This window comes from Kitasatospora cystarginea (genome assembly GCF_039533515.1).
Taxonomy (GTDB): Bacteria; Actinomycetota; Actinomycetes; order Streptomycetales; family Streptomycetaceae; genus Kitasatospora; species Kitasatospora cystarginea.
On record NZ_BAAATR010000035.1, the window covers coordinates 57672 to 100360 of the forward strand.

Sequence of the window (42689 nt, forward strand, 5' to 3'; positions counted from 1 at the left end):
ACCGCCCGCGCCGAACGCGCTCACACCGGCGCGGCGCACCGAGCCGTCGGCGGGTCTGGCCCACTCGCCCTGCCCGCGCTGCACGCGCAGCCGGGAGTCCGCGAGGTCCAGGTGCGGATTGAGCCGCTCGGTGTGCAGGGAGGGGACGAGTCGGCCGTGGCGCAGTTGCAGCAGCACCTTGGTGAGTCCGGCGATCCCGGCGGCGCTCTCCAGGTGGCCGATATTGGACTTGACCGAGCCGACGGCACAGCCGCTGCCGGCCGGGTCGGCGTCGGCGAAGGCGCGCCGCAGCCCCTCGATCTCGATCGGGTCACCGAGCGCGGTGCCGGTGCCGTGCGCTTCGACGTAGCCGACCGTGCGGGGGTCGACTCCGGCGCGGTCCAGGGCACTACGGATGAGCGCCGCCTGCGAGTCGGGGCTCGGCACGGTGAAACCGCTGGTCCGTCCGGTGTGGTTGGCGGAGGTGGCGCGGATGACGCCGTGGATGTGGTCACCGTCGGCCACCGCCCGGCGCAGTGGCTTCAGCAGGACGGCTCCGACGCCCTCGCCCGGCACGTAGCCGGTGGCGTCCGCGCCGAAGCTGCGGCAGCGGCCGTCCTCGGCGAGGAACTGGCCCTGGGCGAGCTGGAGGTACTTCTGCGGGTGCAGGGTGAGGTTGACGCCGCCGGCCAGCGCGAGGGTGCACTCGCCCCGGCGGATGCTCTCCACCGCGAGGTGGACGGCGGTCAGCGAGGAGGAGCAGGCGGTGTCCACGGCCATGCTCGGCCCGGTCAGGTCGAAGGTGTAGGAGACCCGGTTGGCGACGGCCGCGTGCATGGCGGTGGGGGCCACGCCCTGGTCCTGGAACAGCTGGTAGTGGTTCCACATCACGCCGACGAACACGCCGACCGTCTCGCCGGCCAGGGCCGGTGCTGGGTAGCCGGCGTTCTCCAGGGTCTGCCAGCAGGTGGTGAGGAAGAGCCGCTCCTGCGGGTCCATCCGCTCCGCGTCCCGGCGGGAGATGCCGAAGAACGCGTGGTCGAAGCGGTCCGCGCCGTCGAGGAAGCCGCCCCACCTGCTGTAGGTCGAACCAGGCCGGCCCTTCTCCGGGGCGAAGTAGCGGGTGTGGTCCCAGCGGTCCGCCGGGATCTCGGTGATGCTGTCCCGGCCGGCCGCGAGGTTGCGCCAGAAGGCATCGGGGTCGGGGGCGTCCGGGTAGCGGCCGGCCAGTCCGACCACCGCGATCAGCCCGTCCGGTCCGTCCGGTCCGTCCGATCGGTCTGATCCGGTCGAGCCGTCCGGTCCGACCGCCGGTCGGCCCGAGTCGGCCTCGGTGCCGATCGGCGTCGCGGGCATCGGGAGCGGCGCCTTCGGCAGCAGTTCCACTACCCGCTCCGGTGCGCCGTGGACGGCCACCACCGTGCCCTCGGCGCCGCGCAGCACCTGCTCCAGTAGCGCGATACCGTCCGGGGCTGGCATCGGCCAAGTCCCCTCGACGCGCCGCGAGTTCGCGACGGCCTCCGGAGTGAGCCGCATGCCGCCGTCGGCCCACATCGGCCAGCCGATGGCGTAGGTCCGACCAAACCGGTCGGCGCGCCCCGACCTGGCCTCGGCGAAGTGCTCCAGATAGGCGTTGGCGAAGGCGTAGTCGCTCTGGCCCGGTACGGCCCGGGAGGCCGACAGCGAGGAGTACAGCACGAAGAGGTCGAGCGGGTCGTGCGTCGTCGCCTCGTCCAGGTGCAGTGCGCCGATCGCCTTGGGGGCGGCCACCACCGCCGGAGCGTCGTCCGGTTTGTTCTGGAACAGCGAGTCGGCGGTGCTGCCGGCGAGGTGGAAGACCCCGTTGATCGGCCCGAACTCCCGGCGGACGTGGGCCAGGGCCACCTCCGTCTCCGGCCTGCTGGTCACGTCCGCCGTGAGCCGCAGCACCCGGGCCCCCGCCGCACTGCGCCTGGCGTCCTCCTCCGCTGCCGTACCGCCCGCCGGACGGCGGCCGATCAGCGCGATCCGGGCCCGGTAGCGCTCCGCGAGATGATCGGCGAGTACTCCGGCCAGTCCGCCCGAACCGCCGGTGACCACGTAGACGCCGTGTTCCCGCAACGGTCCGCGCGCGTCCGGGGCATGGGGCGGCTCCGGCCGGAAGGCCCGCAGTTCACGGGTGCCGCTCCGGTACCGGGCCGCGGGGGCGCGGCCACCGTCGCGCAGCTCGGTGAGGATCGCCGTCGCCACCTCCTCGACCGTCCAACGGTCCACTTCGACGGCCCGGCAGCCGATCGCGGGCGCCTCGGCGGTCACGCAGCGGGCCAGGGCGCCCAGCGCCGGCAGCTCGGGGACCGATCGTCCGAGCCGGCCCGGGTGGACGGCGAGCAGCCGGCAGGCCTCACCCGGGCGGTGGCGGACCAGCGACCGCGCGACGCTCAGCAACTCGGCGGCCGGAGCCGCGGGTTCGGCCGGCTGCTCGGCGGCGAGGAGGACCAGGGCGCCCGGCCGCACCCCGCGGGCCGCGAGGTCCGGCCAGAGCCGGTCGAACCGCGCGGGATCGGCCGGGTCGAGACCGATCCGGTGCTCACCGTCGCCGACGGCCCCGGGTGCCGCCAGCAGCACCCGGCGGCCGGGCAGGAGTTCGCCCAACTTCGCCGTCAGGCCGGGAGGTTCACTGCCGGGGGCCAGCACGACCAGGTCGCCCTCGGGCAGTGCTCCGGCCTCGGCCGGGGCCGGGTACCAGACGGGGCGCAGCAGGGCGGTGGCGGCCGCCGGCGACGCGCCTTCCGGTGCCGGAGGGGTGGTCACGGCACCGGCGGGCCGGCGGTACTCGTGGTGCTCGGCCAGGTGGGCGGCCAGGCTGTCGATGTCGGTGTACTCGAAGAGCAGGGTCGGGTAGAGCGTCCCGGCCACCGCCTCCTCCAACCGCTCACTGATCCGCACCATGTCGCCGGAGTCCAGGCCGAGTTCGTAGAATCCGGTGGTGCCGCTGACCTCGGCCGGCCGCTGCCCGAGCGCCTCGCCGACCAGCTCGCGCAGCCGGGCGGTGAACGCCTCCAGCGCGCCCGCCCCCTGCTCCACGACCGAGGCGTCCGCCGAACTCCCGGTCACGGTGGGCGCGTTGGCAAAGGAGGTCTCCCAGCCATCGGGCGCCCCGGTCGCGGCGGGCTCGTCCGCCGCCGTGGACTCCAGGCCGTCGAGCAGCCGGGTGATCAGCCCGGCCCGGCGGATCCGTTTGCAGATCAGCGCGCCGAACTCGGCGAGCAGAAGGCCCTGTTCGTCGTAGAGGCCGTAGTCGCTGGTGATCACGTCCCGGGTGTCGGCGAGCCGCTCCGGGGCCGGGGCGTAGAGGTGCACCCGCCGGCCGAGGGCCCCGGGCGCGCGGAACCGGTCGATGTAGACCGGGATGAAGGGCTCCCGGGAGACGGCCTCCGTCTGCCCGTAGGCGGCGATGGTGGAGGCGTCCAGCAGCGCAGGGTGCAGATGGAAGGCGTCGGCCTCGGGGGCGGTGGCGTCGAGGTTCAGCTCGGCGAGCAGGTATCCGTCGCCGACGTGCAGCGGGCCGTGGCAGGCCATGGCGGCCCCGTGCCGGATGTTCTCGTCCCGGGCGCGGGCGTACAGTTCGGCCAGCTCGTAGCGGCGCACCGCGCCGGCCCTGAGTGCGGCCGGGTCGATCGTGGTGTCGGCGGCGGGGTCGCCGTCGAAGCCGAGTACGGCCCGCATGTTCTCCCGCCAGGGCGAGCCGGGGACCCCTGCCCAGCGGCTCTCGGCCGTCACCGCCCGGGTGCCGTCCGGTCCGGCCTGCGCGATGGTGATCCGGATCTCGCGGTCCGCTCCGTCGGTGGTGGCGATCGCCTCGGTGAAGAGGATCTTGCGGAGTACGGCCCGCTGGTGGTCCAGGCCCCGGCTGCGCAGGATGCGGAAGAGGATGTCGAGGAAGGTCACCCCGGGCATCACCGACACGCCGTGCACGCGGTGGTTGCGCATGATGAAGTCGCTGTCGGCCAGCACCACGCGACACTCGATCCGTTGCTCTGTCACGGTACTTCCCTTCAGCCATGCCTGCGGGCGGTCGATGCGGTGTCATCGGCGAAGCGGAGGTCGAGGATCGAGACGACCCGGGGTGCGGGCGGTTCGGGTACGGGTGCCGGGGGTGTCTCCGGTCCCGTAGGCGGCGCGTCCGGACGGTCCAGCCAGTGGCGGCGGCGTTTGAACTCCGGGGCGGGCAGCGCCTTCCGCACCGGGCGGTAGCGGTCGTGCCACTCCGGCCGGAACTCGCCGACGATCGCATGAGCGTTGGTGCCGCCCAGGCCGAAGGCGCTGACGCCCGCGACCCGGCGTCCCCGATCCGGCCAGCCGACCGGTTCCGCGGTCACGCGGAACGGTGAACTCCCCAGGTCGAACCGGGGGTTGGGCCGCTCGCAGCCGACCGTGGGCGGGATCGTCCCGTGCCGTACCGCGAGCACCGCCTTGATCAGGCCGGCTATCCCCGCCGCACTGAGCAAGTGCCCGATGTTGGACTTCACGCTGCCGATCACACAGCCGCCGCTGCCGTCGGTCTGGTCGCGGAACGCCTCGGTCAGCGCCCGGAGTTCGATCGGATCGCCGATCACCGTACCGGTGCCGTGCGCCTCGACCATCCCGATCTCCGACGCCCGCAGCCCGGCCTCGGCCAGGGCCCGGCGCACCAGCGCGGACTGCGCCTTGGGGTTGGGGGTGGTCAGGCCCATCGTCCGCCCGTCGTTGTTGACGGCGACGGCGTCGATCACGGCGTGCACCACGTCCCCGTCGCGCACGGCCGCGTCGAGCCGCTTGAGCAGCAGCACCCCGCAGCCCTCGCCCGGGACGAACCCGTCGGCCCGTTCGTCGAAGGTCCGGCAGCGACCGGACGGGGAGAGCGCCCGCGCGGCACTGAACTCCAGGTACGGCTCCTCGTCCAGGAGCACCTCCACCGCGCCGGCCACGGCGAGTTCGGACTCGCCCGCCAACAGGCTGCGGCAGGCCAGCTGTACCGCCACCAGGGCCGAGGAGCAGGCGCTGTCGACCACCATCGCCGGGCCGTGCAGGTCGTAGTGGTGCGACACCTGGGCGGCGATGAAGTTCTGGGCGCCGCCGAGTCCCAGCGAGCGGGCGTGCACCCCGACGCGGCGCCGGTAGCCCGACATCCGCGCGCCGGCGAAGACGCCGACCGGTCGGCCCGCCAGCTCCGCGTCCAGGTAGCCGGCGTCGCGCAGCGCGGTCTCCGTCCCCTCCAGGAAGAGCCGTAGGGCGGGGTCCAGCGCGGTGGCCTCCTGCTCGGTCATGCCGAAGTAGTCCGGGTCGAACTCCTCGATGCCGTCGAGGAATCCGCCCCACCTGCCGACGCTGTGGCCGGGCACCGGCTCGGCCCGGTAGAGCCGGGCGGTGTCCCAGCGACCGGGCGGGACCTCGGTGACCGCGTCGCGGCCGGCTGTCAGCTGCTCCCAGAACGCGGCCACGTCGGGTGCGCCGGGGAACCGGCAGGCCATCCCGATGACGGCGATCGCGCCCGTACCGGCTGCGGTCAGCGGTTGCGGCTGCCCCGGCCGCTCGACCGTCCCGCCGTCGCCGGGCGCCGTGCCGACGGCGGGACTCCCGCTCGCCGTACCACCGACCACGGCGTCCCCGAGCGGGGCGGCGACGACGCGGGCCCCGGCAACCTGGGCCCCGGTGGCCACCGCACCGTCGGCCGCCAGCCGCCGGGCCAGCTCCCCCGGGGTGGGGTGCTCCAGCAGCACCGTGGGCTCCAGCGGCCGCCCGGTGCGCTGCTCGATCCGTACCACCAGCTCGGCCAGCATCACGGACTCCACGCCGAGTTCCGCGAAGGAGGCGGCGGGCTCCAGGTCGGCCGACGGGATGCCGACGACCTCCTCGAAGACCTCGGCCAGCCAGCCGGGCACCTCTTCCACGGTGACGGCCGGGGCGTCCGCACGCCCGGCTCCGCCGGGGACAGCGGGTACCTGCGACGGCCCCGCGACCACCGGCGCGGGCTCCGACTCCGTCGCGACGGGTACCGTCCGGGGAACCTCCGTACGGCTGGCCGGGAGTGCTCCCGGAGCGGGCAGTACGACGGCCGGCCCGTCGGCGGTCGCGGCCCAGTCGAGGACCGCCAGCCCCTGTGCGTCGGTCAGAGTGCCGACACCGGCGCGGACGCAGGCGTCCAGGGCCGCCGGCCCGGCCGAGCCGCTCTGCGACCAGGCCGGCCACTGCACGGCACGGAAGCGGCCGTGCCCCAGCCGGGACCAATGGCGCGCGAGGAAGTCCGCGTTGGCGTTGGCTGCCGCGTACTCGCTGACGCCGGCGGCGAGGTGCGGCAGCGCCGCGGAGACCGAGGAGAAGACCACGAAGAAGTCGGGACGGTCCCCTGCGACCAGTTCGGCCAGTGTCTCCAGGCCCTCGGCCTTCGGCTCCAGCACCTCGCGCACGCCCTCAAGGCTCTTGAGCGCGAACGCGGCCGGTCCGCGCGTGCCGACCCCGGCGCAGTGGACCACGCCGCCGATCGGCCCGAGGTCGCCGCGCACCTCGGCGAGGAAGGCCGCCAGCCGGGACCGCTCGGACAGCCTGCCGGCGAACAGCATGACGCGCACGCCGTCGCGCTCCAGCTCCCGGACCGTCCGGATCGCCTCGGCGCTCTCCGGGCCGAGCGCCGTACCGTCCCACCGCTCGCGCGGCGGCAGGCCGCGCAGCCCGGTCAGCACGACCCGGCGGGCACCGCGCTCGGCCAGGTGACGGGCCGCCAGCGCGCCCAGGCCACGGGTTCCCCCGGTCACCAGGTAGACGCGTCGGGGATCGGCCTGCAGCGCGGGGGCGGCCGGAGCGGCGATCGTCGTCCAGCCCGGCACCAGCCGCCGGCCGTCCCGGTGGCAGACCTCGGCGGGGGCGTCGGCGGCCGCCCACTCGGCCACGAGGTCAGCCTCCGAGGGGCGGTCGGTGTCCAGATGGGTCGCCCGGATGCGCGGGTACTCCGCGCCGAGCATGCGGACGAATCCGGCCACTCGGGCGCCGGCCAGTGAGGGCCGGACCCCCGGCGCGTCCTGGAGGCCCGAGGTGACCTGGAGCAGGCGGAGCGGCCCGTGCCCGGCCCGGATCAGGTCCTGCAGGAGCGCGACCCGGGCCTGCCAGGGCCCCTGGCCGTCATCCGGCCGCCACAGGTCGGTCAGGTCCAGCATCCCGCCGACCCCGGCGAGGTCCACCCGCTCGAAGCCGTCCGCCGTCTCGTGCACCACCCGGGTCCGCTCGCCTTCGAGCGCGGCGGCTACCTGCGCGGCGAGCTCACCGCTGCCCGGCCCGGCCAGGACCAGGACGAGTCCCGTGCCCGGGACGCCCACCGCGTCCGGCCGGACGGCCGGCGTCCAGAGCCGCTCACGCATCGGGACGCCGAGCGGCTCGGGTGCTACGACGGACGCCTCGGGCAGCACGGAAGACGTCCCCGCGCCCTGCGCCGCGTCCGGGGTCGCGCCGACGCGGTCCGGTCCGTCCTGAGGCAGCCAGCAGCGGCGGCGGTCGAACGGATACCAGGGCAGCGGAACCATCCGGCGCGCCTCGCCCCGGTGCCAGGCCGCCCAGTCCCAGGCCGTGCCCGTCACCCAGCGGCGGCCGATCTCCTCGGGCTCGGACCCGCCCGGGTCGGCCGGGTCCGGTGCCCCGGTGAACCAGGCCGGTCCGGTGGCCCGTCCGCGCAACTCCTCGGTGCCGCCGCCCGCGAACTCGTCGAGTCGGTCGGCGAGTTCGGGCAGGCTGCGGACGACCAGAGCCAGTCGCTCGGGCAGCGCCTCCCGCCCGATCTGGGTGGTGTACGCGAGGTCCGCGAGGGTTCCGGCAGCGGGCCCGCCGGCGTGCAGGTAGGCGGCGAGCCGCCCGGCGAGCGTGCGCAGCGCCTGGTCGGTGCGGGCGGACAGCGCCACCAGCCGGGGCCGCCCGTCGTCCGCCCCGGCGGCCCCCTCCGACGACTGCTCCTGGTGTGCCGCCGGCAGGTACTCCTCCACCACCAGGTGCGCGTTGGCGCCACCGGCCCCGAACGAGCTGAGGCCGGCCCGCCTGGGCAGTCCGGCACCGGGGCTGGGCCAGTCGGCCACCGAGCGCTGCACCCGGAACGGCGACGCGGCCCAGTCGATCCCCGGGTTCAACTCCTCGGTGTGCAGCGAAGGTACGAGCCGGCGGTGCCGGAGCTGGAGCAGCACCTTGGTCAGCCCGGCGATCCCGGCGGCCGCCTCCAGGTGCCCGATGTTGGACTTGACCGTTCCCAACGCTACCGATCCTGCCGGTAGTTCGCCGTAGCCCGCGCACAGGCCGGCGATCTCCACCGGATCGCCGAGCGCGGTACCGGTGCCGTGCGCCTCGAGGTAGCCCACCGTCTGGGCCGCCACACCGGCCACACGCAGCGCCTCGGCCACCACCCGCCCCTGTGCCGCCGGGTCGGGCACCGTGTAGCCGTTGGTCCGGCCGCCGTGGTTGACCGCCGTCCCCTTGATCACCCCGAGGATCCGGTCGCCGTCGGCCCGCGCCGCCGCCAGCGGCTTGAGCAACACCGCCCCGACGCCCTCCCCGGGTACGAAGCCGTCCCCGCCCGCGCCGAATCCCCGGCAGCGGTGGTCGGTCGAGGTCATCCCCAGATCCCGCTGCTGCAGGTACTTGTTGGGGTGCAGCGAGAGGTTCACCCCGGCGGCCAGTGCGAGCCGGCACTCTCCGGCCTGCAGGCTCCGGACGGCCAGGTGGACGGCGGTCAGCGAGGAGGAGCACATGGTGTCGACCGTGAGGCTCGGCCCGTGCGCGTCCAGCGCGTAGGAGACCCGGTTGGCGATACCGGCCGGGGTGCCGCCGGTGGCCACCGGGCGGCCGGCCAGCGAGCGTTCCACGCCGAAGTACGGGTACTCGTTGTGCATCGACCCGACGAAGACGCCGACCATGCGGTCATGGGCGCGGCGCAGCCGCTCACGCGGGTAGCCCGCGTCCTCCAGGGTCTCCCACACCACCTCCAGGAGCAGCCGCTCCTGGGGGTCCATCAGATCGGCGTCCTTGGGGGCGATGCCGAACAGCAGCGGGTCGAAGCGGTCCACGTGGTCGAGGAATCCGCCCCACATCAGCTCCTCACCGGCCCGTCCGCGCCGCCGGTCCGCGGGCAGTGCGGTGACCAGGTCGCGGCCCGCCGTCAGGTGCTCCCACAGCGCGTCCGGCGTGGGCGAGCCGGGGTAGCGCCCGGCGAGGCCGATCACGGCGACGCCGGTGTCGCGCGGCGCCTCGGGCCTCGGGTCCGGCGGGGCGGCCACGGCCGGTTGTACGGCGGACCGGCGGGCCACCGCCCGGGCGATGCCCGCCAGGTCGCGGTGTTCGAAGAACAGCGTGGTCGGGACGGTGCCGAAGTCGTCCCGCAGCCGGGCGGTCAGCCGGGCGACCAGGTAGGAGGTCAGACCGAGTTCCTCCAGCGGGGTGCGCGGATCCAGTCGGTCGGCCGGCAGGCCGGACACCTCGGCGAAGACCTCGACGAGCCGCCGCGCCGTCTCCTCGTCGGCCGGGTGGTCCTGGGCGGCGACGGCGTCCGGGGCCGGCTGCTCCCGGCCGGGCTGGAGGCGGGCCGCCGGGAAGCGGCGGGCGGGCAGTGGAATCCGGCGGGCGGGCCGGGACCAGCGGGCGGCCCAGTCGACGTCCTCCCCGGCGAGCCAGCGGACGGCCGCCTCGTCGGCCGGCGGCACCGGCGGCCGGCCGGTCAGGTAGGCGGCCAGCTCGGCCCGTAGCGAGGCCAGGTCCGCGCAGGCCGCCGCGAGGCGGTGGGTGTGCGGTGTCCGACCGGTCTGCAGGGTGAAGGCGAGATCCGCCGGGTCGGGGTCGGCGGCGACCAGGTACTCGGCCAACTGTTCCGCGGCGGACCGCAGTTCATCCTTCGACCGGCCGGAGAGTACGGCCAGCAGCGGCCCGTCGGACGCCGCTTGGCCGGCCGGACGCAAGTCGTCCGCGGTGGCCGAGCGCAGCACCGCGTGGGCGAGCGAGCCGGTCGCCCCGACCGCGTTGACCAGGGTCCGCAGCGGCGCGCCGGACGACTCCCGCCAGTCCCGGGCCCGGTCGGCGAGGAGCAACGGTATCCCGTCCCAGTCGATCAGCGGGCTGAGTCGGTCGGCCACCGGGGTCGGGGCGATCCGGCGGTGGCGCAGCTGGAGCAGGGCCTTGGTGAGCTGGGCGAGGCCGGAGGCGGCCTCCAGGTGGCCGATGCCGGCCTTGAGGGTGCCGACGGGCACCGGGTCCTCGGCGCGGTCCTGGAACAGCCGGCCCAGCGCCTCGATCTCGGCGGCGTCGGCCAGGGCGGCGCCGGTGGCCGCGCACTCGACGTAGGAGATGTCGTCGGCGGCGACGCCGGCACGCCGGAGCACCCGGGCCATCGAGTCGTACATGGCGGACACGTCGGGTGCGCCGAACTGGTCGGAGTTGCCGGCGAAGTCCACCCAGGTGCCCTCGACCACGCCGTGCACGTGGTCGCCGTCGCGCCGGGCGTCGTCGGCCCGGCGAAGCAGCAGCGCGCCGACGCCCTCGCCGGGCGACCAGCCGCTCGCGGCGGCGTCGAACGCGCCCCGCACGCCGTGCTGGACGACCAGTCCGAAGCCGTCCAGGACGGCCGTGTGGTACGGGTGGGCGATCAGGTTGGCCGCGCCGACGACGGCGGCGTCGCACTCCCCCCGTTCCAGCGACTCCACCGCCAGGTGGAGTGCGGTGAGCGAGGACGAGCAGGAGGTGTTGACCGCGAGGCTCGGACCGCGGAACCCGAAGGCGTGCGAGATCCGGTTCGGGAGGTCCGAGGCGACGCCGGACACCTCGGCCCGGCCGGTGCGCTCCCACTCCCGGGCGCCGACGTGCTGGTGGTCGTTCCACATGGTGGCGATGAACACGCCGGTACGGGGAGCGGCGCGGCGCAGCGACTCCGGGGTGTGTCCGGCGTCCTCCAGGCACTGCAGGACGCTCTGCAGCAGCAGGCGCAGCTGCGGGTCGAGCGAGCGGGCCTCGGCCGGGGAGAGCCGGAAGAACGCGCGGTCGAACCCGTCGATGTCGGCGAGGTACCCGCCCGGGATCGCTCCGGTCTCGGCCGCGCGGGCGGCCGGCGGAACGCCGATCGAGCGCCGGCCGGCGACGAGGTTGCGCCACAGTTCGTCAGGGGTGGCCGCGTCGGGGTAGCTGCCGGCCAGACCGATGACGGCCGCTCCGCTGCGCGGATCCGCCCGGTGCGGGTCCACCCGGTCCGAGTCCGTCTGGTGCTGGTCCGACTTCTGCAGGTGCGCCGGGAGCCGCGCCGGCCGGCCCTCCGGGTCCGGCATGCGGTCGGCGAGACCGCCACCGAGGAAGGCGTGCAGGAAGCGGTGGCCCTCGTCGAGGCGCAGCTCGGCGCGGACCGCGTCGAAGGCGAGGCTGCCGATCGGGCACAACCCGACCCCGGTCTCCTGCTGGGCGGCCATCAGGTTCTGCCCCAGGTAGCCGGCCTCCAGCAGCAGGAAGCGTTCGGCGTCCGGACCGTACAGCGGCTCGATGCCCCGGGTCTGGCCGATCAGGTAGATCTCGAAGGCGGCGTGGTCGAACACCGGCCGGTTGTAGAAGAAGTGCGCCGAGCGGTCGACGGCGGGCTCCGGATTGACCAGTCGCAGCCGGTGCCCGTACGGGTCGTAGTAGTGGATTCCGGCGGCCAGTTGCTCGACACCGCCGGGGCGCACGTGCAGGTAGGTCTGGACGGCGTAGGTGTCCCCGGCGGACGGGTAGGCCCGCCGCTCCCGGCCGTCGACGGTGCTGACCCGCAGCCGGGCCAGCAGCGCGGCGAGCGCGGCAACCGGGAGCGGCCCCCGGGTGAAGGTCCGCCGGGTCGCGCGGGCGGTGAACCAGCCGGGCGAGTCCTCCGGGATCGGCAGCGGCAGGGCCGGCTCGGCGGGCGTGTCGGCTCGTAGGTTCCAGCGGGCGGCCTTGAACGCGGCCTGCTGCTCGGGAGAGAGCAGGTCGACCGGCTCGGGGGCGGCCGGGCGGGCATCGGCAGCCGAGGACGCTTCCACGGCCGAATCGGCATCGGTTGCCGAAGGGGCGTCGGTGGCCGGGACGGCCAACGGCTGGGCGGGGACTGCCAGTTGCCCGGTCGGCTGCCCGGTCGGCTGCCCGGCGAGGGCGCGGGCGATCCCGGCGACGGTGGGCGAGTCCAGCAGCACGCTGACCGGGATGCGCACCCTGTGGCGCTTCTGGAGCGCCTGCGAGATCCGCACCACGGTGAAGGAGGTGGCGCCCTGGTCCCAGAGGTCCTGGTCGGGGTCGATCGGCTGACCGTCGAGCAGGCCGGTGACGATCGCGGTGATCTCCTCGGTCAGCCGGGCGGCGTCGGCCCGCACGGCGGCATCGGCGGGCGCAGCGGCATCGGCGGGCGTCGTGCCCTGCCCGGCGCCGGCGGGAGTGGCACCCTGCTCGGCCTGGGCGGGCGGGGGCCAGGGCAGCGCGGCCCGGTCCAGCTTGCCGTTGGCGGTGGCCGGCAGCGCGGTCAGGAAGATCAGGTGGTTGGGGACCATGTAGTCGGGCAGGGCCCGTGCGGCGTACCCGCGCAGCTCCGGTACGGACGGGGCGGCGCCGTCGGGGATGAGGTAGCCGACCACCTTCTGGTCGCCCGCGGAGTCGGTGCGGACCTGGATCACCGCCTCCTTGACCCCGGGGTGGCTGCGCAGCCGGTGTTCGATCTCACCCAGCTCGACCCGGTGTCCGCGGATCTTGACCTGGGTGTCGGCCCGGCCGAGGAAGGTGATCACACCGTCCGGTCCGAAGGCGGCCCGGTCCCCGGTCCGGTACATCCGCTGGCTTGATTCGGCCACGAACGGATCGGCCAGGAAGCGTTCGGCGGTGAGCTCGGGCCGGTTGTGGTAGCCGACGGCCAGGCAGTTGCCGGCGATGAACAGCTCGCCCTCCACCCCGACCGGGCAGGGCTCCAGGGACTCGTCGAGGATGTAGTAGCGCGAGTTGTCGATCGGCCGGCCGTACGGGATGCTCCGCCAGGCCGGGTCGACGGCGTCCACCCGGTGGTAGTTGGACCAGACGGTTGCCTCGGTGGCGCCGCCGAGGCTGACCAGCTCGGCGCGGCGGAAGACGGCGCGCAGCTCGTCCGGCAGCGACAGCGGTGTGTAGTCGCCGCTGAGGAAGACCAGTCGCAGGTCGTCGGCGCCGGGCCGGCCGGCGGCCCGGTCGGTCAGCAGCGGCATCAGCTGGGCGAGCGTGGTCGGGGCCGAGTTCCAGAAGGTGATCGGCTGTTCCAGCAGGAGGTCGAGCAGGAGTTCGGGGTCCTTCTGCTGGCGTTCGTCGGCCAGGTACAGCGCGGCGCCGCTGCCGAGCAGGCCGAAGATGTCGAAGACGGACAGGTCGAAGCCGAGCGAGGTGACCATCAGTCCCAGGTCGCCCGGCCCGAAGGAGAAGGTCCGCCAGCACCAGTGCAGCAGGTTGCGCACCGAGCGGTGGGCGACGGTGACGCCCTTGGGCCGGCCGGTGCTGCCGGAGGTGAAGATCACGTAGGCGATGGAGTCCGCATCGGCGGTCGGCGGCGGCGGAGTGTCGCAGGGCACGATGCCCCGGTCGATCTCGGCCACGGTGATCCCGGCCGGCGCGGGCCCGCGTTCGGTGTCGGAGGTGGTGAGCAGCAGCCGGGCGCCGGCGTCCGCCAGCATCGCGGCGGCACGGTCCACCGGCGCCGAGGGCTCGATCGGCAGATAGGCGGCGCCGGCCTTGAGCACGCCGAGCACGGCGGCGATCATGGCGGGCCCGCGCCGGACGGAGACGGCCACCACCTGGTCCGGGCCGGCGCCGAGGGCGCGCAGCCGGCGGGCGATGCCGTTGGCGGTGCGGTCGAGGTCCCGGTAGCGGACCGTGCCACCGGAGTGGACCAGTGCTACGGCGTCCGGGTTCTCCCGTGCCCGGTCCTCGAAGAACAGGTGGACCGGCCGCTCGTCGGGGAGCGGTACTGCGGTGTCGTTCCACCGGTACAGCACCAGGTCGCGCTCGGCCTGGCCGGCACCCCGGATCACCGGGCCGGTACCCCGCGCCGGCCCCCCGGCCAGTGCGGCACCGAGGCCGCCCAGCAGCCGCCGGTACGCGGCGAACATCGCCTCCAGGTCCCCGTCGGCGAAGTCGGCGGGCACCGCGTCCCAGTGGTAGTGCAGTTCGTCGCCCTGCTCGACGCAGATGGCGTCCAGCGATACGTCGGGGGTGTACGTCATCCACCGGCCGAGCCGGACGCCGGGCGGCGGGGCGTGCTCGGTGAGTTCGAGCAGCCCGGTGTGGACTACCGGGAGGGCGAAGGCGCGGCCGGCCCGTTCCTTCATGACCACCCGGCGCAGGGCGGCGAGTCCGTCCGCGGCGGCTCCGGACGCGTCGTCCCGGTCGAACTGGGTCTGGTGGGCCGCTGCCCGTTCGGCGAGCGGGAGTCCGGCCGGCCCGTGGGTGATCCAGCTGAGTCCGGTGTACTCCCCCGGCCGCCGCTGCTCGTCACCCGGCAGCCAGCGGACGGCGGGCACCGTGAAGTCACCCTCGGTGCGGGTGGCGACGGCCTCGGTGAGGACGGCCAGCAGGACGGCGTCCGGGCTCAGCCCGCGCCGCTCGGCGGTGGCCCGGACCTCCCGCCAGCCGGTGAGCACCCCGGAGCGGCGACTGCGCCGCCGGTCGGCGCCGGCTCGCAGCACCGGCCCCGCGGGCATGCCGGTGAACCGCTCGCGCCAGTACGCGGCGCAGGCCGCGCGCTCCTCGGGGGTCGGCACCGGCGGGGGGTCGCCGGCCGGTGCCGGGTGTGCCGGCGCGGTGGGTGCCGCGTACTCGCGCATGAGTTCGCGCAGCATCAGGTGGAGGCTGCGGCCGTCCGCGATGGTCAGGTCGATCGCGCAGTGCACGGTGGCGCCGCCGTGTTCGTGTCTGGTGACCCTGAGGTCGGACTGGGGCCAGTGGCCGAGCGGGAAGGCGGTGCCGGCCATGGCGTCGCGCAACGCGTCCAGGGCGGCCGACTCCTCCTGCGGGGTGGCCGTGGACAGGTCGATGACGGGGATCCGGCGGCGCGGGCCGGCCGTTCGACGCACCTGCAGCTCACCGCCCCGGGTGACGTGGCTGCGCAGGCACTCGTACCGCTCGGTCAGGGCGTGCCAGGCGTCCTCCAGACGGCCGGTGTCCAGCTCGTCCACCTCGAAGGCGTGGTAGACCTGGCAGCCGTCCCACGGCGTGCGGCCCTGCGCGCGGGCGACGTAGTACGCCTGCTGGAGCTGGTTGAGCGGGCGCAGCTCGTGGTCGTCGGTCCCGGGCGCGGCCAGTTCGCGCAGTGTGTTGCCGAGGCCGGTGAACAGGGTGTCGGCGGCTCCGGGGGCGAGCAGGCCGTCGGCGACGTCCCAGCGGTAGTGCAGGGCGCCGTCGGCCTCCCACATCTGGTGGTCGAGACCGATCCCGGAGGTGCGGCTGGTGGCGTGCAGAAGGTGGCGGGTGAGTCCGTCGGTGCCGCCGGTGCCGGTGTCGAGCAGGCTGGTGAAGACCACCGGCAGGGCGGGCGGTTCGGCGCCGTGCTCCCGGGCCCGCAGCTCCCGCAGCACCTCCACGCCACAGGCTCCGCCGTGTTCGAGGTCCCGCCACAGCTCCCGGTGCAGGGCCTGGGCCCACTCGTCGAAGGAGTACTCCGGTTCCGGTACGACCGGCAGGACGGCGGTGGAGGTGAACGGGCCGACCAGGCGGTCCGTCCCGTGGGGCAGCCGGACCCGGTCGCTGGTGGTGAGCACCAGCGCGAACGGCCGGCCGGGCGCCGGGGCGGTCATCACCTCGACGAAGGCGGCCAGCACCAGAGCCGTCGGCGACACGCCGAGCGCGGCCGCCCGGGTCCGCAGTGCCGACCACTGGGCGGGGGTGAGCGCCGCGGCGAGCGAGCGGCGCGGGTGGCCGCCGGGGCACTCGGCCGGGCTTCCTGCAGCAGCTGCCGGTGGGGCATCGGTCCGCCCGGCCAGCCGCTCCAGCCAGTACTCGAGGTCGGCGCGGTGCTCCGGGCCGCGCCGCCGGGCGTGCAGCGCCAGGACGGCCTCGCGCACGGTGACCGCGGCCTCGGCCGGTTCGTACCTCGGGTCCCGGTAGCACTGCCACCAGTCCTCCAGCAGCACCGCCAGGCCGTGGCCGTCGGTGAGCATGCCGTCGATGTCCAGGTGGACGACGCCACTGTCGCCCGGGCCGAGCGAGACCTCCACCCGGTGCGGCGGGCCGTCCGACTCCGGGGCGGTCAGCCGGCGCCGGACGGCCAGCAGGTGCTGCTCGAACTCGGCCGGGTCGACGTCGGTGAGCCGGTGCACGGGTACGGCGTCGTCGGCCGGGCGGGGTGCGATCAGCTGGCGGCCGAGCTCGTCGAGCTCCATTCGCAGCATGTCGTGGTGGGCGACCGTCCGCCGCCAGGCCGCGGCCATCCGCTCGCCGTCGAGCGCGGGCACCGCGAACTCCCGGTAGTGCCGGCAGCCGACCGGGTCGGCGGCCAGGTCCGGGTCACGGCCGACCAGGTAGGCCTGCTGGACCGGGGTCAGCGGGAACGGCTCGTGCCGGTTTGCCTGATCCGGCTGTGACGGGGCCGGAGTCGGCCGCACCGCCGGGGTGTCCGCCTCGGCCAGCAGACCGGTCACCCGCTCGATCAGCCACCGGGTGTCCGCACCGCCCGCCAGCCAGTCGGTGCCCACCCTGACGCCCAGCTCGGCCTGGAGCTCCACCGTGAGCCGGGTCACCGCGAGCGAGGCCAGCCCGTAGTCGCGCAGCGGGGTGTCCAGGGACAGGTCCGATCCGGCGGGCAGGACGCCGCCGACGATCCGCACGACCGTCTCGGCGGCCTGATGCTGGTCCATGTCTTCTCCTTCACGGCGCCGGTACGGCGGGCCGGGCCGGGGCAGGCGGGCGGCCTTCACGAGCGGGACGGAAGCGGAGGGGTGGAGGAGCGGGGTGGTGTCACGACCCGGCGTCACGGCTCCGAAGGCCGGGGCGGACGGACCGACCGGGCGGGCACCGGAACGCGCGTCGCATCGGATCGCGCGCCCCGCCCCCGCCCGTCGCCGGTGTCACGGCTGGCCGGATCCGCCGGACCGGGCCTGGGCGTGCTGGTCGGCGAGGAACCGGGCCAGCGCCCCGAGCAGGTCCGGACCACCCCGGAACAGCGAGAGGTGGTCCCCGTGCGGACGGATCAGCAACCTCGCCCCGGCGAGTACTCCGGCGACCCGCGCGGACCCCTCCGGGTGCGCGGTGCCGTCGTCCTCGCTGGTGACCACCAGCGCCGGGGCGGTGACCCTGGCGAGTTCGGGGCGCAGGTCCGTCCCCATCACCGCGCTGTTCAACTCGCAGTAACGGGCGAACAGTTCGACCGTCGCATACGGGTAGAGCACCAGCGGCGCGAGCTCGGCCGGCACATCGCCGCCGATCGCCTCGAGCAGTGTCGCGTGGATCGCCTCGGCCGAGGACCGGTCGAGGGCGGCCAGCTCCATCAGCGCCTGGAGGTTGCGCTGGTGGTCGGTCTTGGGGCTGCCCGGGCCGAGGTCGAAGTCGCCGTGCCAGAGGCTGAGCGAAGCGATCCGGTCCGGGTGCCGGGCCGCGGCGGCGACCGCGAGAACGGCCCCGCCGCAGAGTCCGGCCACATGGGCCCGCCGCACTCCCGCCCGGTCCATCGCCGCCACCAGGTCGCCGGCCTGGGCCGGCACCCCGAAGTCCGCGGGCGGCGGCGCGGCGAGGTCGCCGAACAGGCCGCGGCTCTCCCAGGTCACCACGTGGTGCTCGCGGGCGAGTTCACGGATCCAGTGCCCGGCGAGCCGGGCCGGCATTCCGGGGGCGAGGACCAGGACGACGGCCCGGTCGGCGGGGTCGCCCGCGGTGTGCACGCGCAGCGGGACGCCGTCCGGTGAGACGGCCTCCAGCCGGGTGGTGAAGCGGTCGAAGTCGGCGGCGAGCGCCGCCTTCGCGGCGGCGTCGATCCGCTCCACCGGATCCGGGTCGTCGATGGGCAGCTCCGCCAGGCCGAGGCACCCGCCGACCACCCGGTCGAAGGGGTCCGTCGCCCCGCCGGGCCGTACCTCGATCCGGGGCAGCCCCAGCAGGTCGGTCGTCCGGTGCAGCACCCGCTGCGCGGCCTCGGCCCGCGTCCCGCCGTCCACCGACACCGGGCCGGGCAGCACGTCGAGCAGCGGCCGCAGCGACAGCACCGCCCGGGCGAGGCGGTCTGGCCACGGGGCGGCCGGGGCGGGCACGGTGACCGCCCCGGCGGCCGGCTCAGCGGACCGGGAAGACATGGCCCCGCGTGGTGCGGTCCGTCAGCCGGTTGTGTCCGTGGGTGTCCCGGCCGGAGACCAGCACGGTGCCGTAGCGTTCCAGCGAGACCGTGCCGCCGTACTCCTCGATGGCCTCGGTGTCCGGGTAGACGCGCACGGAGGTCGGCACGTAGCGGGAGGCGAAGCCGAGCCGCATCGGGCCGGCGCCGCCGTGCGGGTGCGAGGCGTGCATCAGGGTGGACCAGAACATGATGGCCTCTCCGGGGCGCATCACCATCGAGACGGCCCGGGACTCGTCGGGCTCGAAGTCCGGGTCCTTCTGGAGCTCCCGGTAGTCGTAGCCGAAGAAGCCCCGCCGGGTGCCCTGCTTGTCCTGACGGTTGATCCGGTCCGGGTCGTAGTGCATCTTCTTGGTCTCGTCGTAGTTCATCTGCTCGTGCGAGCCGGGGATGAACTGGAGGCAGCCGTTGTCGACGGTCGCCTCGGTGAACGCGGTCCAGACGGTGATGGTCCCGCCGAACTCCTTGAACTCGTCCGGCCAGAGGATCTGCGGGGTGCCGGAGGCGTTCGCGAAGGTGTCGGCCTGGTGCCAGTCGGTGCCCTCGTCGCCCGGGTACTTGGGGAAGAACTCGGTCCGCCAGCAGAGCACGTCCGGGCCGAGGACGCTGGTGACCCGGTCGACGATCCGCTCCTGGCAGATGTGGTCGGCCAGGAAGCCGGAGTCGAGGTGGCGGTCGTAGTTGGAGATGTTGGTGTTGCCGGAGGCGGCGGCTTCGTCGCCGTACACGGCCATCGAGCGGTCCATCAGGCCGAGCCGCTCGCGCCGCCAGGCGCCGGTCATCTCCTCCGGCTCGTAGACCTTGAAGGGGCCGAAGAAGCCGTTGGTGCGGAAGCTCTCCAGCTCCTCGGGGGACAGTGCGAACGCACGTCCCGCTCCGGTCGCGGTCATGTCTGTGCTCCTTCACGCGGGTGTCGTGGGCGCCGGTTTGCTGACGGCACGTCAGGCGGACTGCTGGGCCACGCAGTCGGCCAGCCGGGCGATGGTGGCCTCGCCCATCAGCTCGCTGCCGGTGAGCCGGAGCCCGAAGTGGCGGTTGACCTGGGCGATGATCCGGACGAACGCCAGTGAGGTGGCGCCGAGGTCGAACAGGTCCGCCTCAGCGGGCGGCGGCTCGGTACCGCGCAGCACCTCGTGGACGATCGCCGTCAGCTGCGCCCGGGTGTCGCCGGGCGGCACGGCCTGCGGTGTGGGGGCCGGTTCCTCGTCCAGCATCCGGCGCAGCGCCGCGCGGTCGGTCTTGCCCTGCGGGGTCAGCGGCAGCCGGTCCAGCAACCGGTGCACCGCGGGCCTCAGGTGGTCGGGGAGCGCGGCGGCGGCGTGCCCGGCCAGCCGGGCCGGCAGGCCGTCCCGCTCGGCGCCGGCCGTGGGCACGGTGAACGCCGCGAGGCGCCGGTCGCCCTCGTGGTCGTGCGCGACCACCACGGCGGCCGCCACCTCCGGGTGGCCGAGCAGGCACTCCTCGATCTCCCGCGGCTCGATCCTGAAGCCCCGGACCTTCAACTGGTCGTCGATGCGGCCGAGGTAGCGCAACCCGCCGTCGGCCTCCCGGACCGCAAGGTCGCCGGAGCGGTAGTGGCGGACGGGCCCGGCGCCGTCGAGGTCCCGGGTCACGAAGCGCTCCTCGGTCAGCTCCGGGCGGTCCAGGTAGCCCCGGGCCAGGCCGGCGCCGGACACCCAGATCTCACCGGGTGTGCCGTCCGGGACGGGCTTCCCGTCCTCGCCGACCAGCCGTACCGCGAGGTCGGACAGCGGGACGCCGATCGGGCTCTCCCCGGGCCGCGCCAGGTCGGCCCGGAGGATCGGCCGGTAGGTGACGTGCACGCAGGTCTCGGTGATGCCGTACATGTTGACGAGCCGGGGGTGCTGGTCGCCGTGCCGCTCCAACCAGCCGGTCAGGTCCCGGAGTTCCAGTCGCTCGCCGCCGAACACCACCAGCCGCAGGGCGAGTTCGTCCGCGCCGCCCGGCTCGGCGTCGGCCGCCGCCAGCTGGCGGAAGGCGGAGGGGGTCTGGTTGAGCACGGTGACGCGTTCGGCGCGCAGCAGCGCGTGCAGTTCGGCCGGAAGGCGCAGCATCCGCTTGGGCACCACGACCAGCCGGCCGCCGTGCAGCAGCGCGCCCCAGATCTCCCAGACCGAGAAGTCGAAGGAGACCGAGTGGAACAGCGTCCAGACGTCGTCCGCGCCGAAGCCGAACCGGTCCCGGGTGGCGGTGAACAGCCGGACCACCTGCCGGTGTTCGACCAGGACGCCCTTGGGCCGGCCGGTGGAGCCGGAGGTGTGGATGACGTAGGCGGGGCTGTCGTCGGGCACCGCCACCCGCTCGGCGGCGGACGGCGGGTCGTCGGTGGGCTCCGGGCCGTCCACGGTGACCGGCACCACCTGGACCGGCGCACCGGGCGGCAGCGCGGCCGCGGCCTCGGCCGTCGCGGCCACCAGGCGGACTCCGGTGTCCGCCAGCAGCTCGCCGAGCCGGGCCGCCGGGTAGTCGGGGTCCAGCGGGACGTACGCCCCACCGGACTTGAGTATGCCCAGCATCCCGATGACGAGTTCGGCGCCGCGGTGCGCGCAGAGCCCGACCAGGGCGCCGGGGCGCACCCCGAGCGCGGTCAGTCTGGCGGCCAACTCATCGGCTCTTCGGTCGAGTTCGCGGTAGGTCAGCCGGCTGTCCGGCGCGGTGACGGCGATCCGGTCGGGTGCTTCCCGGGCCCGCTCCTCGAAGATCTCGTGCAGACTGCGGCCGTTCATGGCCGGCACCTCCTGGTCGTGGCGCAAGGGTCAGCCCGCCGGCGGGACGTCCGTGGCGTACAGGCCCCAGTGGTGCGGGGTGAGGGCGACGTCCTGGAAGCTGCCCTGGACGAACATCCGGGCCCAGGTGCCGGGGCCCTTCTCCGGAGCGCGCTCGCGGAAGAAGATCTCCCGCACGCTCTCGTTCTGGACGTGCAGTTGGAGCAGCCGCTGGTAGGTGCCGAGCGAGCGCATGTGGATCAGCCAGTGGATCCGGTCCGCCTGGCCGAAGGCGTCCTCGTACAGAAGCACCGTGGCCTCGCCGGCCAGGTTGTCGTTGATCGCGTCGGCGGCCTCGCGGGCGAACTGCCGGGCCTCGGAGCGGAAGTCGTAGATGATCTGGGCGGTGCGGTGGATCATGATGCCCGCGTTGGCGGAGTGCAGCAGTTGCCCGTCCGGCTGGCGGGTCTGGTGGCGGGCGGGCGGGAGCACCACGGTGTCGGTCCGCTCGCGGTAGACCCGGCTCTCGCGTTCCAGCCTGCCGTCCACGGCGGTGCCGTACATGCCCCAGAACTGCGGCAGCAGCACGCTCTCCTGCAACGAGCCGTCGACGAACATCCGGGCCCAGCCGCCGCCACCCTTGGCGTCGGGGATCCGGGCCTTGCCGAAGAGCGAGCGGTAGCCCTCGTCCTCGCGGCCCATGGCGACCATCGTCTCGTAGTGCTCCATGGACTTGAGGTGGATCAGCCAGTGCACCAGGTCCTTGGTGCCGAACGTCTCCTCGTAGACGAAGACGCTGGCGACGCCCTGCTGGGTGGTGTTGATGTGCTCGGCGAGCTCCCGGGCGAACTCCCGCGACTCGGAGTGGAATTCGCTGCGGGCCTGGGCGACGCGTTCGACGATCATTCCGGAGTTCCCGGAGTGCAGGATCTCCTCCGGCGCTAGCACCGTCTGGCGATCGGCCGACGGAATACCCGGTTCTGGTGTTCCCACGAGACCTCCTCATCGAATTCCGGCGTACGCCGGACGTGTTCCGGAAATCCTCGGCAAACCCTATTTGGGCCGCCTGTGGAATCCTGCTCAGTTTTGCGCACGGGTCATCGCCAGCAGACGATCCGTCAGGACCTCGGCCGCGCCGGCCATCAGCCGGTCGGCGATGACGTCCACGTGGCGGCGGCGCCAGTCGGCCAGCTCGGTGCCGGCCACGAAGCGGTTGAACGCGCCCATCGCCGGGCCGCAGTGGATCTGGTAGTTGATCCGGCCCTCCGGCTCGCCGCGCATGGCCAGGCGCGTGGAGTGCGCGAAGTACCAGCGGAAGACCAGCGCCATCCGGTGCCGGGGCGAGCGCTCCGCCCTGGCCAGCTCCTCGGGGTCACTCCGCCGCAGGCGCTCCGCGGTCTCCTGCCAGACCTCGTCGATCGGCCGGCCGAAGCACTGCTCCTCCAGCGACCGCCGGGTGGCCCCGTCCAGCCCCTCCAGCGATTCGTGGCTGCGGTACAGCTGGTAGAGCCGGTTCGCCCGGGCCGGGAACATCGTGCCCTTGCGCACCACCTGCACCCGGGCGCCCAGTTCGAACATGTCGCCGGCCGGCGCGTAGGTGGTGTCCTGGACGTCCAGCCCGGCCAGCATCTCCTTCACCTCGGGGGCGGTCCCGGCCTCCCGCGAGCACTGGTTGACCGACCCGGTGAGCACGAAGTCCGCCCCGAGCAGGAAGGCCGCCGCCACCGCCTCAGGGGTGCCGAGCCCTCCTGCCGCGCCCACCCGGATCCGCTGCGGGTAGCGGCGGCCGGCTCCGGCCGCGTCCCGCAGCCGCGCGATGCTGGGCAGCAGTGCGAGCGCCACGCCGCCGTCGGTGTGCCCGCCGGAGTCCGACTCCACGCACAGGTCGCCGCTGACCGGGAGTTCACCTGCGATGGCGGCCTCCTCCGCGGTGAGCGCGCCGGCCGCCACCAGCCGCTCCAGCAGCGGGGCCGGCGCCGGGGCGAGGAACGCCTCGGCGACCTCGGGCCTGGACACTTTGGCCACCACGTGCCGCCCGGCCACCGGACGGCCGCGCGCATCGCGGCTCGCCCCGTGGTACCGCAGCCGCACCAGGGCCGGGGTGATCCGGGTGAATCCGGCCGCCTCGACACAGCGCACGCCGTACCGCAGGAGCAGCGACACCAGCGCGTCCTCCCGGGCCGGGTCGCCGGGCGTGTGCAACAGGTTGACGCCGTAAGGACGTTCGTCACCCGACTCGCGGGCGAGCAGGGCCACGGCCTGCTCGATCCGCTCGAGGGGCAGCCCGCCGGTGCCGAAGAAACCCAGCAGTCCCGCCCGGCCCATCCGCAGTACCAGGTCGGTCGAGGAGATGCCCCGGTACATCGACCCGGCCAGATAGGCGGCCCGGACCCGGTAGTCGCGGCGGAACTCGGGGCAGCCCAGGTTCTCGGCCCGCACCCGAGGCGGCGCGGCTGACACGGACGGCCCGGCGGCGGGTACGGAGGGCCCGGCGGACGGCTGAGCAGTCGACTCCGACTCGATGTCAGGTCCCGTCTTCAAAAGGGAAGTTCCCGTCGACGCGGCGACAGCGTCCGGCACCGCCCCGGAACCTGCCCGGTGCCCGCTCGCGGCCTCCCGCCACAGGCCGGTCAGCGTGCCGCCCGGCCCCAGCTCGGTCACCTCGGTCACACCCAGCTCGCGCAGCCTCGCCATGCACTCGGCCCACCGGACGGGCTCGGCGATCTGCCGGGTTAGCAGCTCGGCCACCGCCGCGCCGTCCGCGCCGTAGGGTTCCGCGGTGGTGTTGGCTATCACCGGCACCGCCGGCGGCCGCAGCGGCACACCGGCGAGGAACTCCCGGAACTCCGCTGCGGCGAACCGCATGTAGCGCGAGTGGAACGGTGCGCTGACCGCCAGCGGAACCGTCCGCGCCAGGCCGTCGGCGCGCAGCCGCCGGGCCACCTCGGCCAGTTCGTCGGCCGGCCCGGCGAGGACGGTCTGGGTGGCGGAGTTGTGGTTGGCGATGTCCAGCGAGTGCGCCCCGTACCGCGCCAGGATCCCGGCGAGTCGCTCGGCCGTCGGGCCGATGACGGCGCACATGCCGCCCGGGCCGCTGCGGGCCATCAGCTCACCCCGGCGCCGCAGCAGCCGCACCCCGGTCTCGAAGTCGAAACACCCGGCCGCGAACAGCGCCGTGTACTCGCCGAGGCTGTGCCCGGCCAGCAAGGCGGGCGGCGGAGCGCCGTCGGCGCGGGCGGCCAGTACCGACAGCGCCTCGACCACGAACAGTGCGGGCTGGGCGTAGCGGGTGTCCCGCAGCCGGTTGCCGGGATCGGTCGAGCAGAGTTCGACGACGGAGAGTCCGAGCAGCCTGTCGGCGGCCGCGACCAGTTCGGGGAAGCGGGCGAGCACCTCGCCGCCCATGCCCCGCCGCTGCGCCCCCTGCCCGGGGAAGATCCAGCCCTGCACGGGTGTGCTCCTTAGGGTCTGGGGCCCGTGAGGCCCTGTCCGGCTGCGAAGCCGGCGATCCGCCGGCGGACCTGGTCCGAGCCCATCAGCCGGACGAACTCGTCGACGGCCGACCGCTCGGTGCCCTCGTCGAGGATCCACAGCCGTCGCAGATAGCTCTTCAGGTCCGCCACGGTGGCCGGGTCGAGCTTGGAGGCGCGGAACAGCAGCCGCCGCCGGGCCGGCCCCGGGTCGTCGGCGAGCTCGTCCACCAGCCGGCAGCGCTCCGCCCGCTCGGCGTCGACCGGCAGGGTGCTGAGGGCCATCGCGTACGCCTGCTGGAAGCCGACCCGGCGGATCAGGAACGGCAGCACCGAGCACGGCAGCAGGCCCCACAGCGCCTCGGGGAGGCTGAACCGGCTGCGTGCGGTGGCGTGCACGAGGTCACTGGCGGCCACCAGGCCCACTCCCCCGCCGACCACCTCGCCGTCGACCTCGCTCACCACGATCCGGCCGATCGTGGTGAGCCGCCTGAGCAGCGCGAAGTACTCCGCCCCGCCACGTTCGGCCTGTTCCGCGGGAGTGCCGTCCGCCGCTGCCACGCCTGCCAGGTCCATGCCGCTGCAGAAGGTGTCGCCCTCCGCGCGCAGCACCACCATCCGGCACTGGGGCGAGTGTTCGGCCAGGTCGAGGGCGGCGCCGAGCTCGGCCAGCAGGTCCGCGGTGATGCTGTTGCGCTCGGCTGGCCGGTTCAGGGTGATGGTGAGCAGGGCGCGTTCGGCCGCCACCCGGAGGGTGCGGCATCCGGTCAGCTCCACCGGTACCTCCGCTCGAAGCCCCGGATCTCGTCCAGGACGAGCAGGCCGCGGCCCTCGAACCGGCTCCGGTACGCGTCCCCGTACTCCGCCGGGTCGAAGCGCTGGTCGCGTACGCCCGCCATCCGCTGGGCGGCGCCGTCGGCCAGGGCCTCGTACTCGGGCATGGTCAGCGGGTGGCGGGTGGCGATGGCACCGGCGATGTCCAGCTCCGCCAGCTGCTCGGCGGCGCCCTCCGGGACGATCCCGCTGTAGAACTCCGAGGCGCAGCCCGATCCGTAGGAGAACAGGCCGATCCGCCGGGCCCCGGCGTCGGGCCCGTCCTGGTCGATCAGCGAGCACAGGGCGAGGTAGAGCGCGGCCGAGTAGACGTTGCCGACCTGGGTGCAGTAGGCGAGCGAGGCGGCGGTGCGCCGGTGGAAGTCCGCCTCGATCTCGGCCGTACCGAGGCCCTTGAGCTTGCGCAGCAGGGTGCGGTGGGCGCCCTTGACCATGCCGGCGAAGGGGGTGTGCAGCACCAGGCGGTCGAAGGTGGAGACGATGTCGGCGCCGAGGACCCGCTGCGCGTAGTGCTGGTAGCTGTTCTCCAGGCAGGCCAGGTAGGAGAGCAGGGACAGGTCCGAGTCACCCGCCTCCAGATCGGGCCGGGGCCGCAGGGTGTCCATCACCTGGTAGCTGTGGAAGCCGCTGGCCCCGGCGTCCAGCGCCAGGATGCGCGGCTGCGCTCCGACGATCATCGCGACCGCCCCGGCCCCCTGGGACGGTTCCCAGTAGGTGCCCCGCGCCGCGGCGCCGGACGCGTCGGCTGCGATCACCAGTGCCTTGGCGTCCGGGTCGGCCCCGGCCGCGAGGATGCCGGCGGCACTGCGCAGCGCCGCGGTGCCGCCGTAGCAGGCGTGCTTGGTCTCGAAGGACCGGCAGCGCCGGCCCAGTCCGAGCGCCTCGTGCACGTAGGTGCTCAGCGGCTTGCCGAAGTCCACGCCGGACTCGCTGCCGACGACGACCAGTTCGATCCGCTCGCGCTCGGCGGGGGTGAGCGCCTCGACGAGCGGCCTGGCGGCGTTGACGGCGTTGGTGACGGCGTCCTCGCAGGGCAGGTTGACGGACTTGTGGCGCATCATCAGGTTGTCGAACCTGCGGACGTCCAGACCGCGCGCCTCGAAGAGGGTCCGGACGTCCAGCGAGGCTCTGCCGACATAGGCGTTGACCGCCTCGATGCCGACGTCCATTCAGCTGCCGCCCGCGCCGGGGTGGTGCGGCACCAGTACGGTCTCGCGCAGGCTGCCGTCCAGGAACATCCGCCCCCAGGTGCCGCCGCCGCGGTGTGCCGGGACGCGCTCGCCGGTCAGCAGTTCGCGCAACTCGGCGTCCCCCGCCTCCAGTTCGACGATCCGGCGGTAGTCGTCGAGGGTCTTCAGGTGGATCAGCCAGTGCACCCGGTCCTGGACGCCCCACTGCTCCTCGTAGAGGAGGACGGTGGCGTACCCGGCCAGCGCCTCGTTGATCCGGCTGAGCCAGGCGAGCGCGAACTTGCGCGCTTCCTTGCGGAATTCGAACCTCACCTGGCCCGACCGATGGATGATCACGCCGGCGTTGGCACTGTGCAGCATCTGCTCGGGCGACTGCCTGGTCTGGCAGCGGGCCGGCGCTGCGAACAGGTCGCCCAGGTCCTCCTCGTCGGCGTGGGTGAGCCCGTGCTGGGGGACGATCACCCGCTCCTGGAAGGAGCCCTGGACGAACATCTTCTCCCAGTTGCCGCCGCCCTTCTCGGTGAGCCGGTCAGAGGTGGAGACCTCCTGGAACTCCTCGTCGTGGTCCACCATCTCCAGCAACCGGGCGTAGTCGTTGGGCGCCCGCATGTGGATCAGCCAGTGCATCCGGTCCTGGACGCCGAACAGCTCCTCGTACACCAGGGTGGTGGCGTAGGGATGGAGTCCCTTGTTGGTGAAGAACTGCAGATCCCTGGCGAACGACCGGCCCTCGGCACGGAGTTCGTATGCGAGCTGTCCGACCCGGTGGATGATGAGACCGGAATTCGCGGAGTGCATCAACTCGTCGGGGGACACGTCGACCTGTTCCCCCGCCGGCGGAATGAACGACCACGCCATGTCGGGAATTCCCTTCCTGCCACGTTCCGCGGATTCCATCGGCGGCGGTGCACGCCGGTCCGCGGTGCGGCCACGCTAACCGGGGGCGGAAAGCGGCCTCTGCTCAATGTTGGGCAACGCCCCCCGAGGGGCCGGGGACTACCCTCGACAGGGAAGCGGACCACATGGTCCACTTGTGGCCGGGGAAGCACCAACACGCCCCGGCCGCCTCACGATTGGAGAGCTCCCGATGCCCCGCGTGACCCCCGAGTCCCTCCGGTTCGACCAGGCGGCGGACGACTACGACGCGTACCACGGCGGTCTGGAACGCGGCCGCAAGGCCGCCGCGGACCTCTCGTCCCATCTGCTCCCCGGCGCGGTGCTGGACATCGGCCTGGGCACCGGCCTGGTCGACGTGGGCCTGGCCGAACTGGGCCACCGCGTGCTCGGGGTCGACCTGGCCCCGGGGATGGTCGGCCGCGCCCACCGCCGGCTCGGCGGTCGGGTGGTGATCGGCGACGCGCACGCGCTGCCGTTCGCGAGCGGCTCGCTGCCCAACGTGGTGATGGTGCACGTGCTGCACGTGGTGGACGACATGGCCGGGGTGCTCGACGAGGTCGGCCGGGTGCTCGCGAGCGGCGGACGGTTGGTCACCGTGCACGGTGTCCCGATGGCCGAGCCGGACGACCTGGTGGCGGCCGAGTCCCCGCTGGCGGTGCTCAAGCCCGAGGTGCCCGACACCCCCGAGCGGCTGGCCGCGGCCGCCGCCAAGGCGGGGCTGCGGGTGGTCGAGGAGGCATCGGTCAATCCGTACGAGATCGATCTGACGCCCAACCAGTACGCCGACAGCATCGCGAACCGGGTCTGGTCCTACCTCAAGAACGTCGACGACCCGGACTGGCAGCGGCTGGTCGTGCCGGTCGTCGCCGCCCTGCGCGCGCTGCCCGAGCCGGACCGCGAGCGGCACCAGGTGTGGCGGGTTCCGCTCACCGTACTGGTCAAGAACTGACCTACCGGACAAGGGGGATCACATGGAGTCAACCACGGACACCAGGCCGGTCGAGCCGGCGACCTCGCTGACCGAGCTGCTGCGCGAACGCGCGGCGAGCGAACCGGACGCCGCCGCGATCACCGTGGACGGCCTCGCCCCGCTCACCTTCGAGGAGTGGAACGACCGTGCCGACGCGGCCGCGCACGGCCTGCTGGCCTTCGGCGAGGGCCGGCTGCGGCGGATCGCCCTGTACTTCGGCGGGCTCGACTGGGTCGGCTACGCCGTGGCGTACCACGCCGCCCAGCGGGTCGGCGCCACCACCCTGCACCTCAACGACACCATGCCGGCCGAGGAGGTCGCGTACCGGCTGGCCGAGTGCGGGGTCAACGGCATCGTGCACGGCAACGGGCTCACCCCGCCGGTCGACTTCAGCGGCTGGACGGCCCCGCTCGGTGAGCTCGAAGGCGGCCTGCACCGGCCCCTGGTGCGGCCGGTTCGGCCGGACGCGGTGGCCGACATCCTCTACACCTCGGGCACCACGGGCCGGGCGAAGGCCATCACCGTCACCCACGCCAACATGATGTTCGGGCGCGCCAAGCCGACCATCGACACCCTGGGCGTCTCCGACCACCTGCTCGCCGCGATGCCGCTGGGCACCTCGTCCAGCCAGGGCACCGCCTCGTTCCCGCTGCTCTCGCGCAGCACGCTGCTGGTCGCCCCGCCCGACGCGGCCGAGCGGATAGCCGAGTTGGTCGTCCGCTACGAGGTCGGCTCGATGATGATCACCCCGGCCACCGCGCTCGCCCTGGTCCGGGCCAGGGTCCACGAGCGCCACGACCTCGGCAGCCTGCACACCGTCACCACCGCGTCCTCCGCGTTCCCCCCGGCCGTCGCCCGGGACCTGCTCGCCATGCTGCCCGGGGCCACCCTGGCCATGGCGTACACCTCCCTGGAGGCCGCCCCGGCCGTCACCCTCAACGTCTTCGACCCGGCCAGGCCCCTCTCGGTCGGCCGGCCCGCCCACGGGACCGAGGTCCGGATAACCGACGACCTGGACCGCCCGCTGCCGGCCGGCGAGGTCGGCGAGATCTGGCTGCGCAGCGCCGCTCCCAAACGCCGCTACCTCGACACCGACCTCGACAAGAAGTTCAACGTCGGCGAGTGGACCAGGATGACCGACCTCGGCCGGCTCAGCGAGGACGGCGAACTGACCTTCTTCGACCGCTCCGCGGACGCGGTCCGCACCGGCACCACCCTGGTGTCCAGCATCGCGGTGGAGGCCGAGCTCTACGAGCACCCCGCCGTCCGCGAGGTGGCCGTGATCGGCACCCCTGACCGGGCGCCGGGTCAGGTGGTCACCGCCGTGGTCGTGCTGACCTCCCCGGAGCGGCTCGCGGACGTGCGGGCCTTCGCCGAGGAACGGCTGCCCGCCGCCGAGCGGCCGGCCCGCTACGTGGTCGCCGACACCCTGCCGCGCAGCTTCCTGGGCAAGGTGCTCAAACGCGAACTGCGCCAGCGGTTCGGCGCCGTTGACGCCTCCCGGTCCTGATCCGCGGACCACCGACCGAACCACGCCAAGGAGTAGCCCGATGTCCCTCGAACCCGACCTGCTCGACGTCCTCGGCTGCCCCGAGCACCCGGACGCCGGCCTCCGGAACGACCCGGCCGCGGCCACCCTGACCTGCGGTGAGTGCGGCCACGCCTACCCCGTGGTCGACGGCGTGCCGATCCTGCTGGCGCCGGCCGCCCGAGGCTAAGACCGACCGGGGCCTGGCCCGGCCGACCTGTCCGGTCGGCCGTCACATCAGCGGCGGAGCCCGGTACTCCGGGTGCGGCACCATGATGCCGGGCCACTGCCAGTGCCCCGGCCGGTCCGCCGGCCACCGTCCCCTCCCGGAGGATTCCCGCACCGTGACCACCACCCCGCCGGCCCCCCGCTCCCGCGCCGACGCCGTCCGCAACCAGCAGTTGCTGGTCGCGGCGGCGGCTCGTGCCTTCGCCAAGAGCGGCCTGGGCATCCCGGTCTCGCAGATCGTCCGGGACGCCGGACTCGGCAAGGGCACCGCCTTCCGCTGCTTCCCGTCCAAGGACCACCTGGTGGCGGAGATCGTCCGCGAGCGCTTGGACGAACTCACCACCCGGGCAGTCGAGTTGGCCGCGGAGGAGGACGCCGGCGCCGCCCTGTACGCCTTCCTGCGCGCCGCCGCGGCGCGCTACGCCGACGACCGGGGCTTCTTCGAGGCGCTCTCGCTACCGCCGCGCGCCCACCCCGAGGTGCGCGCTTCGGAGGAGCGGCTGATCGACGCGGTGGACCGGCTGGTCCACCGCGCCCAGCGGCAGGGTTCGGTGCGCGAGGACGTCACCACGGTGGACGTCCTGCTGCTGCTCGGCGGCGTCCGGCAGGCCGCCGCGCCGCTGCACCCGGCCCGGCCCGACCTCTGGCAGCGCTACCTCGACCTGGTCTTCGACGGGCTGCGCGCCGGCCAGGGCCGACCGCCCGCCGGCCCGGCCCCGACCCGCACCGACTACCGGCGGGCCGCCGAGTCCCTCGCCAGCGGGGGTTAGGCCCGCCCACCACCGGCCGGACGGAAGTCCGGCCGGGACGCCACCGCCCGCGCGAGCGAGCTCGCCGGGCCCGTCCTCCCGTCAGGAGTGCCTGTGACCCACTCATCCACCAACGCCGGCCCAACGGCCCCGGCCGAGCCGGGAACCGGACCGGGCCGGCCCGCACTGGTTCTCCTGTTCCTCTGCCTCGCCGACCTGATGGTGGTGCTGGACGCCACCATCGTCAACGTCGCCCTCCCCTCGATGGAGAGCGGGCTCGGGATGTCCCAGAACAGCCTCCAGTGGGTGGTGAACGTCTACGCCCTGCTGTTCGGCGGCTTCCTCATCCTCAACGGCCGGCTCGGCGACGTCTTCGGCCGCAAGCGCCTGCTGCTCGCCGGCGTGGTCGTGTTCACCGCCGCGTCGGTGCTCAACGGACTGGCCACCGACGCCTGGGTGCTGATCGTGGGCCGCGGGCTCCAGGGCCTGGGCGGTGCGATGATCGCCCCGGCCGGACTCTCCATCATCAACACCTCCTTCCAGGACACCTCGATGCGGACCAAGGCGCTCGCCGCCTGGAGCAGCATCGCCGCCGCCGGCGGCGCGCTCGGCCTGCTGCTCGGCGGTCTGCTCACCACCACGCTGTCCTGGCACTGGATCTTCTTCGTCAACATCCCGATCGGCGTGGCGGTACTGCTCGGCTCACGGCTCATCCCTGACTCCCGGACCGAGGCGGGCGACCGGTCGGTGGACGTGTTCGGCGCCACCACGGTGACCGGCGGGCTGCTGCTGCTGGTCCTCATGCTGAGCAACGGCGACTCCTGGGGCTGGAGTTCGGCGCGCACCCTGGGCGTCGCCGGCGCGGCCGCGGTACTGCTGGCGGCGTTCGCGGTCTCCTCGCTGCGCGGCCGCGCGCCCATCGTGCCGTTCGGCATCTTCCGGATCCGCTCGCTGGCCGTCGCCGACCTGGTGCTCCTGATGCTCACCTCGGGCATCTTCTCGATGTTCTTCTTCTCCGCGCTCTACCTCCAGCACGTCCTCGACTACAGCCCGCTGCGGGCCGGCCTGGCCTTCCTCCCGGCCGCGGTCGGCGTGATGGCCGGCGCGGGCCTGGCGCAGCCGGTGATGGGCAAGCTGGGTCCGGTCCCGGTCGGCACGACCGGCCTCGGCCTGGGCGCGGTGGGCATGGTGCTGCTCTCCCGGCTGCCCAGCGCCGGCAGCTACGCCGGCGACCTGCTGCCCGGCCTGCTGACGCTCTCGGTCGGCCTGGGTGTCGCGTTCGTGCCGATCACCCTGCTGGCCACCTCGGGAGTGCCCCAGCGGGACGCCGGGCTGGCGTCCGGCCTGTATCAGACCGTTCAGCAGATCGGCGGCGCGCTCGGTCTCGCGGTGCTCTCCACCCTGGCGGCGCGCAGGGCCGCCGATGATCTCGGGCATGGCGGCGCGGCCGCGGCGGCCCAGGTCGCCGGGTTCCGCTCGGCGTTCGCCGGAGGTGCGGTGATCCTGGCGCTCGGCGCGGTGCTGTTCGTCGCGCTGCTGCGCAAGCGTCATGTCGAGCCCGTGCTCCAGCAGACGGCGGCACCGGCCCCGGCCGACGCCACCGGCTGAGCGGAGCCGGCGCCACTCGACGACACCAGGGCCGGGGGCCCGCGACCGCTCGGCGCGGTGCGCGGGCCCCGGGGCCGTCGACCGGCTGCCGACCGGCCGCCGCGGTCAGTCGGCCACGGACCGGCCCGCCGCCAGGCGTTCCAGCAGCCCGACCGCCTCGGCGGGTCCCGGCAGGGCGTGCAGCTCGGCCCGCAGCCGCTGGACGTTGGCCCGGTAGTCAGGATCGGTCAGCACCTCGGACACCGCCTCCCGCACCGCCTCCGGGGTGAGCGTCCACGGGTCGACCGTCCGGCCGATCCGCAGTTCGGCGCAGCGGCGCGCGTTGTCCGGGTGGTCGCCGAGGAACGGCACCACCACGTGCGGGATCCCGGCGTCCAGCGCGCCCACCACGGTGTTGAAGCCGCCGTGGGTGACCGCAACGGCGCAGTGCGGCAGCAGCAGACTCTGCGGGATGTAGCGTTCCACCCGGATGTGCGGTGGCAGCGGCCCGAGTTCGGCCGGGTCGCTGTCCCGGTCCACGGTGGCGACGACGTTGACCGGCTCGTCCTCGAAGGCGGCCAGCACCTTCCGGAACAGCTGCGGGAAGGCACCGGGCACCCAGCGGTTGGTGATGGTGCCGAAGGTGACGTAGACGATCGGCCGGTCCGGCAGCCCGGCGAACCACTCGGGCAGTTCCTCCCCCTCGAAACGGTCGAACGGCATCGGCCGCAGCGCCCGCAGGGTGGCCGGCCTGGTGCCGGCGGGATCCAGGTAACCGGGCGGGGCGCAGCACAGGTAGAGGTGGCGGTGCAGCATCAGCTGCTCCGGGTCGGGCGCCAACCCGGCCTCCCGCCGGGCCTGTTCGAGCTCTGCCCGGATGTCCTCCGCGAGCGGGCCCAGGTCGTACAGCGGGGTGGTGTCCAGCGCCGCGTGCGGCACCCCGAGCACCTCGGCGGCGAGCGCGCCGCCCACCTCGTAGCTGTCGCGCACGATCACGTCCGGCCGCCAGCCGTCCGCCAGCCGTACCAGGTCGGGTGCCATCCGGCGGGCGCGTACGCCGTACATGATACGGGCGATGGCGATCCGGTCCATCTCCACGCCGTGCGGCGGCAGGCCGCGGGCCTGCTCCTTGATCTTCAGGAACTCCTCGTCGCCGTCGCCGGAGCGGCCGAGGCCGGCGGCGAAGCCACGGAAGCCCATGGCCTCGATCGCGGGCAGCAGCGAGGCCCCGCTGGCGAAGGCCACCTCGTGGCCGGCCGTACGTGCGGCGGCGGCGAGCGGTACCAGCGGGTGGAAGTGTCCTGGGGCCGGTGTCGCGGTGAACAGCACACGCATCGATGGGCTCCTCAACAGTCGGTTGGGAGTTGTCTAACGCCCACGAACCGCCCGCCGCTGCTCAGTTGTGGCCAGTACCGGGCGGTCAGTCGACGAAGGCGACCTGGTGGCCGGCCGCCTCCGGCGCGCAGACCGGCAGCAACCGCTCGGCCTCCGCGACGAGTTGCCGGCGGACGGGGGCGGACAGCTTGGCCAGCGGGGTGAGGGTGAGCACCGCCTGACGGCGTTTGACGTCCAGCGACCACACCCCGGCCACCAGCCCGTCCACCAGGAAGGTGGGGCGGAGCTGCAGATTGGCCTTGGCGTACACCGCGTCCTTGTACTCCTCCGGGAGGATGCGCGCGCGGCGCTTGGGCGCGTACGCCAGCAGGGTGCTGTCGAACCAGGGCAGCAGCCGGACCGGAGCCGGCTGGCCCTCGTGGGGGCGAGGCGCCTGCGGCAGGTCGTACAGCACCCGGCCGCCCTCGTCGGTGAACTCCGCCAGTTCCGGCGCCAGTTCCTTCAGGACCGCCTTGACCTGGGTGACCTTCCCGCCGATCCACTGGGCGACGTCGTCGGCACCGGCCGGGCCGAACGCCCGCAGATGCCGCCGGACCACCTCGCGCAGCGCCTGGGCGGGCTCGGGCGGGCCGCCGGCCGGGCGCGGCGCGGCCCGCAGCGCCTCGGGGACCTTGGTGCTCCAGCCGCCCTGCGCCGGGGTCCGGACCAGGGCCGTGGTCGAGCGGAACGGGCGCCACTTGTAACGGCGTTGGAACTCCAGCTCGGCCGGGTCGACGGCGTCCGGCCGCGCCGCCACCCACTCCTCCAACCAGTCGGCGATCTCCTCGGGCGACCGGGCGACCTGAGCGGCGAACTCCGCCAGCTCGGCCCGCCGGCGCTCGGCCTCGGCGGTCGGCTCGCCGCCGGTCCGCCGCCAGGTGTCGTCCCCGACGGCCACCACCGCGGCGGCGTAGGCCGCGTGCTCGCGCGCGGTGACCAGGTGGAGCGTACGGCGCAGCAGTGTGCCGACCACCAGTTCGCCGCGGTCCAGCGCCTCGTGCACCGTGCGCGCGCCGACGCCCTCGACCCGGGACCACAGCGCCACCGGCAGGGCCGGGCCGTACTGGGCCTGGACGGCCCCGATCGCCTCGACGGCCTCCGGCAGCGGTGACGCCATCCGTTCCAGCAGTCCCTGCCGGGCCAGCAGTGCCCGGTTGAGCGCGCGGTCGGTCAGCTTCTCCTTGTGCACGGCCCACCCCTGTCCTCGCGACGGCCCACCGCCGCAGCGTAGCCGACCCGGCCGCGCCGACAACGTCCGAATCCCCGTGCCGGAATGCGCAATTGTGCCTATCGCCGCCCGCCCGGCCGCTCCTAGGTTCTCGATCGAACTCACGTACCCGGCCCCGTGACGAAGAGACGAACAGATGCCCGCACCCTCCCCCGAACCCCCTACGGATCGCCGCCGACATCCCTTGCTCTGGGTGTCCGTCGGGCTGCTCGTGGTACCGCTCGCGATCAGTGCCTTCGCGCTCGGCAGGCTCCGAGCGACCGGTCCGGGCGCGGACTGGACGGCCGCCGCGCACCAGCCGGACCTGACCGCGCGGTTCCTGGTCGCCGTCGTCGTGGTGCTCGGCACGGCACGGCTGGCCGGCCGGCTCGTGGTGCTGGTCGGCCAGCCTCCGGTGGTCGGCGAGATCTGCGTCGGCATCGCGCTCGGGCCCTCACTGCTCGGCCGGCTCTCCCCGGAGCTGGCCGAGCGGCTGTTCCCGCCGGCCGTCCTGCCGATGCTCAACGCGCTGGCCCAACTCGGCCTGGCACTCTTCATGTTCGGGGTCGGCCGGGAGCTTTCCACGGTCCGGCTGCGGGAGGCCGGCAGCCGCGCCCTGCTGGTCACCCAGTCCTCGCTGGCCGTCCCGTTCGCGGCGGGCACGGTGGTCGCGCTGGGCCTGGGCACCGGGTATCTCGGCCCGGCCGGCAACCGGCTCGCCTTCGGCGTCTTCCTGGGCTGCGCGCTGAGCATCACGGCCTTCCCGGTGCTCGCCCGGATCCTCGACGAGCTGGGGCTGACCCGCAGCCGGGTCGGGCGGCTGAGCCTGCTGGCGGCCGCCGTCGGCGACGCCGGGGCGTGGCTGGCACTGGCCGCGGCGGTCGCACTGGTCCAGGGCCCGGGTGCGGTCGGCACCGGCTTCACGCTGTCGGCGGGCCTGGTGACGGCAGTGCTCTACCTCGGGCCGCTGCGCCGCCTCCTCGCCCTGCTCGCGGCCCGCTGGGCGGCCCGGCCCGCGAGTGGCGGCGCCGCCCTGCCCGTTGTCCTGCCGGTCTGCCTCACCGGCATCTCCGCCGCGCTCACCGCGGCGATCGGCCTGCACGCCGCGATCGGCGCGTTCCTGGCGGGGGTGGTGTTCCCGGGCGGCTCTGAGCGGCTCGGGGCGGCTGCCGACCGGCTGACCGGCCTGTCGGCCGGCCTGCTGCTGCCGTTCTTCTTCCTGGGCTTCGGTCTCTCGGTCGACCTCGGCGCGCTGCCGCTCACCGCGGGAACGCTGTGGACCGGCGCCGTCCTGCTGCTGGTCGCGGTGGCCACCAAGCTGCTCGGGCCCGGCCTGTGCGCCCGGCTGACCGGCATGTCCTGGCGGGACTCGATCGGCCTCGGCGTCCTGCTGAACGCCCGCGGCCTGACCGAGCTGGTGGTCCTGGGGATCGGCCGCCAGGCGGGCATCATCGACGCGCGGATGTTCACGATCCTCACCCTGGTCACCCTGGTCACCACGGTGCTCCCGGTGCCGGTCCTCAGACTGCTCGGCCACGCCGGCCGCGCGCCGGGCGCCGCCCCGGACGACCCGTCCGAGGCGACGGCCGAGCCCGCCGGCGCGGCCCGGAGCCACTGACCTCGCCCTGTCGCCGTGCAACGACCCCGATTCTGCGGAGAATTGATGGACCATCGCCAACCGGCCCTGGTGGGCGCCCGCGCGCTGCCCGACACCACCCAGCCGTCGATCGGCCGGCGCTTCATGCTCTCGCTCCAGGCCGCGGACAGCCCGAGGTTCCCCACCAGTGGCTTCCGGCGCTGGTTCGCCGAGCGGCGAAAGCGCGCCTTCACGGTCTCCCGCATCCCCTTCGCCGAGCTGGACCAGTGGTACTTCGAGGCGGACGGCGGCAACCTGCGCCACCGTACCGGGCGGTTCTTCTCGATCGAGGGACTGCGACTGGAGGACGGCGACCGCAGTGGCCCCGACCCGGCCAGGCCGATCATCGTCCAGCCGGAGATCGGCACCCTGGGCATCCTGGTCAAGGAGTTCGACGGCATCCTGCACTGCCTGATGCAGGCAAAGATGGAACCCGGCAACATCGGCTCCGTCCAACTGTCCCCCACCGTCCAGGCCACCCGCAGCAACTACCGGCGGGCGCACGGCGGTTCGCGGGTGCGCTACCTGGAGCACTTCACCCGCCCGGGGCACCCCGAGGTCCTGGTGGACCTGCTCCAGTCGGAGCACGGCTCGTACTTCCTGCACAAGCGCAACCGGCACATGGTGGTCGAGACCACCGCCGACGTACCCGAGCACGAGGACTTCCACTGGCTGACGCTCGGCCAGATCAGCCGGCTGCTCCGGCAGGAGCACGTGGTCAACATGGACGCCCGAACCGTCCTGTCGTGCATACCGCTGGAGCCGGCCGCCGGACCGGACGGCGCCGGCTTCCCGGACGCGGTGCTGCACTCGCTCGGCCCGCAGGCCGCCCCCCGGCACTCGGACGCCGAACTGACCGGCTGGCTCACCTCGGCCCGGGCCGGGGCGGACGGTTCGGTGCGCCGGGTCCCGCTGACCGCCACCGAGGCGGACGGATGGATCCGCGGGCCCGGCTCGATCACCCGCCGGGGCGGCGCCGACTTCGCCGTGATCGCGGTGCGGGCCGAGGCGGACAACCGCGAAGTCCCGTCCTGGACACAGCCGTTGGTGGAACTGACCGGCCCCGCGGTGCACGCCTTCATCGCCAGGCGCCTCGACGGGATGCTGCACGTCCTGGTGCGGGCGAGCGCGGAGCGCGGCTCACTGAACGGCCCCGAGCTGGCGCCCACCGTCCAGTGCCCGCCCGGCGGGACGGCCCGCTACCTCGACCAGGTGCTCCAGGCGCCGCCCGACCGGGTGCATTTCGACGTGGCGCAGTCCGAGGAGGGCGGCCGCTTCCACCTCGCGCGGACCCGCAACCTGATCGTGGAGGCCGAGGACGGCTTCCCGGTGGACCAGCCGGAGGAGTACCGCTGGATGACGCTCGATCAACTGGCCCGGATGACCCGGCTCGGACAGCACGTCAACATCCAGGCGCGCACGCTGCTCGCCTGCGCCCCCTCCGTCTGGTGACGGCGTCATGGAAACGGACCGGAACATGAGAGAGCGTCGGGCTTCCCTCCCGATCGAGAACACCCGACCGGACAGACTCGACACCCTCACCGGCCTCCGGTTCGTCGCCGCGCTGCTGGTCTTCCTCTACCACTCCTTCCGCGAGCAGCACCTCGTCACGGGCGGCACCGGCAGCTGGCTGGCCTCGATGGTGGACCGGGGCGGCAGCTACGGGGTGGGCTTCTTCTTCGTGCTCAGCGGCTACGTGCTGACCTGGAGCTTCCGGCCCGGCACACCGAGCGGACTGTTCCTGCGCCGACGGCTCGGCAAGATCTTCCCCAACCACCTGGTCACCCTCATCGCCGCACTGGCGCTCGCCGCCACCGGCTCGGCGGCGCTGACCACCACCGACTGGTTGCCCAGCCTGGGACTGCTCCAGTCCTGGTGGGCGGACCCGGTGGTGACCTCCGCAGGCAACCCGGTGAGCTGGTCGCTCTCCTGCGAACTCTTCTTCTACCTCTGCTTCCCGCTGCTGCTGCCGCTGATCAACCGGATTCCGCCGCGCCTGCTGTGGACCGCGACCGCCGTGGTGGCCGGGCTCTGCGCGGTCCTCGCGCTCGCCGCCCGCTACCTCGTCACCGACCAACCCCCGCTGCCCTACCCGGGTTTCGAGTCCATGTCGTTCGATCAGGTATGGGTGGTCTACTACTTCCCGCCCAGCCGGCTGCTGGAGTTCGTGCTCGGCATCCTTCTCGCCCGGCTGGTGCTGACCGGCCGGTGGGTCCGGATCGGCATGCTGCCCGCCGCCGCCCTCGCCCTCGTGGGGTACGCGGTCTCCTCCGAGTCCGCCTACCTGCTGGGCGTGGGCGGCCTGGCCACGCTCTGGGTCGCACCGCTGATCGCCGAGGCGGCGACGGCCGACCGGCTCGGCAGCCCATCCGCCCTGCGCGGGCGGGTCTGGCGCAGGCTCGGTGAACTGTCCTTCGCCTTCTACATGGTGCACTACCTGGTCCTGACCGAGCTGCGCCGGGCACTGGGCGAGCAGTGGACGGCTCCGGTACCGGTCGAACTACTGGTGGCGCTGCTCGCGCTGGCCGTATCGCTCGCTCTCGCCTGGGTGCTGTACGAGGCTGTCGAGCGCCCGGTGACCGCCCGGGTGGGCCGCCGCCTCCGGCCCGCCGGAGCGCTGACATGACCCGGCGGCCCGGCGCCGCCGCACCGCCCCTGGTGACGGTGCTCGGCGCCTCCGGCTTCGTCGGCTCCGCGGTCACCGCCGCCTTCGCCGACCGCCCGGTACGGCTGCGCGCGGTGGCCCGCCGACCCAGCACGGTGCCGGCCGGATCGGCGCAAGTCGAGTCGGTCACCGCCGATCTGACGAACCATCAGGACCTCGCAGAGGCAGTGGACGGCTCGGACGCGGTGCTCTGTCTGGTGATGCACTCCGGCGGCTGGCGCGCGGCTGTGGACGACGGGCCCGAGGCGGTCAACGTCGGTGTGATGCGCGAGCTGGTCCAGGTGCTGCGGAGTGCCGAACGCCCGCCCCTGGTGCTGTACTCGGGCGCGGCCTCCCAGGTCGGCGTCCCGCCCGCGGAGCCGATCGACGGCAGCGAGCCGGACCACCCCGCGACCGAGTACGACCGGCAGAAGCTCGCCGCCGAGAGCCTCCTGCTGGACGCCACCGCGGCCGGCCTGCTCCAGGGCGTCAGCCTGCGCCTGCCCACCGTCTTCGGCCCCGCCACCGCGCCGGGGGCCGAAGACCGGGGCGTGGTCTCCTTCATGGCCCGGCGCGCGCTGGCCGGCGAACCGCTGACGCTCTGGCACGACGGGACGGTCCGCCGCGACCTGGTGCACGTCCACGACATCGCGCGGGCCTTCCTGGCGGCCTACGACCACCCCGGCCGCCTGGTCGGCGGCCACTGGCTGCTCGGCTCCGGCCAGGGCACCCCGCTCGGGGAGGTCTTCCGCACGCTCGCCCGGCTCGCTGCCGAACACACCGGCCGACCTCCGGTGCCGGTCTGCTCGGTCGAACCGCCCGCGCACGCACCGCTCACCGACTTCGCCGGCGTGACCATCGACTCGTCCGCGTTCCGCGCCGCCACCGGCTGGGCGCCCGAGGTGCCGCTGGAGGAGGCGCTGCGGCACACCGTCGCCGCCCTGGCCGACCGAGCCGCGCGCTCCTGAACTCCCCGGCCCCGGGCCCGATCCACGCCCGGAGCCCGCCCCGACCGAACGGAGAGCCATGACCATCCGAGTGTGGGACTACCTGCTGGAGTACGAGAACGAGCGGGACGACATCCTCGACGCCGTCGACTCCGTCTTCCGCTCCGGGCAACTGGTGTTCGGCGCCAGCATGCGCGCCTTCGAGGAGGAGTTCGCCGCCTACCACGGCGTCCGCCACGGCATCGGCGTCGACAACGGCACCAACGCGATCAAGCTCGCGCTGCAGGCCCTCGGGATCGGCCCCGGCGACGAGGTGATCACCGTGTCCAACACGGCGGCGCCGACCGTGGTCGCCATCGACGCGGTGGGCGCCACTGCGGTCTTCGTCGACGTCCACCCCGACACCTACCTGATGGACACCGAGCAGGTCGCCGCCGCCGTCACCGACCGCACCAGGGCGCTGCTCCCGGTCCACCTCTACGGCCAGTGCGCCGACCTGACCGCACTGGAGCCGATCGCCGCCCGGCACGGGCTTGCCCTGCTCGAGGACTGCGCCCAGGCCCACGGCGCCCGCCACCACGGCCGGGTGGCGGGTTCCACCGGAGACGCCGCGGCGTTCTCCTTCTACCCGACCAAGGTGCTCGGAGCATACGGCGACGGCGGCGCCGTACTCACCCGTGACGACGAGGTCGCCGCCCGACTGCGCAGGCTGCGCTACTACGGCATGGCGGACCGCTACTACGTGGTCCAGACGCCGGGGCACAACTCCCGCCTGGACGAGGTGCACGCCGAGATCCTGCGGCGCAAGCTCCGCCGCCTGGACGGCTACGTGGCCGCCCGCCAGGCCGTCGCCCGGCGCTACGTCGAGGCACTGGCCGACACCGAACTGGTACTGCCGGTCACGGCCGAGGGCAACACCCACGTCCACTACGTCTACGTGGTCCGCCACCCCCAGCGGGACGCGATCCTCGAAGCGCTCAGGGAACAGGACATCGCGCTCAACATCAGCTACCCCTGGCCGGTCCACACCATGAGCGGCTTCGCCCACCTGGGCGTCGCCCGGGGCTCGCTGCCGGTCACCGAGGCGCTGGCCGAGGAGATCTTCTCACTGCCCGTGTACCCCTCACTGCCGGCCGACCAGCAGGACCGGGTGATCGAGGCGCTCCGTGACGCCCTGCTGAAGGTCTGAGCCCCCCGTCAGCACCGAACCCGGCGTCAGTACCCAACCCGGCCGCACGACCCGACCCGGCCCAGGAGGACCCAGTGCAGGCACGCCCACTCGCCGTCGACGGCGCATTCGAGTTCATCCCCCGGGTGTTCCCCGACGACCGCGGACTGTTCGTCTCCCCCTTCCAGGAGGCTGCCTTCGTCGAAGCCACCGGCCGGCCGCTGTTCCCGGTCGCCCAGACCAACCACAGCCGCTCCCGGCGCGGCGTGGTGCGCGGCGTGCACTTCACCACCACACCACCCGGCACAGCCAAGTACGTCCACTGCGCCCGCGGCGCGATCATCGACATCGTCGTGGACATCCGGGTCGGCTCCCCCACCTTCGGCAAGTGGGACTCCGTCCGCCTCGACCCGGAGGACTTCCGCTCGGTCTACTTCCCCGTGGGCGTCGGGCACGCCTTCGTCGCACTCGAGGACCACTCCGTCGCCTCCTATCTGCTCTCCAGCCCGTATGTCGCGGAGCACGAACTCGCGCTGTCCGTCCTGGACCCCGAGCTCGGCCTGCCGATCCCGACCGGCATCGACCCGCTGCTCTCAGACCGCGACCGCAAGGCCCCGACGCTCCAGGAGGCGCTGGCCGCCGGTCTGCTGCCGCACTACGAGGAGTGCCTCGCCATCGAGGCCGCCGGGCGCGACCGGCGCTCCTGACCCGTCTCCCCGTTCCATCCCTCCGCCTGTGGCCCGGGACGCATTGCGTTCGGCGATCCGGCGCATTCCGTGACTCGGGCCGCTCCTTTTCCTGTGGCCCGGGCCACATTCCGGCGGGGGCATTCGGAGCCCTAAAGCCGCCCTAAAAGGAGAAAATCGGGCAAATAGTTTTAAGTCGCCCGTGACGGTGGCCACATGCGGCAGACACTCCACTACCCCGCATAGTGGACCACCCCCACCGGGCCCGCGGCCATCCGGCCACCATCGCGGCCACCCCGGGGCCGCCCGGGCCGCCACCGACCGGCCGGTCCGGCATCAGCCCAGTTCAGAGTCGTGATCACGGAACTCGAAAACGGGCCCGAAGGCCAGGTTTCAGCCCCACCGCGGCGGGTACAAAGCCGCGCCCCGGGAACCCCGACGGGCGACGCTCCTACGACACCGCGTCGTAGGCCGGCCGTTTCCGACCCCTTGGAGCCCGCCACCGGGCCCGCTAACAATGGCTTCAGTCGCCACGACGCACCGGGCCTTCCACCCGAGTCGTAGCGAA

At 73.9% G+C, this 42689-nt stretch carries 23 protein-coding genes (1 of these 23 only partly in view); 11 read left to right on the forward strand and 12 right to left on the reverse strand.

Annotated features, from left to right (window positions below):
- The 10 genes from ABD369_RS30255 to ABD369_RS30300 form a co-directional block, all read right to left on the reverse strand.
- A protein-coding gene (locus tag ABD369_RS30255) for an SDR family NAD(P)-dependent oxidoreductase (RefSeq protein ID WP_344639765.1) crosses the window boundary here: on the reverse strand, nt 1–4002 show its 5' end (the start). It extends 15981 nt beyond the left edge of the window; 4002 of the gene's 19983 nt are visible here — the first part of the coding sequence; its start codon is at nt 4000–4002; its stop codon lies off the left edge, out of view.
- Between the two features lie 11 nt (nt 4003–4013).
- The gene (locus ABD369_RS30260) at nt 4014–16814 is read right to left on the reverse strand and encodes an amino acid adenylation domain-containing protein (RefSeq protein ID WP_344639766.1); all 12801 of its coding nucleotides are present in this window, start codon (nt 16812–16814) and stop codon (nt 4014–4016) included.
- A gap of 210 nt (nt 16815–17024) precedes the next feature.
- Complete coding sequence (locus tag ABD369_RS30265) at nt 17025–18242, reverse strand: alpha/beta fold hydrolase (protein WP_344639767.1); 1218 nt, start codon at nt 18240–18242, stop codon at nt 17025–17027.
- Entirely contained in the window at nt 18223–19170 is a 948-nt protein-coding gene (locus ABD369_RS30270; RefSeq protein WP_344639768.1) for a chlorinating enzyme, read from the reverse strand. The genes ABD369_RS30265 and ABD369_RS30270 overlap by 20 nt, the downstream gene beginning before the upstream one ends.
- 51 nt (nt 19171–19221) lie before the next feature.
- The gene (locus tag ABD369_RS30275; protein WP_344639769.1) at nt 19222–21027 is read right to left on the reverse strand and encodes an amino acid adenylation domain-containing protein; all 1806 of its coding nucleotides are present in this window, start codon (nt 21025–21027) and stop codon (nt 19222–19224) included.
- A gap of 30 nt (nt 21028–21057) precedes the next feature.
- A complete protein-coding gene (locus ABD369_RS30280) occupies nt 21058–21999 on the reverse strand; it encodes a DUF6039 family protein (RefSeq protein WP_344639770.1) in 942 nt (313 codons plus the stop codon).
- An 87-nt stretch (nt 22000–22086) separates the two neighbouring features.
- Nucleotides 22087–24456 carry an ACP S-malonyltransferase gene (gene fabD, locus ABD369_RS30285; RefSeq protein WP_344639771.1) on the reverse strand — a complete coding sequence of 790 codons (2370 nt, stop codon included), beginning with the start codon at nt 24454–24456 and terminating at the stop codon, nt 22087–22089.
- Nucleotides 24457–24467: 11 nt separating this feature from the next.
- The gene (locus tag ABD369_RS30290; RefSeq protein WP_344639772.1) at nt 24468–25253 is read right to left on the reverse strand and encodes an enoyl-CoA hydratase-related protein; all 786 of its coding nucleotides are present in this window, start codon (nt 25251–25253) and stop codon (nt 24468–24470) included.
- Nucleotides 25244–26479, reverse strand: coding sequence for a hydroxymethylglutaryl-CoA synthase family protein (locus ABD369_RS30295; RefSeq protein ID WP_344639773.1), 1236 nt, complete (start codon nt 26477–26479; stop codon nt 25244–25246). The genes ABD369_RS30290 and ABD369_RS30295 overlap by 10 nt, the downstream gene beginning before the upstream one ends.
- On the reverse strand, nt 26480–27358 hold the full coding sequence (locus tag ABD369_RS30300) for a DUF6039 family protein (protein WP_344639774.1): 879 nt from the start codon (nt 27356–27358) through the stop codon (nt 26480–26482).
- Nucleotides 27359–27587: 229 nt separating this feature from the next.
- Between ABD369_RS30300 and ABD369_RS30305 the strand changes: the two genes are divergently transcribed.
- From ABD369_RS30305 to ABD369_RS30325, 5 genes are all read left to right on the forward strand, one after another.
- A complete protein-coding gene (locus tag ABD369_RS30305; protein WP_344639775.1) occupies nt 27588–28346 on the forward strand; it encodes a class I SAM-dependent methyltransferase in 759 nt (252 codons plus the stop codon).
- A 22-nt stretch (nt 28347–28368) separates the two neighbouring features.
- Nucleotides 28369–29877, forward strand: a complete 1509-nt coding sequence (locus ABD369_RS30310) for a class I adenylate-forming enzyme family protein (RefSeq protein ID WP_344639776.1) — start codon at nt 28369–28371, stop codon at nt 29875–29877.
- 40 nt (nt 29878–29917) lie between these two features.
- A complete protein-coding gene (locus ABD369_RS30315; protein WP_344639777.1) occupies nt 29918–30085 on the forward strand; it encodes a Trm112 family protein in 168 nt (55 codons plus the stop codon).
- A 154-nt stretch (nt 30086–30239) separates the two neighbouring features.
- Nucleotides 30240–30893 carry a TetR/AcrR family transcriptional regulator gene (locus ABD369_RS30320; protein ID WP_344639778.1) on the forward strand — a complete coding sequence of 218 codons (654 nt, stop codon included), beginning with the start codon at nt 30240–30242 and terminating at the stop codon, nt 30891–30893.
- A gap of 93 nt (nt 30894–30986) precedes the next feature.
- Complete coding sequence (locus ABD369_RS30325; RefSeq protein ID WP_344639779.1) at nt 30987–32480, forward strand: MFS transporter; 1494 nt, start codon at nt 30987–30989, stop codon at nt 32478–32480.
- A gap of 105 nt (nt 32481–32585) precedes the next feature.
- Here the strand turns inward: ABD369_RS30325 and ABD369_RS30330 are convergent, their stop codons facing one another.
- Complete coding sequence (locus ABD369_RS30330; RefSeq protein ID WP_344639780.1) at nt 32586–33794, reverse strand: glycosyltransferase; 1209 nt, start codon at nt 33792–33794, stop codon at nt 32586–32588.
- Between the two features lie 85 nt (nt 33795–33879).
- Entirely contained in the window at nt 33880–35022 is a 1143-nt protein-coding gene (locus ABD369_RS30335; RefSeq protein WP_344639781.1) for a winged helix DNA-binding domain-containing protein, read from the reverse strand.
- 232 nt (nt 35023–35254) lie between these two features.
- Between ABD369_RS30335 and ABD369_RS30340 the strand changes: the two genes are divergently transcribed.
- The 6 genes from ABD369_RS30340 (at nt 35255) to ABD369_RS30365 (ending at nt 42142) form a co-directional block, all read left to right on the forward strand.
- Nucleotides 35255–36658, forward strand: coding sequence for a cation:proton antiporter (locus ABD369_RS30340; protein WP_344639782.1), 1404 nt, complete (start codon nt 35255–35257; stop codon nt 36656–36658).
- Between the two features lie 45 nt (nt 36659–36703).
- The gene (locus ABD369_RS30345; RefSeq protein WP_344639783.1) at nt 36704–38128 is read left to right on the forward strand and encodes an NDP-hexose 2,3-dehydratase family protein; all 1425 of its coding nucleotides are present in this window, start codon (nt 36704–36706) and stop codon (nt 38126–38128) included.
- Nucleotides 38129–38153: 25 nt separating this feature from the next.
- Complete coding sequence (locus tag ABD369_RS30350) at nt 38154–39302, forward strand: acyltransferase family protein (protein ID WP_344639784.1); 1149 nt, start codon at nt 38154–38156, stop codon at nt 39300–39302.
- Entirely contained in the window at nt 39299–40288 is a 990-nt protein-coding gene (locus ABD369_RS30355) for an NAD-dependent epimerase/dehydratase family protein (RefSeq protein ID WP_344639785.1), read from the forward strand. Before ABD369_RS30350 ends, ABD369_RS30355 begins: the two co-directional genes overlap by 4 nt.
- Before the next feature lie 58 nt (nt 40289–40346).
- Nucleotides 40347–41456 (forward strand): DegT/DnrJ/EryC1/StrS family aminotransferase, encoded by a 1110-nt coding sequence (locus ABD369_RS30360; RefSeq protein ID WP_344639786.1) that lies wholly within the window; start codon nt 40347–40349, stop codon nt 41454–41456.
- 74 nt (nt 41457–41530) lie between these two features.
- Complete coding sequence (locus tag ABD369_RS30365) at nt 41531–42142, forward strand: dTDP-4-dehydrorhamnose 3,5-epimerase family protein (protein WP_344639787.1); 612 nt, start codon at nt 41531–41533, stop codon at nt 42140–42142.
- Nucleotides 42143–42689: the final 547 nt, after the last annotated feature.

Excerpts from the sequence above, each read along its gene's own strand:
- ABD369_RS30260 (WP_344639766.1), bottom strand. The coding sequence starts at position 16,814 with ATGGACCAGCATCAGGCCGCCGAGACGGTCGTGCGGATCGTCGGCGGC.
- ABD369_RS30265 (WP_344639767.1), bottom strand. The coding sequence starts at position 18,242 with ATGTCTTCCCGGTCCGCTGAGCCGGCCGCCGGGGCGGTCACCGTGCCC.
- ABD369_RS30270 (WP_344639768.1), bottom strand. The coding sequence starts at position 19,170 with ATGACCGCGACCGGAGCGGGACGTGCGTTCGCACTGTCCCCCGAGGAG.
- ABD369_RS30275 (WP_344639769.1), bottom strand. The coding sequence starts at position 21,027 with ATGAACGGCCGCAGTCTGCACGAGATCTTCGAGGAGCGGGCCCGGGAA.
- ABD369_RS30295 (WP_344639773.1), bottom strand. The coding sequence starts at position 26,479 with ATGGACGTCGGCATCGAGGCGGTCAACGCCTATGTCGGCAGAGCCTCG.
- ABD369_RS30300 (WP_344639774.1), bottom strand. The coding sequence starts at position 27,358 with ATGGCGTGGTCGTTCATTCCGCCGGCGGGGGAACAGGTCGACGTGTCC.
- ABD369_RS30305 (WP_344639775.1), top strand. The coding sequence starts at position 27,588 with ATGCCCCGCGTGACCCCCGAGTCCCTCCGGTTCGACCAGGCGGCGGAC.
- ABD369_RS30310 (WP_344639776.1), top strand. The coding sequence starts at position 28,369 with ATGGAGTCAACCACGGACACCAGGCCGGTCGAGCCGGCGACCTCGCTG.
- ABD369_RS30315 (WP_344639777.1), top strand. The coding sequence starts at position 29,918 with ATGTCCCTCGAACCCGACCTGCTCGACGTCCTCGGCTGCCCCGAGCAC.
- ABD369_RS30330 (WP_344639780.1), bottom strand. The coding sequence starts at position 33,794 with ATGCGTGTGCTGTTCACCGCGACACCGGCCCCAGGACACTTCCACCCG.
- ABD369_RS30345 (WP_344639783.1), top strand. The coding sequence starts at position 36,704 with ATGGACCATCGCCAACCGGCCCTGGTGGGCGCCCGCGCGCTGCCCGAC.
- ABD369_RS30350 (WP_344639784.1), top strand. The coding sequence starts at position 38,154 with ATGAGAGAGCGTCGGGCTTCCCTCCCGATCGAGAACACCCGACCGGAC.
- ABD369_RS30355 (WP_344639785.1), top strand. The coding sequence starts at position 39,299 with ATGACCCGGCGGCCCGGCGCCGCCGCACCGCCCCTGGTGACGGTGCTC.
- ABD369_RS30360 (WP_344639786.1), top strand. The coding sequence starts at position 40,347 with ATGACCATCCGAGTGTGGGACTACCTGCTGGAGTACGAGAACGAGCGG.